The organism is Bradyrhizobium sp. UFLA05-112 (assembly GCF_053572325.1).
In genome coordinates this window covers 56,321-111,636 of sequence record NZ_JBANBK010000008.1, presented here as the reverse complement: position 1 = coordinate 111,636, position 55,316 = coordinate 56,321, and the positions used below count along the sequence as shown (strand labels likewise).

56 protein-coding genes, 1 tRNA gene and 2 pseudogenes (2 of these 59 running past the window's edge) are annotated in these 55,316 nt (G+C 64.5%); 29 read left to right on the top strand and 30 right to left on the bottom strand.

Features of this window, described 5'->3' with window-relative positions; genetic code table 11:
• On the top strand, positions 1–64 hold the final stretch of the coding sequence (locus SO180_RS07055) for a tetratricopeptide repeat protein (RefSeq protein ID WP_449378133.1). The gene continues 710 nt to the left of window position 1, outside the view; 64 of the gene's 774 nt are visible here — the last part of the coding sequence; its start codon lies beyond the left edge, outside the window; the stop codon is at positions 62–64.
• A 291-nt stretch (positions 65–355) separates the two neighbouring features.
• Here the strand turns inward: SO180_RS07055 and SO180_RS07050 are convergent.
• Both SO180_RS07050 and SO180_RS07045 read right to left on the bottom strand, forming a co-directional pair.
• Positions 356–440: transfer RNA gene (locus tag SO180_RS07050), tRNA-Leu, on the bottom strand.
• Between the two features lie 135 nt (positions 441–575).
• Positions 576–818, bottom strand: coding sequence for a FliM/FliN family flagellar motor switch protein (locus SO180_RS07045; RefSeq protein ID WP_018647371.1), 243 nt, complete (start codon positions 816–818; stop codon positions 576–578).
• Between the two features lie 67 nt (positions 819–885).
• Here SO180_RS07045 and lipB point away from each other — a divergent pair, with 67 nt between their 5' ends.
• Complete coding sequence (gene lipB, locus SO180_RS07040) at positions 886–1,623, top strand: lipoyl(octanoyl) transferase LipB (protein WP_449378092.1); 738 nt, start codon at positions 886–888, stop codon at positions 1,621–1,623.
• Here the strand turns inward: lipB and SO180_RS07035 are convergent.
• Positions 1,620–2,048: a tautomerase family protein gene (locus tag SO180_RS07035; protein WP_449378091.1), complete on the bottom strand. Its 429-nt coding sequence runs from the start codon at positions 2,046–2,048 to the stop codon at positions 1,620–1,622. The genes lipB and SO180_RS07035 overlap by 4 nt on opposite strands.
• A gap of 113 nt (positions 2,049–2,161) precedes the next feature.
• On the opposite strand from SO180_RS07035, the gene SO180_RS07030 reads away from it, so the two are divergent.
• Positions 2,162–3,013 carry a LysR family transcriptional regulator gene (locus SO180_RS07030; RefSeq protein ID WP_449378090.1) on the top strand — a complete coding sequence of 284 codons (852 nt, stop codon included), beginning with the start codon at positions 2,162–2,164 and terminating at the stop codon, positions 3,011–3,013.
• A 3-nt stretch (positions 3,014–3,016) separates the two neighbouring features.
• Here SO180_RS07030 and SO180_RS07025 read toward each other — a convergent pair.
• A pseudogene (locus SO180_RS07025) lies at positions 3,017–3,238 on the bottom strand (DUF1731 domain-containing protein); the annotation flags it as partial.
• Between the two features lies 1 nt (position 3,239).
• Positions 3,240–3,797, bottom strand: a complete 558-nt coding sequence (locus tag SO180_RS07020) for a GbsR/MarR family transcriptional regulator (protein ID WP_449378089.1) — start codon at positions 3,795–3,797, stop codon at positions 3,240–3,242.
• A gap of 151 nt (positions 3,798–3,948) precedes the next feature.
• Here SO180_RS07020 and SO180_RS07015 point away from each other — a divergent pair, with 151 nt between their 5' ends.
• The gene (locus tag SO180_RS07015; protein ID WP_449378088.1) at positions 3,949–5,466 is read left to right on the top strand and encodes a PAS domain-containing sensor histidine kinase; all 1,518 of its coding nucleotides are present in this window, start codon (positions 3,949–3,951) and stop codon (positions 5,464–5,466) included.
• A gap of 2 nt (positions 5,467–5,468) precedes the next feature.
• Here SO180_RS07015 and SO180_RS07010 read toward each other — a convergent pair whose 3' ends face one another.
• The 4 genes from SO180_RS07010 to SO180_RS06995 form a co-directional block, all read right to left on the bottom strand.
• Positions 5,469–5,768, bottom strand: coding sequence for an acylphosphatase (locus tag SO180_RS07010; RefSeq protein ID WP_449378087.1), 300 nt, complete (start codon positions 5,766–5,768; stop codon positions 5,469–5,471).
• A complete protein-coding gene (locus SO180_RS07005; RefSeq protein WP_449378086.1) occupies positions 5,765–6,631 on the bottom strand; it encodes an isocitrate lyase/PEP mutase family protein in 867 nt (288 codons plus the stop codon). The genes SO180_RS07010 and SO180_RS07005 overlap by 4 nt, the downstream gene beginning before the upstream one ends.
• A 145-nt stretch (positions 6,632–6,776) precedes the next feature.
• Positions 6,777–8,792, bottom strand: coding sequence for an acetyl-CoA carboxylase biotin carboxylase subunit (locus SO180_RS07000; RefSeq protein WP_449378085.1), 2,016 nt, complete (start codon positions 8,790–8,792; stop codon positions 6,777–6,779).
• Positions 8,793–8,982: 190 nt separating this feature from the next.
• The gene (locus SO180_RS06995) at positions 8,983–10,053 is read right to left on the bottom strand and encodes a zinc-binding metallopeptidase family protein (RefSeq protein ID WP_449378084.1); all 1,071 of its coding nucleotides are present in this window, start codon (positions 10,051–10,053) and stop codon (positions 8,983–8,985) included.
• A 229-nt stretch (positions 10,054–10,282) separates the two neighbouring features.
• Between SO180_RS06995 and SO180_RS06990 the strand changes: the two genes are divergently transcribed.
• The 4 genes from SO180_RS06990 to SO180_RS06975 all read left to right on the top strand — a co-directional run bounded on the left by SO180_RS06990 (position 10,283) and on the right by SO180_RS06975 (position 16,054).
• On the top strand, positions 10,283–12,748 hold the full coding sequence (locus SO180_RS06990; RefSeq protein ID WP_449378132.1) for a PAS domain S-box protein: 2,466 nt from the start codon (positions 10,283–10,285) through the stop codon (positions 12,746–12,748).
• 223 nt (positions 12,749–12,971) lie between these two features.
• Complete coding sequence (locus SO180_RS06985) at positions 12,972–13,412, top strand: EamA family transporter (protein WP_449378083.1); 441 nt, start codon at positions 12,972–12,974, stop codon at positions 13,410–13,412.
• 88 nt (positions 13,413–13,500) lie between these two features.
• Positions 13,501–14,775: an MFS transporter gene (locus SO180_RS06980; RefSeq protein WP_449378082.1), complete on the top strand. Its 1,275-nt coding sequence runs from the start codon at positions 13,501–13,503 to the stop codon at positions 14,773–14,775.
• A gap of 25 nt (positions 14,776–14,800) precedes the next feature.
• On the top strand, positions 14,801–16,054 hold the full coding sequence (locus SO180_RS06975) for an arsenic transporter (protein WP_449378131.1): 1,254 nt from the start codon (positions 14,801–14,803) through the stop codon (positions 16,052–16,054).
• A gap of 247 nt (positions 16,055–16,301) precedes the next feature.
• On the opposite strand, the gene SO180_RS06970 is transcribed toward SO180_RS06975, so the two are convergent.
• Complete coding sequence (locus SO180_RS06970) at positions 16,302–17,666, bottom strand: MFS transporter (RefSeq protein ID WP_449378081.1); 1,365 nt, start codon at positions 17,664–17,666, stop codon at positions 16,302–16,304.
• Between the two features lie 225 nt (positions 17,667–17,891).
• Positions 17,892–18,653 (bottom strand): GntR family transcriptional regulator, encoded by a 762-nt coding sequence (locus SO180_RS06965; protein WP_449378080.1) that lies wholly within the window; start codon positions 18,651–18,653, stop codon positions 17,892–17,894.
• Between the two features lie 189 nt (positions 18,654–18,842).
• Between SO180_RS06965 and SO180_RS06960 the strand changes: the two genes are divergently transcribed.
• Genes SO180_RS06960 through SO180_RS06950 form a run of 3 tightly spaced genes read left to right on the top strand, consistent with a single transcriptional unit; the run spans position 18,843 to position 21,888 of the window.
• Positions 18,843–20,042, top strand: coding sequence for a mandelate racemase/muconate lactonizing enzyme family protein (locus tag SO180_RS06960; protein WP_449378079.1), 1,200 nt, complete (start codon positions 18,843–18,845; stop codon positions 20,040–20,042).
• Between the two features lie 10 nt (positions 20,043–20,052).
• A complete protein-coding gene (locus SO180_RS06955) occupies positions 20,053–20,820 on the top strand; it encodes an SDR family oxidoreductase (RefSeq protein WP_449378078.1) in 768 nt (255 codons plus the stop codon).
• 36 nt (positions 20,821–20,856) lie between these two features.
• Complete coding sequence (locus SO180_RS06950; RefSeq protein ID WP_449378077.1) at positions 20,857–21,888, top strand: L-idonate 5-dehydrogenase; 1,032 nt, start codon at positions 20,857–20,859, stop codon at positions 21,886–21,888.
• Between the two features lie 12 nt (positions 21,889–21,900).
• Here the strand turns inward: SO180_RS06950 and SO180_RS06945 are convergent, their stop codons facing one another.
• On the bottom strand, positions 21,901–22,791 hold the full coding sequence (locus SO180_RS06945; protein ID WP_449378076.1) for a DUF3280 domain-containing protein: 891 nt from the start codon (positions 22,789–22,791) through the stop codon (positions 21,901–21,903).
• 193 nt (positions 22,792–22,984) lie between these two features.
• On the opposite strand from SO180_RS06945, the gene SO180_RS06940 reads away from it, so the two are divergent.
• Both SO180_RS06940 and SO180_RS06935 read left to right on the top strand, forming a co-directional pair.
• Positions 22,985–24,376, top strand: coding sequence for a sensor histidine kinase (locus tag SO180_RS06940; RefSeq protein WP_449378075.1), 1,392 nt, complete (start codon positions 22,985–22,987; stop codon positions 24,374–24,376).
• Complete coding sequence (locus SO180_RS06935) at positions 24,373–25,035, top strand: response regulator (RefSeq protein WP_449378074.1); 663 nt, start codon at positions 24,373–24,375, stop codon at positions 25,033–25,035. The genes SO180_RS06940 and SO180_RS06935 overlap by 4 nt, the downstream gene beginning before the upstream one ends.
• A gap of 11 nt (positions 25,036–25,046) precedes the next feature.
• Here the strand turns inward: SO180_RS06935 and SO180_RS06930 are convergent, their stop codons facing one another.
• The 3 genes from SO180_RS06930 to SO180_RS06920 all read right to left on the bottom strand — a co-directional run bounded on the left by SO180_RS06930 (position 25,047) and on the right by SO180_RS06920 (position 26,951).
• Complete coding sequence (locus SO180_RS06930) at positions 25,047–25,889, bottom strand: hypothetical protein (RefSeq protein WP_449378073.1); 843 nt, start codon at positions 25,887–25,889, stop codon at positions 25,047–25,049.
• Positions 25,890–26,074: 185 nt separating this feature from the next.
• On the bottom strand, positions 26,075–26,563 hold the full coding sequence (locus tag SO180_RS06925) for an SRPBCC family protein (RefSeq protein ID WP_449378072.1): 489 nt from the start codon (positions 26,561–26,563) through the stop codon (positions 26,075–26,077).
• Positions 26,556–26,951, bottom strand: coding sequence for an ArsR/SmtB family transcription factor (locus tag SO180_RS06920; RefSeq protein ID WP_449378071.1), 396 nt, complete (start codon positions 26,949–26,951; stop codon positions 26,556–26,558). The genes SO180_RS06925 and SO180_RS06920 overlap by 8 nt, the downstream gene beginning before the upstream one ends.
• 281 nt (positions 26,952–27,232) lie before the next feature.
• Between SO180_RS06920 and SO180_RS06915 the strand changes: the two genes are divergently transcribed.
• The gene (locus tag SO180_RS06915; protein WP_449378070.1) at positions 27,233–28,288 is read left to right on the top strand and encodes a serine hydrolase; all 1,056 of its coding nucleotides are present in this window, start codon (positions 27,233–27,235) and stop codon (positions 28,286–28,288) included.
• A gap of 69 nt (positions 28,289–28,357) precedes the next feature.
• On the opposite strand, the gene SO180_RS06910 is transcribed toward SO180_RS06915, so the two are convergent.
• Positions 28,358–29,200: an outer membrane protein gene (locus SO180_RS06910; protein WP_449378069.1), complete on the bottom strand. Its 843-nt coding sequence runs from the start codon at positions 29,198–29,200 to the stop codon at positions 28,358–28,360.
• 269 nt (positions 29,201–29,469) lie between these two features.
• Complete coding sequence (locus SO180_RS06905) at positions 29,470–30,174, bottom strand: SDR family oxidoreductase (protein ID WP_449378068.1); 705 nt, start codon at positions 30,172–30,174, stop codon at positions 29,470–29,472.
• Between the two features lie 97 nt (positions 30,175–30,271).
• On the opposite strand from SO180_RS06905, the gene SO180_RS06900 reads away from it, so the two are divergent.
• A complete protein-coding gene (locus SO180_RS06900) occupies positions 30,272–31,111 on the top strand; it encodes a GNAT family N-acetyltransferase (protein ID WP_449378067.1) in 840 nt (279 codons plus the stop codon).
• Positions 31,112–31,151: 40 nt separating this feature from the next.
• On the opposite strand, the gene SO180_RS06895 is transcribed toward SO180_RS06900, so the two are convergent.
• A complete protein-coding gene (locus tag SO180_RS06895) occupies positions 31,152–31,583 on the bottom strand; it encodes a hypothetical protein (RefSeq protein WP_449378066.1) in 432 nt (143 codons plus the stop codon).
• A 652-nt stretch (positions 31,584–32,235) separates the two neighbouring features.
• Between SO180_RS06895 and SO180_RS06890 the strand changes: the two genes are divergently transcribed.
• Positions 32,236–33,006, top strand: coding sequence for a Crp/Fnr family transcriptional regulator (locus SO180_RS06890; RefSeq protein ID WP_449378065.1), 771 nt, complete (start codon positions 32,236–32,238; stop codon positions 33,004–33,006).
• A 51-nt stretch (positions 33,007–33,057) separates the two neighbouring features.
• On the opposite strand, the gene SO180_RS06885 is transcribed toward SO180_RS06890, so the two are convergent.
• From SO180_RS06885 to SO180_RS06875, 3 genes are all read right to left on the bottom strand, one after another.
• Positions 33,058–33,249: a hypothetical protein gene (locus tag SO180_RS06885; protein WP_449378064.1), complete on the bottom strand. Its 192-nt coding sequence runs from the start codon at positions 33,247–33,249 to the stop codon at positions 33,058–33,060.
• 47 nt (positions 33,250–33,296) lie between these two features.
• Positions 33,297–33,503 (bottom strand): hypothetical protein, encoded by a 207-nt coding sequence (locus tag SO180_RS06880; protein ID WP_449378063.1) that lies wholly within the window; start codon positions 33,501–33,503, stop codon positions 33,297–33,299.
• Positions 33,504–33,705: 202 nt separating this feature from the next.
• The gene (locus tag SO180_RS06875) at positions 33,706–34,182 is read right to left on the bottom strand and encodes a phasin family protein (RefSeq protein ID WP_449378062.1); all 477 of its coding nucleotides are present in this window, start codon (positions 34,180–34,182) and stop codon (positions 33,706–33,708) included.
• Between the two features lie 820 nt (positions 34,183–35,002).
• On the opposite strand from SO180_RS06875, the gene SO180_RS06870 reads away from it, so the two are divergent.
• The gene (locus tag SO180_RS06870; RefSeq protein WP_449378061.1) at positions 35,003–36,856 is read left to right on the top strand and encodes an alkaline phosphatase family protein; all 1,854 of its coding nucleotides are present in this window, start codon (positions 35,003–35,005) and stop codon (positions 36,854–36,856) included.
• Positions 36,857–36,904: 48 nt separating this feature from the next.
• Here SO180_RS06870 and SO180_RS06865 read toward each other — a convergent pair whose 3' ends face one another.
• Complete coding sequence (locus SO180_RS06865) at positions 36,905–37,519, bottom strand: hypothetical protein (protein ID WP_449378060.1); 615 nt, start codon at positions 37,517–37,519, stop codon at positions 36,905–36,907.
• 382 nt (positions 37,520–37,901) lie between these two features.
• Here SO180_RS06865 and SO180_RS06860 point away from each other — a divergent pair, with 382 nt between their 5' ends.
• Positions 37,902–38,561 (top strand): peroxiredoxin, encoded by a 660-nt coding sequence (locus SO180_RS06860; protein WP_449378059.1) that lies wholly within the window; start codon positions 37,902–37,904, stop codon positions 38,559–38,561.
• A gap of 194 nt (positions 38,562–38,755) precedes the next feature.
• Here SO180_RS06860 and SO180_RS06855 read toward each other — a convergent pair whose 3' ends face one another.
• Positions 38,756–40,492 (bottom strand): methyl-accepting chemotaxis protein, encoded by a 1,737-nt coding sequence (locus tag SO180_RS06855; protein WP_449378058.1) that lies wholly within the window; start codon positions 40,490–40,492, stop codon positions 38,756–38,758.
• A gap of 120 nt (positions 40,493–40,612) precedes the next feature.
• On the opposite strand from SO180_RS06855, the gene SO180_RS06850 reads away from it, so the two are divergent.
• Together SO180_RS06850 and SO180_RS06845 are read left to right on the top strand one after the other, a co-directional pair.
• Positions 40,613–42,052 (top strand): cryptochrome/photolyase family protein, encoded by a 1,440-nt coding sequence (locus SO180_RS06850; protein ID WP_449378057.1) that lies wholly within the window; start codon positions 40,613–40,615, stop codon positions 42,050–42,052.
• 66 nt (positions 42,053–42,118) lie between these two features.
• Positions 42,119–42,364 carry a hypothetical protein gene (locus SO180_RS06845; protein WP_449378056.1) on the top strand — a complete coding sequence of 82 codons (246 nt, stop codon included), beginning with the start codon at positions 42,119–42,121 and terminating at the stop codon, positions 42,362–42,364.
• A 90-nt stretch (positions 42,365–42,454) separates the two neighbouring features.
• Here SO180_RS06845 and SO180_RS06840 read toward each other — a convergent pair whose 3' ends face one another.
• Both SO180_RS06840 and SO180_RS06835 read right to left on the bottom strand, forming a co-directional pair.
• Positions 42,455–43,327, bottom strand: a complete 873-nt coding sequence (locus SO180_RS06840; protein WP_449378055.1) for a DMT family transporter — start codon at positions 43,325–43,327, stop codon at positions 42,455–42,457.
• 119 nt (positions 43,328–43,446) lie between these two features.
• A complete protein-coding gene (locus SO180_RS06835; RefSeq protein ID WP_449378054.1) occupies positions 43,447–43,893 on the bottom strand; it encodes a hypothetical protein in 447 nt (148 codons plus the stop codon).
• A gap of 288 nt (positions 43,894–44,181) precedes the next feature.
• On the opposite strand from SO180_RS06835, the gene SO180_RS06830 reads away from it, so the two are divergent.
• Positions 44,182–44,442, top strand: coding sequence for a hypothetical protein (locus SO180_RS06830; RefSeq protein ID WP_449378053.1), 261 nt, complete (start codon positions 44,182–44,184; stop codon positions 44,440–44,442).
• Between the two features lie 49 nt (positions 44,443–44,491).
• Here SO180_RS06830 and SO180_RS06825 read toward each other — a convergent pair.
• Positions 44,492–44,602 (bottom strand): annotated as a pseudogene (locus SO180_RS06825) (host attachment protein); the annotation flags it as partial.
• A gap of 29 nt (positions 44,603–44,631) precedes the next feature.
• Positions 44,632–45,042, bottom strand: coding sequence for a DUF3775 domain-containing protein (locus SO180_RS06820; RefSeq protein WP_449378052.1), 411 nt, complete (start codon positions 45,040–45,042; stop codon positions 44,632–44,634).
• A gap of 243 nt (positions 45,043–45,285) precedes the next feature.
• Here SO180_RS06820 and SO180_RS06815 point away from each other — a divergent pair, with 243 nt between their 5' ends.
• Positions 45,286–45,546 (top strand): hypothetical protein, encoded by a 261-nt coding sequence (locus tag SO180_RS06815; protein ID WP_449378051.1) that lies wholly within the window; start codon positions 45,286–45,288, stop codon positions 45,544–45,546.
• 116 nt (positions 45,547–45,662) lie between these two features.
• Complete coding sequence (locus SO180_RS06810; protein WP_449378050.1) at positions 45,663–45,836, top strand: hypothetical protein; 174 nt, start codon at positions 45,663–45,665, stop codon at positions 45,834–45,836.
• A 158-nt stretch (positions 45,837–45,994) separates the two neighbouring features.
• Here SO180_RS06810 and hutU read toward each other — a convergent pair whose 3' ends face one another.
• Genes hutU through hutI form a run of 3 tightly spaced genes read right to left on the bottom strand, consistent with a single transcriptional unit; the run spans position 45,995 to position 50,468 of the window.
• Positions 45,995–47,686 (bottom strand): urocanate hydratase, encoded by a 1,692-nt coding sequence (gene hutU, locus SO180_RS06805; protein ID WP_449378049.1) that lies wholly within the window; start codon positions 47,684–47,686, stop codon positions 45,995–45,997.
• Positions 47,683–49,257 carry a histidine ammonia-lyase gene (gene hutH, locus SO180_RS06800; RefSeq protein WP_449378048.1) on the bottom strand — a complete coding sequence of 525 codons (1,575 nt, stop codon included), beginning with the start codon at positions 49,255–49,257 and terminating at the stop codon, positions 47,683–47,685. Before hutH ends, hutU begins: the two co-directional genes overlap by 4 nt.
• A complete protein-coding gene (hutI, locus tag SO180_RS06795) occupies positions 49,254–50,468 on the bottom strand; it encodes an imidazolonepropionase (protein WP_449378047.1) in 1,215 nt (404 codons plus the stop codon). Before hutI ends, hutH begins: the two co-directional genes overlap by 4 nt.
• Positions 50,469–50,552: 84 nt before the next feature.
• Here hutI and SO180_RS06790 point away from each other — a divergent pair, with 84 nt between their 5' ends.
• From SO180_RS06790 to SO180_RS06765, 6 genes are all read left to right on the top strand, one after another.
• Positions 50,553–51,911: a formimidoylglutamate deiminase gene (locus tag SO180_RS06790; protein ID WP_449378046.1), complete on the top strand. Its 1,359-nt coding sequence runs from the start codon at positions 50,553–50,555 to the stop codon at positions 51,909–51,911.
• The gene (hutC, locus tag SO180_RS06785; protein WP_449378045.1) at positions 51,908–52,639 is read left to right on the top strand and encodes a histidine utilization repressor; all 732 of its coding nucleotides are present in this window, start codon (positions 51,908–51,910) and stop codon (positions 52,637–52,639) included. The genes SO180_RS06790 and hutC overlap by 4 nt, the downstream gene beginning before the upstream one ends.
• Positions 52,640–52,719: 80 nt before the next feature.
• Positions 52,720–53,664 carry an ABC transporter substrate-binding protein gene (locus SO180_RS06780; protein ID WP_449378044.1) on the top strand — a complete coding sequence of 315 codons (945 nt, stop codon included), beginning with the start codon at positions 52,720–52,722 and terminating at the stop codon, positions 53,662–53,664.
• 80 nt (positions 53,665–53,744) lie between these two features.
• Positions 53,745–54,518, top strand: a complete 774-nt coding sequence (locus SO180_RS06775) for an ABC transporter permease (protein WP_027525944.1) — start codon at positions 53,745–53,747, stop codon at positions 54,516–54,518.
• Positions 54,515–55,300: an ABC transporter ATP-binding protein gene (locus SO180_RS06770; protein ID WP_449378043.1), complete on the top strand. Its 786-nt coding sequence runs from the start codon at positions 54,515–54,517 to the stop codon at positions 55,298–55,300. Before SO180_RS06775 ends, SO180_RS06770 begins: the two co-directional genes overlap by 4 nt.
• Positions 55,293–55,316: the 5' portion of a Zn-dependent hydrolase gene (locus SO180_RS06765; RefSeq protein WP_449378042.1), read on the top strand. 1,206 nt of this gene lie beyond the right edge of the window; only the first 24 of its 1,230 coding nucleotides appear in the window; it begins with the start codon at positions 55,293–55,295; its stop codon lies off the right edge, out of view. Before SO180_RS06770 ends, SO180_RS06765 begins: the two co-directional genes overlap by 8 nt.

The window sequence follows — 55,316 nt, the reverse complement described above, 5'->3', positions numbered from 1 at the left end:
TATGCTCGACGATCTTACGGGCATCTACCAAAAGGCCGCGAAAGTGCTGCAAATCCCGGATTGAGCTTGAGGACAAACAAGGCGGCTCATTCGATCACCTCGTCGGCGCGCAACACCGTTGAAAGCGAGCTGATTGTCCGCCGGAAATTCGAGAGCAGCGGCTGGGTTCCGTGGACAGAGGAGGACATACCGAAGTATCGCGCGCTGTGACCGCTCGGCACCGCGGCGGGGATGGCGAAGATGTCGTCCCATGATCAAATCGAGAACATCGCCGCTCGGGCAATGCCAACGATCAGAACAGAATAGTGACCTTTGAAAGTAACGGGCGAAAGAAATCCTGAGATTTCAATGCCAATGGTGCGCTCGGAGGGACTCGAACCCCCACGGTGTTACCCACTGCCACCTCAAGGCAGCGCGTCTACCAGTTCCGCCACGAGCGCTTTAAGAAGCCGGCTTGGGCTCGCGCCGGCCGGATCAACCGGCGCCGATCTAACAAATCCATCAGGGGGGTACAAGCCTGCTGAGGCCGCAAATTCCACAAGCTTCTGAGGAAAGTTTCGCCCCTGCCCGCGCCGTTACCGTGTCCCGGGCGAGCGAGGCAGCATCTGCTTGACCTCGACCGCGATCCGGTTGCGGTCGACCAGCACGACGCCGCTGGCGACGGGCAGATTATTGGCCAAAACCTTGACCTCGTCGGCCTCGGTTGCGTCCAGTTCGATGATGGCGCCGCGGGAAAGACGTAATACCTGATGGATCGGCATGGTGGTCGTCCCGAGGACGACCATGAGATCCACGGTGACTTTATCGAGAGTGGGCACGTCAGCACCGCCGCAACTGGAGACTCTGCATTTGCACCTGCGATGATCACCACGTTATGGTTAGCCAATGGTTAATAAGCCCGAAAACGACCGCGAAGACCTCGATTTGACCCCGTTTTCCGCCTTCTCGGGCCCGCCCGTGGCGTGGCGGATTTCGGACGCCCCCGTGCCTTATCCCGAAGCCGTCGCAGCCATGGAGGCGCGCGTCACGGCCATTGCGGCGGGCGAGGCGTCGGAACTCGTCTGGCTGCTCGAGCATCCCCCGCTTTATACCTCCGGCACCTCCGCCAAGGCCTCCGACCTGCTCGATCCGCGCTTTCCCACCTTCGCCACGGGGCGGGGCGGGCAACTGACCTATCACGGGCCCGGCCAGAGGGTCGCCTATGTGATGCTTGACCTCAAGCGCCGCCGGCCGGACGTGCGGGCCTATGTCGCGAGCCTGGAGGAATGGATCTTGCGCACGCTCGACGCCTTCAACGTCCGCGGCGAGCGGCGCGAGGACCGGGTCGGTGTCTGGGTGAAGCGGCCGGACAAGGGGCCCGGTCATGAGGACAAGATCGCCGCGATCGGCGTGCGGCTGAAGCGCTGGGTGTCGTTCCACGGCATCGCCATCAATGTCGAGCCGGACCTGTCGCACTTCTCGGGAATCGTGCCTTGCGGCGTCGCCGATCCCCGCTACGGCGTGACCTCGCTGGTCGACCTCGGCCACCTCGTGACGATGGCCGATGTCGACATCGCGCTCCGGCAGGCCTTTGAGGAGCTGTTCGGGCCCACCAAGGCCCTGCTCCCGGAGGCCGCGGCTTAAGCTGCCGCGCGCTCCGGCGCGACTTCGAGCTTGCCGGCGATATAGCGGCGTTCCTGGGTGAGGCCGCCGAAGCCGTAGGCATCGCCCCTCACCTCGTCGACATGCAGATAGGTCTCGTGGTGCAGAGGTCCGAGAAGCTCGGCCATGCGCCTGAACATGGCGGCGAGATAGGCGGCCTTCTCGTCCTTGGTGTTGGTGCCCTCGGAGACGTGGATATCGATCCAATAGCTGGCAAGCTTCTGCTCGGCGAGCGACCTGCCGCCGGCGAACCAGTCGCTCGCGTCGACCGATTTCACGATGATCGCGGTGACCTTGGGATCCTTATGCAGGATCTCTGCGGTGAGCTCGGACACGGTGCTGGCGATGTCGGCCTTGAGCGACGACGACTGGCGGGAGGTCGAATACGACACGGTGATCAGAGGCATGATTGGTTCTCCTTGAAAGGCGCGCTGGCTGCCGCGCGCGTCCAGGGAAAACTAGACCTCGCCCCATCATTTTGGTATCTTATTTATACTGATATCAATGATAACGTTCTATAATGACAGCCACACTCGACATCGCCACGGTGCAGGCCTTCCTGCTGATCGCCGACCTCCAGAGCTTTACGCGCGCGGCTGAGGCGCTCGGGACAACGCAGGCCGCTGTGAGCCTCAAGCTGCAGCGACTCGAAACGCTGCTTGGAAAACGCCTCGTCGAGCGCTCACCACGCGCGGTCAGGCTGACGGCCCACGGCGCAGGTTTTCTCGATCGCGCCCGCGCACTGGTGACGGCGCATGACCGTGCGCTGTCGGACGGGGCATCGGCCCCACAGTCCCTGTCGCTCGGCATTTCCGATCATGCCGCAGGACCCGAGCTCGTACCACTGCTCGAACGCCTGCACGCGATGACCTCAAACCTCACCCTCGCAGTCACCATCGGCTTCTCGCGGGAGATGCTTGATGCCTACGACAAAGGCGAGATCGATGCGGTGATCGTGCGCCAGGAAGGTAGCCGGCGCGGCGGCGAGAAGCTTGCCGAGGACGAGTTCGGTTGGTTTGCGTCAAGAGGCTTTACCGTGCCGAAGGGAGAGCCTCTGCCGCTCGCAACGCTCGCCCCGCCATGTGGCGTCCGCGCCGTCGCCGTGCGCGCGCTCGACAAGGCCGGCCTCGCCTGGCGCGAACGCTTTGTCGGCGGTGGCGTCACCGCAGTGGTTGCCGCGGTCCTCGCAGGCCTCGCCGTCGCACCGCTGGCGCGGCGGATCGCGCCGCCTGGGCTGGCCGATATCGGGCCGGCACACAAGCTGCCCAAGCTGGCGGCATCAAAGCTGATGCTGCACTCGAAGGTCAGCGACCCCGCCAAGCTCGCCGCACTGCGTACGGTGGCAGCGACCTTTCGCAGTGCCGCGACCTAAGCCTCACAAAATCGCCTCGAATGCACTGCGCAACGTCTCGTGCCGGAACACAAAACCGCGGCTCAGCGCCTTGTTCGGCAGCACACGCTGGCCACCGAGCAGGAGCTCGTCGGCAACACCGCCACCGATCCGGCGGAGCAGGCTTGCCGGAATGCGAAACACCGCAGGCCGATGCAGGCGGCGGGCAAGCTCGTCGGTGAACTTTGCGTTGGTGACGGGGATTACGCTATTTGGCTTTACCCAGCGGCAGCAGATTGGCGATCTTCTCGCCGAGCTTCATCAGCGCGATCAGCCGCGGGCGCGGTACTTTCAGCATCTGCATGAACCAGTGGTCGGCGAGCTCGGTGAAGGCGAGCATCTCCTTCAGCCGCTTGGCTGCGACCGGGCTGATCGCGGGATCATCGGCGGCATCCGTCACGCAGGCCCGCAGGGCCGCGACTGCAGGATCGATCTCCCGCTCCTTGCGTCGCGCCGCGATCCGCGCCGCCACCTCCCAGATGTCGGTCTCCGCCTCGAAATGATCGCGGCGGTCGCCGAGGATCGGCACACGGCGGATCAAATTCCAGGCCAGGAGCTCCTTGATCGAGTTGGAGACGTTGGAGCGCGCCATGCCGAGCGTCTCGGCGATGTCCTCCGCCGTCATCGGCACTTCCGCGAGATAGAGCAACCCATGGATCTGGCTGACGGAGCGGTTGACGCCCCACTCGTCTCCCATGTCGCCCCAGTGCAGGATGAAGCGCTCGACCGTGGCAGGCAATTTCTTCTTACCTGTTATTTCTGTCATAACAGAAATATCTGACGATATCGATTTCCTGTCAAGTTATCCTTGAGGCCTCTGGCTTGCATACTGTTCCCGACATTTGCCTAAAAAGGGTTCAGGCGCGCGGAACAATGACCGGCCCGCGGCGTTTGTTCCGGTCGAGGCGGGGTCCAGAATGGCGCAAAAGTTCAGACAACAGCGAGACTTGTTCGATAGCGAGCGCAGTTTCAGGCTGTTGGTTGAGGGGGTTGCGGACTACGCCCTTTATATGCTCGATCCCACCGGCGTCATCACCAGCTGGAACATCGGCGGCCAGCGCATCAAGGGCTATTCGCCCGAGGAAATCGTCGGCCAGCATTTTTCGCGCTTCTATACCGAAATCGATCGCGCCAGCGGCAAGCCCGCCCGTGCGCTCAAAATCGCGCGGGAACAGGGCCGCTACGAGGAGGAAGGCTGGCGCGTCCGCAAGGACGGCACCTTCTTCTGGGCGAGCGTCGTGATCGATCCGATCTACGAGAACGGCGAGCTCATCGGCTTTGCCAAGATCACCCGCGACATCACCGAACGCCGCAACGCCCAGCTCAAGCTCGAGGCGATGCAGAAGCAGCTCGCGGAGTCCCAGAAGTTCGACGCGCTCGGCCAGCTCACTGGCGGCGTCGCGCACGACTTCAACAACCTCTTGATGATCATCAGCGGCAGCCTTCACGTTCTCAAGCGGAGCGCCGAGCCCGACGCCAAGCTCGAGCGTGCGATTTCCGCGATCGACACGGCCACCAAGCGCGGCGCCGCCCTAACTGCCCAGCTCCTGACCTTCGCCCGGCGGCAGAGCGTCAATCCCCAGGCAATCCGTTTCGACGAGCGGATCGAGGCGATCCGCGAGGTGCTCCATGCCGGTCTCGGCAGCACCGTGCGGCTCGCCTTCGACATCGATCGGAGCGTCTGGCCGATCAAGGCCGACGTCTCCGAACTCGAGACCGGATTGCTCAATCTCGTGATCAATGCGCGCGACGCGATGCCTGACGGCGGCACCGTGACGATCGGCGCCCGCAATGCGGTGCTGTCCGAGCCGCTTCACGCCGGCGAGTTCGTGGCCATCAGCGTTGCCGACACCGGCCTCGGCATCCCCTCCGACGTGCTCGACAAGATCTTCGAGCCGTTCTTCACGACCAAGCCGGTCGGCAAGGGCACCGGGCTCGGCTTGTCCCAGGTGCACGGCTTTGCCCATCAGGCGGGCGGCACTGTGAAGGTGACCAGCGAACTCGGCAAGGGCACGACATTCACCATTTTCCTGCCGCGCGAGACGAGCGAACCACAACGCGAAGCCGCCACCGCGCCCTCGCGCGGCAGCGGCACCGTGCTTTTGGTCGAGGACAATCCGGACGTCGCGCTGGTCAGCATCGGGCTTCTGGAGCAGCTCGGCTATCAGGTGCGTCGCGTCTCGGATGCCGAGGAGGCACTGCGCGAGATTGAACTCGACGGCGTCGACTTCGTGTTCTCCGACATCGTGATGCCCGGCAAGATGGACGGGCTCACCCTCGCCCACCGCCTGCGTCAGCTCCGCCCCGGCCTGCCGATCCTGCTCGCGACCGGCTACAGCGACGCGGCCTCCGACGTGCGCGGTGATTTCCCGATCCTGCGCAAGCCCTACGAGATCCATGAGCTCAGCGACGCCATCGCCAAGCTGCCGCGGTGAACCTACATCGTCGGCAACACCGAAAACGCTTCCCCTGCCCGCCGCAGATTCAAATCGTCCTCATCTGCTGTTTCGCTGGTGACGTTATCGACGCGCGAGGACGGCGGACCATGCCGGCACAAGGCGACCATTTCGGCGACGCGGGTCGGCGCTCCCGCAAACAGCGCCTCCACGCTGCCGTCGCGCCGGTTGCGCACCCAACCTTCCAGTCCGCTCGCGCTCGCCTGGTATTCGACCCAGGCGCGATAGCCGACGCCTTGCACGCGGCCGCGGATCATGACCTGGAGGATGGCCCGGCTCATCTCTTCGACCCGAGGAAATCGGCACTGCGCGCTTTCACATCATCCTCGCGCATGATGCGGCCCGTCAGCTCCGACGATGCGAGGCCTTTGAGGTTTTTCGGCGGCGTGCCCTCGCGTAGCGCCTTCAGCGTGGCGTGGACGGCCTGCGCTGCCGCAACGATCGGTGCGTGGCCTTGCAGCGCGACGCGCACACGCTGGCCGACTAGATAGTCGAGCGCGTTCAGTTCGTCCGGCGCGCCGCCCAGCACGATCGGCAGACGCGTGGCGGCTGCGATCGCCTCGAGCTCGGCGCGCGACTCGATGCCGGTGAAGAACAAGGCATCGACGCCGGTGGCCTCATAGGCCTGCGCGCGCCTGATGGTGTCCTCGATCGAGGTGACTGCGGCGGCACCCGTGCGGCCCATGATGACCAGCGAGGGATCGCTGCGGCCACCGAGCGCCGCCTTCATCTTGCCGACGCCCTCTTCCAGCGAGATGAGCTGTGTCTTTGCTTCGCCAAACGCCTGCGGCAACAGTGTGTCCTCGATGGTGAGGCCGGCGCAGCCGGCGGCCTCGAGCTCTTGCACCGTGCGACGAACATTGAGCGCGTTGCCATAGCCGTGATCGGCATCGACCAGCACCGGCAGCGCGGAAGCCCGCGACATCCGCCGCATCTGCTCGGCAAGTTCGGTGAGGGTGATCAGTGCGATGTCGGGATCGCCGAGCACGGCGAGCGAGGCCACCGAGCCGCCGAACATGCCCATCTCGAAGCCGAGATCCTCGGCGAGCCGGATCGAGATCGCGTCATAGACCGAGCCGGGACGGATGCAGCCCTGCCCGGTGAGGATCGATCGCAGTTTTTCGCGGCGTTGGCGGAAGGCCATGGTTTCCTCGCTGCCAGTTCCTCATCCTGAGGAGCGCGGAACGCGCGTCTCGAAGGATGAAGGCCCGGCTCTTGGCCTCGCCCTTCGAGAGGCGCACGAAGAGCGCGCTCCTCAGGGTGAGGGTCTACCGCCGTGGCGTTGGCGGTCACGCAAACTCCAGGATCAGCGCGTCCACCGCGAGGGTGGCGCCAGCGCTGGCGTGAATCTTCTTCACCGTGCCGTCGCGCTCGGCGCGCAGCACGTTCTGCATCTTCATGGCTTCAACGACCGCAAGCGTCTCTCCGGCCTTGACCTCCTGCCCTTCGGCGACTGCGATTGAGACGACGAGCCCGGGCATCGGACAGAGCAGCTTCTTGCCCGTGTCGGAGGCCGTCGTCACCGGCATCAGCCGCGCCGAAGACGCTTCCGTCTCTGTCCAGACATAGACCGGCACCTCGACGCCCTGATGGGCGAGCCGAACGCCATTCGGAATGGGGCGCACCTGCACGGCGATGAAATGGCCGTCGATGGTGCCCTGCCAGACTGGCTCGCCCGGCTTCCACGGCGATTCCAGCAGATGGCCATTGCCCGCCTTGCCCTCGGCATCGAGGAAACGCACCGCGATCGCCTCGCCTTCGCGCGCGATCTCGAGTGCGATCTCCTCGCGGTCGAGCCAGACGGCGCGGCGGCGCTCGCGCTGCACGATGCGGCCGCCGAGCTGGCCGGAAATCTGGCGCTTGCGCTCGCCGAGCACGTGATCGATGGCGGCGCCGACGGCGGCGATCCGCCGCGCTATGTCGCCTTCAGGCACGCGCGCCGAGAAACCCTTCGGAAACTCCTCGGCGATGAAGCCGGTCGAGAGCCGTCCTTCGCGCCAGCGCGGATGGTTCATCAGCGCGGAGAGGAACGGAATGTTGTGGCGGATGCCGTCGACATAGAACGCGTCGAGCGCAGTCGCCTGCGCCTCGATCGCTGCGGCGCGCGAGGGCGCGTGGGTGACGAGCTTGGCGATCATCGGATCGTAGTGAATTGAGATCTCGCCGCCCTCCTGCACGCCGGTGTCGTTGCGCACGGTGATGCCGTCCTTGCTTAGCTCCGCCGGCGGGCGGTATTTCACGAGGCGGCCGATCGAGGGCAGGAAGTTGCGGAAAGGATCTTCGGCGTAAAGACGCGACTCCACCGCCCAGCCGGTCAGCGCGACGTCCTTCTGCGCGATGGCGAGCTTCTCGCCGGCAGCGACCCGGATCATCTGCTCGACGAGATCGATGCCGGTGACGAGCTCAGTCACGGGATGCTCGACCTGGAGGCGGGTGTTCATCTCGAGGAAATAGAAGCTCTTGTCCTGGCCCGCGACGAATTCGACCGTGCCGGCGGAATCATAATTCACCGCCTTCGCCAGCGCGACCGCCTGCTCGCCCATCTTGCGGCGTGTGGTCTCATCGAGCAGCGGCGACGGTGCCTCCTCGATGACCTTCTGGTTGCGACGCTGGATCGAGCATTCGCGCTCGCCGAGATAGATCACGTTGCCGTGCTTGTCGCCCAGCACCTGGATCTCGATGTGGCGGGGATCGACGATAAATTTTTCGACGAAGACGCGGTCGTCGCCGAACGAGGCCTTGGCTTCGGCTTTCGCCAGATTGAAGCCTTCGGCGACCTCGCTCTTCGAGTGCGCAATGCGCATGCCCTTGCCGCCACCGCCGGCGGACGCCTTGATCATCACGGGATAGCCGATCTCGTCGGCAATGCGCACCGCATGCTTGTCGTCTTCGATGACGCCGAGATAGCCGGGCACGGTCGAGACTTTTGCCTTGGCAGCCGCCTTCTTGGACTCGATCTTGTCGCCCATCGCCGCGATCGCGCCCGGGTTCGGGCCAATGAACACGATACCGGCTGCCTCCAGCGCACGCGGAAATGCCTCGCGCTCGGACAGGAAGCCGTAGCCGGGATGCACAGCCTGCGCGCCCGTCTTGCGACAGGCCTCCACGATCCTCTCGATCACCAGATAACTCTCGGCCGCGGCCGGCGGCCCGATCAGGACCGCCTCGTCGGCCATCTCGACATGCAGGGCATCACGGTCGGCCTCGGAATAGACCGCGACCGTCTCAATTCCCATCCGGCGGGCAGTCTTGATGACCCGGCAGGCGATTTCGCCGCGATTGGCGATCAGGATGCGTTTGAACATGCTTTTCTTGGTTCTTCGACCTTGGGCGGGACCCCTCCCTCACCCGTTCGGGCTGATGGGACAGGGCCGTGACATGTCCGTGGTACAGCAAAATGGGCCGGAGGCAACGGTCTAAATCCGCTCGCCGCCCTGGCGTACCAGCGATCCGTGCCTGCCCTTATCGCCTTCCCAAAGCCGGCCTTATCGATCCCTATCTGCTATCGACCTTTGCGGCGCCTCGCACCAATTCGTGGACAAAGCCCAACTTCCCGATCACAGCCGGTGACAGGATGAAGGGATAGAGGTCGCGGGCGCCCATCGCCCGGTTCACGCTGTTGATGGCAAAGGTGAAGGGCAGCCATGCATTGACGAGCTTCTCGACATTAGCCGCCACATAGGGGTTGAAGCGGATCCGCGCCGTCAGCTCGCCGTCCCGATCGATCCTGGGGCGCACCTCCATGCCGAACTCGGCAGCCATCTCGAGCGTGTCGACGATGTGGAGGTAGTGGGCCCAGGTCTCGGCGAAGTCCTCCCAGGGATGCGTGGTCGCATAGGCGGAGACGTAGTTCTGCTGCCAGTCCGGCGGCGGCCCCTCTGCATAGTGGCGCTGGAGCGCCTGCCCGTAGTCGATCTGTTCGTCGCCGAACGTCGCGCGGAATTCGCCGAGCTTGCCACCGTCGCGCACCAGCACGTCCCAAAAATAGTGCCCGACCTCGTGACGGAAATGCCCGAGCAGCGTGCGGTACGGCTCACCCATCTCGAGCCTGCGCCGCTCGCGTTCGATGTCATTGGCTTCGGTGAGCGCGATCGTGATAAGGCCGTTGTCATGGCCGGTCATGATCCGCTGGCCGCTGAAGGGATCATCGGCAAGGAAGTTGAAGATCAGCCCGTGCGCGGGATCTTCTGCCCGCGTCGTCAGCGGCAGCCTCCATCGCAGAATCGAATAGAACAGCCGGTGCTTGGCCACCTCGAGCTCGCGCCAGCCGGCAAGCTGCGTCCGATCGGACAGGTCGGGCACCGTGCCGTTGTGCCGGCAGGCGCGGCAGTAGAGATCGCTGCTGCCGGGCTCGGTCAGCCAGTTGCAGGCGTCGAACTGGGCATTGGCGCACAACAGGCGGCCCTTGCCCTTGTCAGCCAGCGTCGTCCAGGCCGTCCCGTCGGGCTCGATTGCGGAGAGCATCTCTTTCTCGGGAAGGAAGGCAACCCGGTGGCCGCAGCGTTCGCAGGCGCGGTTCTCGAAATAGAGGACGTTGCTGCATGCCTGGCAGACAAATAACTTCAAGGTTTACATCCCCCGGCAGGAATCTCTTGGGTCTATCTTGAACCTATTTCGAACCCATTCTGGGCTCGGCGACGACGCTTCGCGACGTTAATCGTTCCTGCGAACGGAACAAATTCCTCGGGCGTGACGTTGATCCTCCGTCCACACTTCTCCGACATCATTCGCCCCTTCATCGTTGCTATGGGTAGCCATCGCGCCCGGACTGTGTGAGAATTGCTCCGGCACGTGCATCACAGCGGCCGACCCCTTGAACGATCCTTTGCCCGAGACCATCGCCGCCGAAAGGCTGCGCCAGCATCTGGATGAGATCGCCCGCGAGCGCGACAACGCCTATCGCGCGTTGCAGGAGCGCGGGGCTGAGCTTGCGCGCATCCAGCGCATCGCCGGCGTCGGTGGCCTTGAGATCGATTTCCGTGATGGCGTCAGGAACCGCCGCACCCCCGAATATCTCCTGATCCACGGCCTTCCGCCGGAGGCCGCCAGCGAGACCTACGAAGACTGGGCTGGCCGCATCCATCCCGAGGACCGCGAGCGGACGGTCCAGCACCTCTTCGGCGTCCTCAAAAGCGAGAGCGAAGATTATTCGGACACCTACCGCATCACCCGCCCCAACGACGGCGAAGTGCGCTGGATCCGCGTCGTCGGCAAGATCGAGCGCGATGCGGACGGCCGCGCGGTGCGGCTGGTCGGCGCGGACCTCGACGTCACCGACCAGATGCTGGCGCAGGCGACCTTACGGGAAAGCGAGGAACGCTTCCGCCTGATCGCCGATAGCGCGCCGGTGCCGATCTGGGTCACCAAGCTCGACCGCAAGCGTTCTTTCGCCAACCAGGCCTATGTCGACTTCCTCGGCCTGCCCTTCGAGGAGGCGATCGATTTCGACTGGCGCAAGGTGCTGCACCCGGACGACCTGCCGCAGGTGCTCCAGCAATCCGTGCAGGGCGAGGCTTCGCTAAAACCCTTCGTGCTGGAAGCCCGTTACAGGCGCGCCGACGGCCAGTGGCGCTGGCTGCGCTCGGAATCCCAACCACGCTGGGACCCCAATGGCAAGCATATCGGCTTCATCGGCGTCGCCCACGACATCACCGCCGCCAAGCAGGCCGAGATCGAGCTCAGGCAGCTCAACGAAACGCTGGAAGAGCGCATCACCGAGCGCACCTCGCAGCTCGAAGCCAACGAGGCCCGGCTGCGTGCGATCCTGGAGACCAGCAACCAGTACCAGGGCCTGCTCAACCTCGAAGGTGACCTGCTCTACGCCAACACAACGGCGCTCGCGGGTATCCGCGCCGCTCCGCGAGACGTCATCGGAAAGCGGTTCTGGGAGACGCCGTGGTTCACCGCGACCGAAGGCATGTCGGCGATGGTCCGTAACGCCTTCGATACGGTCCTGACGGGCGAAGCGGTGCGGATGGAGATGCTGCTCCGTCTTCCCATCGGCGAACGCTGGTTCGATTTCAGCATCCGCCCCTTGCTCGACCAGCACGGCAAGATTTCCGGCGCCGTGCCCGAAGCCGTCGACATCACCGAGCGCCGCCGCGGCGAGGAGGCGCTGCGCCAGTCGCAGAAGATGGAGGCGATCGGCCAGCTCACCGGCGGCGTCGCGCATGATTTCAACAACCTCCTCACCATCATCCGCTCGGCCACCGACTTTTTGCGCCGGCGCGAGCTGCCGGAGGAACGACGGCGGCGCTACGTCGATGCGATCTCCGAGACGGTCGAGCGCGCCTCGAACCTGACGGCACAGCTGCTCGCCTTTGCGCGGAGGCAGCCTTTGAAGCCGCAGGTCTTCAACGTCGGCATGCAGGTCGAAAGCGTGGCGCAGCTGGTACGGCCGCTGGTCGGAGGCCGCATCGAGATCGCGGTCGACGTGCACGATCCAGACTGCTTTACCATCGCCGACATCGCGCAGTTCGAGACCGCGCTGATCAACCTCGCCATCAACGCACGCGATGCGATGAAGGACGAAGGGCGCCTGACGATCGCGGTCCGCAAGCTCAAGGGCATCCCTGCCTTGCGCGCACAATCCGCGCGCAGCGGCGATTTCGTTGCGATCTCGGTCCACGACACCGGCTCTGGTATCGCGCCGGAAAATCTCGAGGCGATCTTCGAGCCGTTCTTCACGACCAAGGAGGTCGGCAAAGGCACCGGGCTCGGCCTCAGCCAGGCCTTCGGCTTTGCCAAACAGTCCGAAGGCGACATCGCGGTCGAGAGTAGCGTCGGACAGGGCGCGACCTTCACGATCTACTTGCCGCAGGCGCCGAGCCCCACACTGGCCGCGGAAGGAGCGTCGCTGATGAGCGAACCCGCCGCCACGGGACGTGGCTATCGCGTGCTGGTGGTCGAGGACAATGACGACGTCGGCCGCTTCTCCACAGAACTGCTCGAAGACCTCGGCTATGTCGTACGCCGCGTCGCGAACGCCAATGCGGCGCTGGCCATCCTTGGCGAGAACGAATTCGCCGTCGATCTCGTGTTCTCCGACGTCATCATGCCCGGCATGAACGGCGTGGAGCTCGCCGGCGTGATCCGCGATCGCTATCCGGGCCTGCCGGTGGTGCTCACCTCCGGCTACAGCAACGTACTCGCCGAAAGCGCCCATCGCGGCTTCGAGCTGATCCAGAAGCCGTATTCAGTCGAGTCGCTGTCGCGCATCCTGCGCAAGGCGATGGCGGAAAAGGTCTCGGTGGCGAGGTGAGCAGAGGCCATCACACCCAGTCGTCATCCCGGACAAGCGCAGCGAAGCGGAGCGCAGATCCGGGATCCATAACCCCAGGGATTGTGGCGCGAGCTGGCAACCGCCAATCTTCGCCAAACTTAATCCTTGGGTTATGGGTCCCGGCCTACGCCGGGACGACGGCGCAGTATTTGGCTGCCTGCCCGCACAACGACAACTGAACGACAACGCATCAGGAATCCCCATGAAACCCGCCCTCCTCTCCGCCTGGCAGACCTGGGCGTTGCTCTCCGCCTGCTTTGCCGCGCTGACTGCGATCTTCGCCAAGGTCGGGGTGGAGAACATCAACCCGGATCTTGCAACCTTCATCCGCACCATCGTGGTGCTGCTCGCCTTCTCGGTGCTGTTGTTCCTCACCGGCCAATTCACCGCGCCGTCGGCGATCTCGTCAAAAACCTGGCTATTCCTGGTCCTGTCGGGACTCGCCACCGGCGCGTCCTGGCTTTGCTATTTTCGCGCGCTCAAGCTCGGGCCGGCAACGCTAGTGGCTCCGATCGACAAGCTCAGCGTCGTGCTGGTGGCGCTGTTCGCCTTCGCGTTTCTCGGCGAGCGCCCGACCGCGCAGGGCTGGATCGGCATCGCCATGATCGGCGCCGGCGCGGTGCTGCTGGCGGTCAAGTTGTAACAACGCGCTCGCGCTGATGTGAGCGAACCAATCTGCTCCGACATCGGTTTCTCGCAGGGCGAATTCTGCGCCTCGATCGAGATTCGCAATGTCGAAGCGCAGTTTGAGCGAAGAGGTGCAAGCCGGCCGCGCGCTGGACGCAGCGAATTTCTTCCTCGCCGATGTCCGCGACGGGCTTGGGCCCTATCTTGCCGTCTATCTGCTCACCGAGCAGCAATGGGACGAGGCGCGTATCGGCATCGTGATGTCAGTTGCGACAGTCGCCGGCATCGTGGCGCAGACGCCCGCCGGCGCGCTGGTCGACGCAACCAGGGCAAAACGGCTCGTGATGGTCGTTGCCGCGGTCGTCGTGACGGCATCCTCGCTCTTGCTTCCGGTGTGGCCAGGCTTCTGGGCGGTCGCGGTCTCACAAGGGCTGGCACACACGTCGGCGGTCGTGTTTCCGCCCGTGATCGCCGCCATCTCGCTCGGCGTCTTCGGCCACAGCGCGTTCACGGCGCGGATCGGGCGCAACGAGACCTTCAATCACGCGGGCAATGCGGTCGCCGCCGCCATCGCCGGCGTTGCAGCCTACTGGTTCGGACCAAGCGTCGTGTTCTATCTCCTTGGCGCCATGGCGCTCGCGAGCCTCGTCAGTATTCTCTGCATCCCGGAACGCGCCATCGACCACGATCTCGCACGCGGCCTACACAACAGCGAGGCTAGCGAAGCCCGCGAGCAACCCTCGGGTTTCAGCATCCTCCTCACCTGCCGGCCGCTCCTTATCTTCGCAATCTGCGTCACGCTGTTCCACCTTTCCAACGCGGCGATGTTGCCGCTCGTCGGCCAAAAGCTTGCCCTCGGCGACAAACACCTCGGCACCAGCCTGATGTCTGCCTGCATCGTGGCGGCGCAAATCGTGATGGTGCCGTTCGCGATGCTGGTCGGCGCGAGGGCCGATCGCTGGGGCCATAAGCGCTTCTTCCTTGGCGCTCTCCTGATCCTGCCCATTCGGGGCGCGCTCTATACCCTTTCCGACAACCCGATCTGGCTGGTCGGCGTGCAGCTTCTCGACGGCGTCGGCGCAGGCATCTTTGGTGCGATTTTCCCCGTCATCGTCGCCGACCTCATGCGCAACACTGGCCGCTTCAACGTCGCGCAGGGCGCCATCATCACCGCACAAAGCATCGGCGCGGCCCTGTCCACGACGCTGGCCGGCCTGGTCGTGGTCGGCGTCGGCTATAGTGCGGCTTTTCTCACCCTCGGCGCCGTCGCCGCAATCGGCGCCATAATCTGCTTCGTCGCCCTCCCCGAGACGCGGTGTCCACAGTCGCGTCCGCAGGGGAAGACAGCGCAGCCGGCTTCGGCTATCGCTGCACAATAACCATCGAACGAGGACCACATTGCCGATCGCGCCGCATGCCGCCTATTGGGCCTGGAGCATCATCGTGCTTGCGACCGCAGGCGTCATCTTCCGTCCCTTTCGTCTGCCCGAGGCGATCTGGGCCGTGGCGGGCGCCCTGGCGCTGGTGCTGTTCGGTTTCCTGAGCTGGGACGACGCGCTGACCGGCGTCGAAAAGGGCGTCGACGTCTATCTGTTCCTGATCGGCATGATGCTGATCGCCGAGCTCGCCCGGCTCGAGGGCCTATTCGACTACCTTGCGGCGCTCGCCGTCGAATATGCCCGGGGCTCGCCGCAGCGGTTGTTTCTGCTGATCTACCTCGTCGGCACGCTGGTCACGGTCTTCCTGTCGAACGACGCGACCGCGATCGTATTGACGCCGGCGGTCTACGCAGCGACACGCGCGGCCGGCGCCCAGCCGCTGCCTTACCTGTTCGTCTGCGCCTTCATTGCCAACGCCGCGAGCTTCGTGCTGCCGATCTCGAACCCCGCCAACCTCGTGGTGTTCGGCGCGCACATGCCGCATCTGGCCGAATGGCTCCGCCTCTTCGCGCTGCCCTCGCTCGCCTCGATCGTGCTCACCTACGTCGTTCTCCGCCTCACCCAGCATCGCGCGCTGAAGGAGGAGGCCATCGAGCACAAGGTGGCACACAAGAAGCTCAGCCGTGGCGGCAAGCTGACCGCGATCGGCATTGTCGCGATCGGCATCGTGCTGATCACGGCCTCCGCGCTTGACAAGCAACTGGGCCTGCCCACCTTCATCTGCGGCGCGGTGACGACCGGCCTCGTCCTGCTGCTCAGCCGTCAGTCGCCCCTGCCGGTGCTGAAGCACGTGTCATGGAGCGTGCTGCCGCTGGTCGGCGGACTCTTCGTGATGGTGGAGGCGCTGATCAAGACCGGCGTGATCGGCCATCTCAGCGCGCTCCTGCATGAGGCTGTCGGACAATCCGTGCCCAAGGCCGCCTGGAGCGTCGGGATTGCGACCGCGATCGCCACCAACATCGCCAACAACCTGCCGGTCGGGCTCGTCGCCGGATCGATCGTCGCCAGCGACCACCTGCCGACATCGGTCGTCAGCGCCATCCTGATCGGCGTCGACCTGGGGCCGAATTTCTCGATCACCGGCTCGCTCGCCACCATCCTGTGGCTGGTCGCCCTGCGCCGCGAGAAGATTGAGGTCGGCGCCTGGCCGTTCCTCAAGCTGGGCCTGCTCGTCACGCCACCGGCCCTGATCGCGGCGCTCGCGGCCGCGATCAGGTGAGCGTGGTCAGTCATTATCGCAGCCCCGAAGCATGACGAGATCAGGTTCGGCACGGCCCTCGACACAAAAGTCGAAAACAACCCCATGCAAAGTAGCCGACGATCGTCGCGCCACGCCGTACGTATTTTCCGAAATAATTTGACACGTCGGGCAAATCAGAGGCACTATGCCATCATCGACGCAAGACACGACGGCTCGCCTGGGCTGAGCCGCCAGTATCCCAGCGTGCCGTTGCTTGAGTAGTCCTTCAGTCGTTGTCGTAACCATAGACCTCCGGCAGGATGAAGATCGCAGCGAGCAGACCGATCAGTGGGAAGATCGCGACGAACAGCGTGGCATTCGCCTGCCCGATCGCCGAGAACAGCGCGGGGAAGAGGAAGATTGCCAGGAACGATGGCAGCTTCACAAACATGTAGGCGAAGCCGCTCGCGGTGCCGCGATACTTCGGCTTGGCGACCATGGTCGGGATCGTCATGCAGTTCGAGGCATCCCAGTAATGACCCCAGAGCATGGCGGCCGCGGCGAACGGCAGCAGGATCTTGTTGTCGGTGTACAACGCAAAGGCCGCGACCAGCAGCGAGGCCAGGACGATGGAGAAACCAGCGATCGCGATGCCGCGATGGCCGAGCTTCGGCGTCAACAGCGGTCCGACCCAGCCGGACAGCGCGGCGAAGCAGAACAGCGCCATCGTCACCAGATTGTTGCCGAGGACGCTGGACACACCGACCATCACGAACAGCACCGGCAGGTAGAACGCGAAGGTCGAGAACTCGCTGCCTTGCGCGAAGCAGGCAATCCAGCCGTAGATCGTGGCGCGCCAGCGGATCGGATCCTTCTTGAGATCGGCGAGGAACGCGCGGGTGCTGACCTTCGGCACCTCCACGTCCTGATCCGGCAGCATCGCGAGATTGTCGTTGAACATCTCGCGGGCAACCTGCTTGGCTTCGCGGTAGCGTCCCTTCTGCACCAGCCACACCGCCGTCTCCGGCACGTCGTGCCGCATGATCAGGATGATCAGCGCGGGAAACGCACCGAGCCCGAGCGTCACGCGCCACAGCGTCTCGTGCTGCATGTCGATCAGGAGGAAGAGGACAATGACACCGATGGTGAGGACTTCACCAACTGCGAACATGAACTGCCAGCGGTTGCCCATGACCTCGCGCTCGCCCTTGGCCATGGATTCCATGATGTAGGTGTAGCCGGTCGAGATATCGGAGCCGAGCGGGATGCCGAGCAGGAAACGGATCACGACGAGCCAGCCGACGCTCGGCACGAAGGCCTGGGCCAGCGCCAACACGATGAACATCACCATCGTGACCAGGAACATCACGCGGCGGCCGATCTTGTCGGACATCCAGCCGCCGAGCAGTGCTCCGATCAGGGCGCCGCCTTGCGTGCCTGCGGCGGCGAGACCGAGCATCAAGGGATCGGGATTGTATTGCTCGCGGATGAAGATCAGCACGAAAGCGATCGAATAGAGATCCCAGGCTTCGACCAGGATCGAAGCCATCATCAGCCAGCCGACCTTGTTCCCCTTGGGACTGTAGTTGGTGATGAGGTAGCGGACCGCGGCCTCGCTCGCGGTCGGTTGTGGCATGGCCATCGTTGACATTTGTTTCTCCCTGTTCCCTAGAGTTGATGGGATCGATTTGGCGGCAGACTCGCTGCACCTCTCCCGCTTGCGGGGGAGGTCGGCGCGTGCAAACGCGCCGGGTGGGGGCTCTCTCCACACGGGGAGTATCTCCATCGCGGAGACACCCCCACCCCAGCCCTCCCCCGCAAGCGGGAGAGGGAGCGGACTTTCTCCGTGGTCGCAGTCAGACCCAATCTCATCGCCTTACGTGCCGAGCAGCGGCTCGATGCTGCAATCGAGCAACCGCGGATCGATTCCCGCCTCCATCCCGCCGAACATCGCATTCATGAAGTCGATCAGCGCGTCGCTGGCCTCCACCGCCGCTTCAACGCGGCGATTGGCGATGGCGTTCAAGATGTCGAGATGGCGGTCGATGGTGCCGGACAGGTCGGTCTGCCCCGGCATGTGGCGGTGATGGATGAAACCGATGCGACGATAGAGCGTGTGCAGCGGCCGCATCGTATGCGCGAGGAATGGCTCGCCGCCAGCCTCCAGGATCAGCGCGTCGATGCGGCGGTCGAGACTGTTGAACTCGTCCAGCGTCAGCTTGGCCCGACGCTCGCGCAGCACGCGTTCGATATGCAGGGCCTGGTTGCGATGCGACAGGCTGGCGCGATCGGCCGCGAGGCGGATCACGAAGCGCTCCATGTCGCGGCGAAGGCCCAGCAGCATGCGCTCGCGCGCCAGATCGATCGGCGCGACCTGCAAGCCATGACGCGGGCGAATGATGATCAGCGTGTCGGCGGCAAGCGTGTTGACGGCGTGGTGCACCGGCGTGCGGCCAAAGCCCGTGATGTGCTGCAATTCGAGCATGGTCAGGAACTGACCCGGCCTCAGCTCGCAATTGACGAGCAGATCCTCGATCTTCTGATAGGCCAGCTCGACGAAATTGACGCGGTTGCGCCGGCCGATTGCGCCTTCCCGCTCCGGATTGACCAGCTCGAGCGCGCGTTTGCGCCGCACCATGTTTTCCTCCCATCGACCCCGCCTCGTCCCCGGGTGAGATCGCGTCTTGTTTGTGACATGCATAAAACATGTTGTGATATATTACAAGTGGGCGTATGACAGCGCACCAAGCTGCGGGGCAACCGTGGCAGGAGACCAAGGAAGAACAACAAGACGCGCTACTGCGCCGTTGGACGGGAGGATGTTGCCGTGAAGATCACGTCGATCGAGACGTTGCGCACCGAGGAATTCGCCAATGTGATCTGGGTGCGCGTCCACACCGATGCCGGCGTCATCGGCTTGGGCGAGACCTTCTATGGCGCAGGCGCCGTCGAAGCGCAGATCCACGACACCTTTGCCGGCCGCCTGCTCGGCCGCAATCCCCTCCATATCGAGGCGATCCATCGCGACATGCTCAATCTGCCGATGGCGCAGTCCTCGACCGGCGTCGAATATCGCGCGGCCTCCGCGATCGACATCGCGCTGTGGGACCTCTTCGGCAAGGTCTGCGGTCAGCCCGTGCACCAGATGCTCGGCGGCCTCTGCCGCGACAAGCAGCGCATCTACAACACCTGCGCCGGCACCAAATATGTCCGCTCCACCAACATCCGCCCGGTCTCGAACTGGAATCTCGGCGAGGTGCAAAGCCCCTATGAGGACCTCGACGCCTTCATGAACCGCGCCGATGCGCTGGCCGAAAGCCTTTTGGAAAGCGGCATCTCGGCCATGAAGATCTGGCCGTTCGATCCCGCGGCGCAGGAGAACAATGGCCTCTTCATCACCGCGGCCCAGATGAAGAAGGCGATCGAGCCATTCGAGAAGATCCGCAAAGCCGTTGGCGACAAGATGGAGATCATGGTCGAGCTCCATTCGCTCTGGAATCTGCCGACCGCAAAACAGATCGCGCGGGCGCTCGAGCCGTACAAGCCGACCTGGTACGAGGATCCGATCCGGATGAACTCGCCGCAGGCGCTCGCCGAATATGCGCGCTCGACCGACGTCTGGGTCTGCGCCAGCGAGACGCTCGGCTCGCGCTTCCCCTACAAGGACATGCTCGACCGCGACGCCATGCATGTGGTGATGGCGGATTTGTGCTGGACCGGCGGCCTCACCGAGGGCCGCAAGATCGCTGCGATGGCGGAGACCTATCACCGCCCCTTTGCACCGCATGATTGCATCGGCCCGGTCGGCTTCATCGCCGCGATCCACATGTCGTTCAGCCAGCCCAATACGCTGATCCAGGAATCTGTGCGCGCCTTCTACAAAGGCTGGTACAATGAACTCGTCACCATGATGCCTGTGATCAAGGACGGCTATGTCTTCCCGATGGAAGGGCCAGGACTTGGCGTCGACCTCCTACCTGCGGTATTCGACCGGTCGGATCTCACCGTGCGCCGCTCCAACATTTGAGGAATTTTAGATGAGCACTACCCTGTTCGATCTCTCCGGCCGCACCGCGCTCGTCACCGGCTCCTCCCGCGGGCTCGGCCGCGCGATCGCGGAGGGCCTGGCGAAGGCCGGCGCCAAGCTGATCATCAACGGCGTCGATCCGAAGCGTGTCGAGCAGGCGGTCGCCGAGTTTCGCGCCGCCGGGCACAAGGCTGAAGGCGCCGCCTTCAACGTCACCGATGAGCCCGCGATCGTCGCCAGTTTCGAGCGCTTCGATCGCGAGGGGCTCGCGGTCGACATCCTCGTCAACAATGCCGGCATCCAGCACCGCAAGCCGCTGGTCGAGTTCACCACCGACGAATGGCGCAAGGTGATCGAGACGGACCTGACCAGCGCCTTCGTGATCGGCCGCGAAGCCGCCAAGCGGATGATCCCGCGCAAACACGGCAAGATCATCAACATCGGATCGCTCGGCAGCGAGCTGGCGCGACCGACGATCGCGCCCTACACCGCGGCCAAGGGCGGCATCAAGAACCTCACCCGCTCGATGGCGGTGGAATGGGCCCAGCATGGCATCCAGGCCAACGCGATCGGTCCGGGCTACATGCTGACTGACATGAACGAGGCGCTGGTCAACAATGCTGATTTCAACAATTGGCTGATGGGGCGCATCCCCTCCAAGCGCTGGGGCAAGCCCGACGAGCTGGTGGGCGCCGCGGTCTTCCTCGCCTCCGACGCATCGACTTACGTCAACGGCCAGATCATCTATGTCGATGGCGGCATGATCGCCGCGATGTGATCGCGCCCCGCAACTGAACGAGCTGGAGGAGTACCCATGCGCGCCGTCGTCATTCACGCACCGAAGGACCTGCGGATCGACAGCTTTGCCGATCCGGCGCCCGGCCCCGGTGAAGTCCGTGTGAAGATCGCCAATGGCGGCATCTGCGGCTCCGACCTGCACTACTATCACCATGGCGGCTTCGGCACCGTGCGAATCCAACAGCCGATGGCGCTGGGCCACGAGATTGCCGGCGTCGTTGCCGCAGTCGGTGAAGGCGTCTCGCGTGTGAAGCCCGGCACGCGGGTCGCGGTCAATCCGAGCAAGCCGTGCGGCCAGTGCCTGCATTGCCAGGAAGGCATGCGCAACCAGTGCCTCGACATGCGCTTCATGGGCAGCGCGATGCGCAATCCCCACGTCCAGGGCGGCTTCCGTGAATACGTCACCGTCGACGCCGCGCAAGCCGTGCCGATCGCCGAAAAGCTGTCGCTTGCTGAAGCCGCGATGGCCGAGCCGCTTGCCGTGTGCCTGCATGCCGGCAAGCAGGCCGGTCCCCTCCTCGGCAAGCGTGTCCTGATCACCGGCTGCGGCCCGATCGGTGCGCTGATGATCTTGGTATCGCGCTTTGGTGGCGCCGCCGAGATCGTGGTCACGGACGTGGCCGACGCGCCGCTGGCGGTCGCCAGGAAGCTCGGTGCCACCCATGCCATCAACGTTGCGAACAACGCCGCGGCGCTCGATCCGTGGCGCGCCGGCAAGGGCGTGTTCGACACGCTGTTCGAGGCGTCCGGCAACCAGGCGGCGCTGCGCACCGCGCTCGACCTGCTTCGCCCCGGCGCGACCATCGTGCAGCTCGGACTCGGCGGCGAGATGACGCTGCCGATCAATTCCATCGTCGCCAAGGAGCTGCAGCTCCGCGGCACCTTCCGCTTCGATCCGGAGTTCGAGCTGGCGGTGCGGCTGATGGGCGAAGGCCTGATCGACGTGAAGCCGCTGATCTCGGCCTCGCTGCCGTTCGAGAACGCGGTCGCCGCCTTCGAGCTCGCCAGCGACCGGTCCCAGTCGATGAAGGTGCAGCTGACTTTCTGAGGCGCCCGGCGACTACTGGCCCTCGATCAGGCGATCACTGACCAGCCGCACGGCGCCGCGGTTCCAGGAATAGTCGGCGCCCATGCGCAAGCCGCTGTCGCCGCGCGCGACGACAGCGCCGGTCCTGACGTCCCGGACCTGGAATCCAATCGTATACTCGGTGCGGCTGACGCGCCGTACCACGCCGATCAGTGACTGGTCCGCCCCGAGCTTCCCGGCGATTTCTGCGTCACAGCCGCCGCAGTCGCGCAGCGCGTGGCGCGCAGCCGCCTCCCCGCTCGCGCCACTGACGTCGACCAGGCGGTAGCGGCCGGATTGCGCGAGGCGATCGCGCACGCCGTTCGTGACCTCGGCCAGATGCGCGGTGTCGGACTCGCTCAGGCCCGCTGACGGTGCGGCCGTGGTGTCCTCGAGCTCGAAAGCGAACACGGCAAGCGCTATCGGCGCGGGCTGCGCGAGCGCTGCAATCACCTCGCGGGAGACGAACGCCTCGGCGCGATCCCAGGCTTCGTCGTTGTCGCCGCGGAACGTGTAGAGCTTCTCGAACAGCACCTTTTTGGCGCCGATATCGATCACCGCCACCCTCGCCCACTGCACCAGCGTGCTCGTCTTCTGGACGCCGCCGACCACCCTGAATTTTGCATCGGCCTGTCCGGCGGGCGCGAGCTGATAGCGTTTGTCCGCCTCGACATCCCGCCGCAGCGCGACCATGAAGGCGCCGAGCCGCTTCTCGTGGGCGGCGGTCTGGTCGACCGGCTCGCCAGACGTATCGAGATAGCCGAAGTCCTCGATGATCACACCGACCGGCGCTGCCATAGCCGCCTCGGTGCCCGCACTTGCCGGTCGGACACCCAGCAGCACAGCGATCAGAAGAGCTGAAAGGATCAACCGGGAGAGGTGCATGAACGGGCCTCGCGTCATGGAGCGGACCAGCGATGTTAGGCCGGCAACCTCAGGCGATGCAGCGGCGCCCATCCCGGCCGATGCCGGGAAAATTTCACGACGTTGCACCGCGGTAACGTGTAGCGCTTTTCGCCGCTGGCGTTCTGCCGTTTAATGCGGACGGGACAATACCGTCCGCGCCAGGTGCCCGCCGATGTGGAACCGCCCGAGATTCGATCTCAAGGTCCGTCTGACGTTGCGCGTAGCCGCCGTATCGGCCGCGTGCTTCGCAGCGATCTCCGCCTATTTCCTCATTACGGCCGACCGCGCGGTGCATGCGCGCATCGACGGGATCGCCGCCATCGTGGCGAAGACGCTGGAGCTGCAACAGGGCAAGACCCAGTGGGTGAATAGCCCGCGCTCGGACTTTCCGAACCTCGACCCCGTCTCGGCCTTCGTAATGACGCCCGGCCTGTGTCTCGCATTCCGTGGAGCGAACGGAGAGATGCTCCAGCGATTCTGTAGCGGCGCGCCGAACCCGGCGAGCGTGCCGCCGCAGGCGTTCGCGGCTTTCTATCGCAACGTATTCGACCCGGGCCGCGAAGCGGCACGGCCTGTGATCGCGCGGGGAGCGAAACTCGGTGACGCCGTGGTCTGGTTTGATCCGGCGGTGCAGACCGCGGAGGCCTGGCACGAGGCTGGTCGCCTGATGACCGTGCTTGCAATCACGCTGCCGCTGCTCTGTGCCCTGGTCTACGCAGCTCTGGCGCGCGCGCTGCGTCCGACTCAGGTCGTTCGCGCCGGCCTCGAGCGCATCGCCGCCAACGACCTCGACGCACGGCTGCCGCCCTTCGACCTTGCGGAGCTCTCCGCCGTCCGCGACGTCTTCAATCATCTTGCTGCGAGTCTTGCCACAGCGCTGTCCGAGCGCAGCGAACTGACGCGCAGGCTGATCGCGCTCCAGGACGAGGAGCGCCGCCATCTCGCGCGCGAGCTGCACGACGAGTTCGGCCAGTCGCTCGCCGCAATCCGCGCGCTCGCCGCATCCGCCCGTCAGACCGCGGCGCAGGACTGCCCCGCCTTGCTGGGAGAGTGCGACAGCATTGCCCGGACCACGACCGACATGATGGAGACGCTGCGCGGCGCGCTGTTCCGCCTGCGCCCGCCCGATGTCGACGAGCTCGGCCTCGTCACGAGCCTCGAAGGCCTGGTGTCCGGATGGAACGGCCGCAGCCGCGGCCGGCCGCGCTTCGATATCCGCTTCGAGGGCAACTTCGAGAGCCTCCCCGCTTCCATCAGCGCCAATCTCTACCGCATCGTGCAGGAGGCGCTCACCAACGCGGCCAAGCACGCCGGCGCCACGAAGGTCAGCCTGCATCTGGCGATGGGCGCAAACGAGATCGCGCTCGCCATCGACGACGACGGCCGGCCGAGCGATGCCGCCGTCAAATCCGGCATGGGCCTGCTCGGCATGCGCGAGCGCGTCGCGGCGATGCGCGGCCGGCTCAGCTTCACGGCCGGACCGGACGGCGGCTCCGCCTTGCGCGTCGCGATTCCGGTCATGCCTGCCGACGCGCAGCTCGAAGCTCTGGAGGATGCGGCATGAGCGAGGCCGACTGGGCCATCATGTTGGTCGACGACCACGCCGTCGTCCGCGAGGGCTATCGCTCCGTCCTGCAGAAGCAGCCGGGACTGCGCGTCGTCGCCGAGGCCTCCGACGGCGCGGAAGCCTATCGGCTGTTCAAGGAAAGCCCGCCTGATCTCATCATCATGGATCTGAGCATGCCGGGGATCGGCGGCCTCGAGGCCATCAGGCGGATCAGGCAGTGGGACAAGGCCGCAAAAATCCTCGTCTTCACCATGCATCAGAACGCCGGCTTCGCCGTGCAGGCGATCCGCGCCGGCGCGAGGGGCTATGTCACCAAGACCAGCCCGCCGGAGACGCTGGTGCGCGCGGTGATGGACGTGCTCGCGGGGCGGGTCGCGATCAGCCCCGACATCGACCACGAGCTCGCGCTGAGCCGGCTTGCCGGCGAGAGCTCGGCGACCGACGTCCTCACGGCGCGCGAATTTGAGGTGCTGAGGCTTCTGCTCGCCGAACGCTCAACCGAGGAGATCGCCGAGACGCTGCACGTCAGTCCCAAGACGGTCGCGAACCTGCACTCCCTGATCAAGGGCAAGCTCGGCGTCGAGTCGGATATCGAGCTCGTCAGGCTGGCGCTGCGCCAGGGCATTTTGACCCAGATCGATCTCGGCGAGGTCTGAACCGTCGCGGCTCAAACGAGGTAGCGCGTCAGATAGCCTTCCATCGCATAGAGCGCGCACAGCGCAAGGCTCGACCACACCGCGGCGCTGAAATAGAGCGCCATCCAGGCAAGCTCGCCCTTCCAATGCGCGACGTCATGCGTCACGACCCAGCGGGTGGCGACGTCATGAAGGCCTTCGAGCAAGCCGAGCAGCCTGCCGCCCTCGGGATGCCCCGCCCGCCAGCGGCTGAGATACATCGGCACGTCGACGGTGACGAGGAAGGCGAGGAAGCAGGCGATGCCGATGATGCCCGCGAGCAGCGCCCAGCGCACCGATCCCTGGAATTCCGGCATCAGCCGACACAGCGCGATGCCCGCCAGGAAGAACGTCACCGCCCACAGCGAGTTCTCGATCGCGTTGTAGAGATAGTTGGTGGTTACAACTGCGTACCAGGAGAAGCACTCGGCGATGATGATCACGGGCACGATGATCCACGCGATGTTCACCGCGGTCTCCGCCCCCGTCATGCCGCCGAGCTGATGCAGGATAATGGCCCATTGCGCGGCGAAGCAGACTTCGGCCACGGTCGCGACCGAACGGCCGACAAACACGCTCGAAAGCCAGGTGTCGAACAGGCAGATGCGCTGCACGTCGGCGCGCGGCAGGAACGAACGGAACGCGCAGCCGAACACATAGCCGGCGCAGAGCAAGAACATCAGCCCGATGTTGGAGCCGCCGCCGACGCTGTCGGTCGGAGTCGGATAGAACTCGCGGTACAGCATGAACCAGACGAAAATGTTGACGCTGCTGACAAGCGTCAGGCCCCCCCACCACCACGCCAGAGGATTCGACCGCGCCTGCCACTGCAACATAAATCGCTCCACATAAGTCGATTTGACATCTAGCGGTAGCAATTCTGTCATAAAGCGGTAACGTGAGGCGACAAAAATCTGCGTGACGGCACTGTCATAATTGCGCTGTGCGCTGTCACAATTCACGACAGCGATGCGCTCTCGCCGGGGGCACCTCTTTCGAAGCACCCCCCGACTGACAGCGCTCAGCCCTTCAGGCTGGCCACATACGCTGCAAGCTTGTCCAGCGTCTGGTAGCCTAGCTCGACGGCGCCGAAGCCGATCACGGTCTCGCGCTGCGCGGCCGTCGGGTGCAGTTGCCGCAGCGTCAGCACGGTCTTGTCACCATGGGCATCGAAGGTGACCGTCATGCGGAACATGCCGGGGTCCTCGTCCTTGTCCGCGCCGTGATCGACCTCGATCAGCCGCGGCTTGTCGATGCGCAGGAAGCGCATGCGGTTCGGATAGACCGTGCCGTCAGGTGCGATCATGTCGAAGCGCCAGACCCCGCCGACGCGAACGTCGATCTCCTTGCTTTCGATCCGGAAGCCCGCCGGTCCAAACCATTGCGGCAGATGCCTTGGGTCGGACCACGCCTCGAACACCAGCTCGCGCGGCGCGTCGATGACACGCGACAGCACGATCTCACGATCGAGCGACCATTGCGATAGAGCTGGGTTGGCTGAGCTAGTCATTACGCGAAACCTTTCCCTTGGTTGTCGGCGACGGGCGCTTGCCGCCCCGCCCCTTCCTGGTCGTCTTCAACGTCATCACATAGGCCTCGAACCGGTCGAGGCGCGCTTCCCAGATCGCCCGCTGCTGCTGGAGCCAATCCTCCGCGCCCGCCATTGCCTCCGGCCGCAGCCGGCAGGTGCGCACGCGTCCGGACTTTTCGGACACGACGAGGCCACTCTCCTCGAGCACGCGGATGTGCTTCATGAAGCTCGGCAGCGCCATTGCGAAGGGATCGGCGAGCTCGCCGACCGACGCCTTGCCGGCGCACAGCCGCATGACGATCGCCCTGCGCGTGGGGTCCGAGAGCGCGCCGAAGACCTGGTCGAGTCGAGACAATTGGTTAGCCATGTGGATAACTATAGATCAAACGCCGACCGGCGTCAATTATTGTTAGCCGCCCGGCTTACTTTCTCACCACAGTCGCGGAACCCTTCCCCGCGCAATCGTGAATTGGGAGGCGCGACATTTGCCGATAAGAGTGAAGCGGGGGCGATTCGAACTGATCATCAGACCGCGTGCACTCTCCTGTTCACTCACCGCGCCCTGCCATCAGCCGGCGGTCCCTTGCCAAGGCCGCGCTGCTGCCATTCGCATTTGGATTCGCCCGCCTCGGCCACGCGGACTCCGACATGATACCTATGTTGCGGGACATCGTGGCGACTGAGCTCGCGTCGACGGCGACGCCGGATCATCCCGGTGGCCTTTCCGCCGCGCTCTATGCGGGCGGTCACGTCGACTTCTTCAACTACGGCCTCGCCGACGACGCCACCAGGCGTCCGATCACATCGGACACGCTGTTCAACCTCGCATCCCTGCGAAAGACCTTTGAGGCGACGCTGGTCGCGCTCGGGGTGCGCCGCGGCGAATTGCGGCTCGACGAGCGCGTGGCGATGTACCTGCCCGAACTCGACAGCGACTACATCCGCCGCGTCACGGTCGGCGAACTCGTCACGCATACGTCTGGATTGTTGCTGCCGACGGATCATCCGCCGTGGCCGAACGAGTCGTTCGGCTTTGCACAGTTCCTCGACATGCTCAACGCCTGGACGCCACCAGAGGGCATCGAGCCCGGCAAGCAGCGCATCTACACCCATGCCGGTTATGTGTTGCTCCAGCTCGTGCTCGAGCGCCGCTATCGTATCCCGGTCTCCGAGTTGATCGCAAACCGCATCCTGAAGCCGCTCGGCATGAGCTCGACATTCGTGCCGGAACGCGCGTCCGACAATCGCGCGATGCTGAGTGATGCGCAGATGGCGCGCGCCGTGCAGGGCTATTCCGATCAGGGCACGCCGATCGGTGCGCCCGGCAATCAGCAGAGCTATTTCGACTTTCCGGGCACTGGCCAGATGTTCTCGTCGGCGCGCGATCTCTCGATCTTCGTCGCGGCCTGCGCGGACGGCAGGTCGATCGAGCCCGAGCTGCGCGAGGCCATCCGGATGACGCAGCACGAGAGTTTTCGCGTCGACGAGAAATTCGGCCAGGCCATGGCCTGGGAAACCGTGCATCTCGATGGTGTGACGGTCCTCGACAAGCCGGGCGGCCTCAACAACGCCTCGGGCTATATCGGCCTCGTGCCCACGCGCAGGCTCGGTATCGTCCTGCTCGCCAATCGGGGCGAGTATCCGCATGAGATCGCGCGCTACAAAATTCTACCCACACTGGCGCGGCTGGTCTCGGGGCGGTGAGGCGCCGGGCGCACACGAAAAAAGCCCCGGCTGAGCCGGGGCTTTCATCAGATCTGCCCGTGTGGACGTTCAGTACCTCGCGACGACCGGGCCGCCGAACTTGTAGTTCACGCCGACGCGGACGATGTTCGATTTGAGATCGACCGAGTGGGTGAAGGTCTGGGTGGGCATCGGAAAGGCGGCGCCACCGAAGCCGAGTGCGCTGAGATTGCTGCTGGTCATGCTGGCGCGACCGAGGTCGACGTAGAGATATTCGGCCTTGAGTGACCAACCATTGCCGACCGCGTACTCGCCGCCGAGACCCGCGGTCCAGCCGACGCGCGTGTCGCGGATCGCGCCGGATTCGGTCGCGGACGCGAACGTGTCGGTGAAGGAGAAATTGGCCTTGACGTCGGCGATCGCGGCGCCGCCGGTGGCGTAGATCAGCCAGTTCGGCGTGGCGAGGAAGCCGATGCGACCGCGAATGGTGGCAAGCCAGTCGGAAGAGACCGATGAATTGATCGTGAAGCTGGTCGGGGCGCAGCAAGGATAAAACGCGGTGCCGCTCGAGCTGCCCTTGAAGCCGAAATAGTTGATGTCGCCTTCGAGGCCGAACACCGCACTGTTGACTTGCCAGTTGTAGCCGGCCGTGAAGCCGCCGGTTACACTGGAGCTGTTGATGTGCTGCGCGCCTACGGTGCCGATGGCAGTCACGCTCGAATCCGCGAAGTAATCGGCCACCGGGAATAGGGTCGTCGTGCTCGGGTCCGAGCTGCCCCACTGCCCGCCGACATTGCCGCCGATGTAGAAGCCCGTCCAGTTGTAAACCGGCGCCATCACGGGCGCCTTGGTGTAGCTCGGCGCGAGGTCGGCCGCGAACGCGGACGCGGTTCCAAACAGGGCCAGCGAAAGCGCCAGGGCAATTCTCTTCATTTCAATCTCCAGCTCTTCACGCGAGCGATGCGCGTCCCGAAGCATCCGGGCATCCGGCCGGAAGCGTCCGGCGCAGGATCGGGAATAATCTCCGCACGCGTTGCCGTCTTGTTCTGAGGCGCACTTCGCTTGGACTGGGACGAACTCATGGGATCATTGCGCGATGGGTGTTGCCGATCAGGCACATTCCAGTGCAACCCACGCCAATCGCACCACGCCTGCAGCGACAATCCCGTGCAGGTTCGAATTGGCTCGAGGCGCCCTCGGCCTCACACCGACCGTGTCAGCCCGCCATCGACGCGAATATTCTGCCCGGTGATGTAGGCGGCGCCATCGGAGGCGAGGAACGAGATCGTCGCGGCGATCTCCTCGACCTTGCCATAGCGCTTCATCGGCACGCTCTCGCGGCGCGCGTCCGTCGCCGGCAGGCTGTCGATCCAGCCCGGCAGCACGTTGTTCATGCGGATGTTGTCGGGAGCGTAGGTATCGGTAAAGATCTTCGTGAAGGCGGCAAGGCCGGCGCGGAACACCGCGGAGGTCGGAAACATCGCGCTTGGCTCGAACGCCCAGGCAGTCGAGATGTTGATGATCGCGCCCTGCTTCTGCGCCTGCATGATCGGCGTGACCAGCCGCGTCGGGCGGACCACGTTCAGGAGGTAGGTGTCCATGCCGGTGTGCCACTGCTCGTCCGTGATCTCGACGATCGGCGCGCGCGGCCCGTGGCCGGCGCTGTTGACGAGCACGTCGATGCGACCCCACTTTGCCATGGCGCCATCGACCAGGCGCTTGAGATCGTCGTTGGACTTGTTCGAACCGGTGATGCCGAGCCCGCCGAGCTCGTTCGCAAGAGCCTCGCCCTTGCCGGACGAGGACAGGATCGCAACGCGAAACCCGTCGGCAGCAAGCCGCCGTGCAGCGCCCGCCCCCATGCCGCTGCCGCCTGCGGTGACGAGTGCGACTCTCTCTGCTGCCATGTTGATCCCCGGCTTTGTCATGACTTGACGGCAGGTTTAAGCGCCGCCCGTCCGGACGTATAGTCCGATCACGAGGCCCTGCACACGATGATTGACCATGGGTGACCTGCAAATCCGCGCCATGCGCGCCGACGACATCGCGCTCGCCGTGGACTGGGCGGCGGCCGAAGGCTGGAATCCGGGGTTTTCAGATGCCGGCTGCTTCGCCGTCGTCGACCCTTCGGGTTTTCTCATCGGAGAAATTGACTGCACACCGGTCGCCACCGTCTCCTGTGTCAATTACGACGATCGCTTCGCCTTCCTCGGCTTCTACATCGTGCGTAGCGAGCTGCGCGGCCGCGGCTACGGCTTGCGCATCTGGAACGCGGCGATTGCGCATGCGGGCGCGCGCGTGATCGGGCTCGACGGCGTCGTCGCGCAGCAGGACAATTACAGAAAGTCCGGCTTTACGCTCGCCTACGCCAATATCCGCTATGGCGGGATCGTCGCCGCACCGGCACAGCCCACCGACGTCGTCGCGCTCGAGACGATTCCGCTGGCGCTGATGGAGGCGGACGACGCCACCGTCTTCCCGGCCCCGCGCAGCGCCTTCCTACGCGCCTGGGTCAGTGCGCCCGGCCATATCGGCCGCGCGCTGATGCGCGATGGAAATCTTGCCGGATGGGGCGTGATCCGCCCCTGCCGACACGGCCACAAGATCGGCCCGCTGGTCGCCAACGACCGCGCCGGCGCGGAGGTTATCATGCGGGCGCTGCTCGCCGGCTCAGGCGGCGGCGAGGTGTTTCTCGATGTCCCCGGCGGCAATCGCGAGGCGATCGCGCTGGCAGAAAGTTTTGGCCTTGCACCGACCTTCGAGACGGCGCGCATGTACACCGGCCCGATCCCACCGCTGCGGCTCGACCGGGTCTTCGGCGTCACCAGCTTTGAGCTCGGCTAGCGGCTGGCCTGCGCGCGCGGTGGTAACGAAGACGGCGCGCTCAGTAACAGCGCATGATGTTGACGGTCTGATCGCCGCTGCGACCGGGCACCGTCACGGTCTCCGTGGGACAGCTCGGCACATAGGGCCGATCCGACGGCACGACGTTCGGCGGATAGCGGTGGGTCCAGTCCCAGGGCACGTCATAGGTGTAGGTGTAACGGACGTCATTCGAGAGCGGCTGCACCATATCGGCAGCATAGGAGTCGCTCGCGGGAGGCCCGTAGAAGAAGCCACCGCCGCCCGGCCAAAGAACAAACGAATTCCGGCGATGGAACCGCGCCGACGGCATGATCGGCGGATGCACCGCCGGTGCCCCGACCACGCCACGGGCCGCGACGCCGCCCGATCTCGCAAAACTGTTGCTGGAGGCAAGAAGCAGCGCGGCTGCGCTCAGCGAGGCGAGCAACGCCCCATATGATCTATACGTCATGGTACGCACCAACTCGTTTGGCCTTGCGATGCTGCTCCCCGCCAGCACGCTAGGCCGAGCCGTCGGCCCCCCGCAAACCTATAATTAATTGTTGGTTAAGGCACGGGATTAACGGTGCTGGTTCCGCACCTCATCCCCCGGAGATCCTGACCGTGACGGCGCGCACGCGCGCGATCCGATCATCGGTCGCACAAGCTTCGAAACGGCCACTTTCGAAACGACCACGATCTGCACGACCGATATTCGGCTCGCGAGTTCCGTTGCGCCTCCCAAGACGCCCTGCGAGGGACGCGCTTCGTATTCCACGAATTTCAGATGGTGCCCATCAGCAGTCGGACACGCGGGAACCTGGCTCGCCCAGCGCGTCATCCCTACGGTGATACCCATTCCGGTTTTGCAATTTGTTTCCGGCGACTTATCTGCTTCAACCTCCATGCGCGTTATTTCGAAAGTGCTCCGAGCGAAAAATCAGACTCGCGAGAGCAGAATTGAGCCTTTGGTTTTGTTGCGATGAAGGCGTTTGGATGAAGGCGTTTGGATGTGAATTGGAAGCCAACGTCCGTCGAGAAAGCCGATACGAACATGCGTTAGAGCCGCGGTCGCTCGACATCGTTCGGAGGTGCGATGGGCGCCTCACGGGGAGTCACTTGCCGTGACAATCCCCAGCGGAATGGGCAACCGCCTTCTGGGAATGTTGCCGCAAGCCGACTTCGATCTGCTCGCTCCCGAACTCGACAGGGTCGCGCTCAATCAGGATGTAGTCCTCTCGCAAGCAGGCGAGCGGGTCGAGCATGTCTTTTTCCCTCAGAGCGGCGCGATCTCGCTCATGATCGAGATGGCAAATGGACAGGCGGTCGCCACCGCGTCGGTCGGGCGCGAAGGCGCAATCGGCATACTCTCCGTGTTCGGACCGACACCTTCGGTGATAACCGCCAGCGTTCGTCTGGCTGGAACAGCCTCGCGGATTCCTGCCGCGCGATTTCATGCTGCGTTTAATCGGAGCCCCGCGATACGGCAGGCGGTCCAGGTTCACATCACGTCGTTACTGACGCAATTTCAACTTGGCGTTGCCTGCAATGCACTGCATCCGGTCGGAGCCCGGATGGCCCGCTGGTTGCTTCAACTGCGCGACTGCACCGACAGCGACGTCCTTCCTCTCACTCAGGAGGCGCTGTCGCAGATGCTCGGAGTGCGACGAACTACAGTCACGCTCCTGATGCGCAATCTGCGCGAGTCCGGTGCGATCCGATCTGATCGACGGGGCAAGATCGAGGTTGATCGGCCGCGGCTCGCCGCAGCCGCATGCGAGTGCCACGCCAGCATGCGTCGCCAGATTGAGAAGATCTTCTCGACGAGCGCGGCCCGGCCTCGCGCTTGGGCCATGCCGGCCAACGTAAGGAATGACCGGGACAAGGCTGTTTGAGCGTTGTCCGCGCCATGCGCCATGCCCTCGATTTGGATTTCTCGGCGTCGACTATCTTGTGTCCGCCTGATGAGGCGCAAATTTGGATTGCGTCTCCAGCTTGCCTAGCTCGTGTAGGACCTTGGCCACCTCTCGCAGTTCGTTGCGCGCGGGGCCCGGCTTCAGCCGTCGCGCCTCGACGAGAAAATCCTTTGCTTGCAGCAGCAATGTGGACACTTCACCGGAAACGTTCCTGTTCGCCATGGTAGGCCCCCTATCACAATCATCGACGAAAGCGTACGAGACTGGGCCTAAAGACCCATGCCGCGACGCCGCACACGGAGTGTCGGCTCGTCAACCCAAGCTTCCTGTGCGAACCAGGCATGCTCGACCGAGCAGATCGGACAGCGTGTGCGTCCGAAGAACACCGTGCTGCATCGAAAGCGCTCGCGATCCGTCGCGATCCCGGTCGGAATCGCGCGTCCGGTTTGCGGACATTTGACCATGAGCATACCCATCTCTTCCTCCTCCTCGGAATCGACCTGATTTATAGTTGGAGCAGGAACCAGCCGGTTGGATTGCGCCTCTTGTGTCGGTGCGTTCAGTTTGGGGGGCATCGCGCACCTTGCCATCGTCTGATCGAGCATGGAGTGGGGGCCATGCGCGTGGCGGGGCTTGTTCCAACCGGCCGGATTGCCCTCCTCTCCGAACCGCGGACGTTCAACTGGCCTTTTGGAAAACTTTGGCGACGTGCTGCCTGATTGGCTCACCCGAATGCGTTGCAAGCCTCTGCGCAAGCTCCCACAACTGCGTGTTCTGAGCCGCTGCAGCATCAAAAGCCCTGCGCGCTTCCGCCGCCGACGTGGTGAAAACGTCGGTCATCGACTTGCTGCTGGCGATACGAGCAAAGAAATCGATTGCGGAGCTGGCGTTCGCATTCGAAATCTCGATGACCTTGAGCCCGTAATCGGTCGCAGTCTTGGCGCTGTTCGAATAGGTCTCGCGAAGCGCTTCGTTCACCCCCTGCGAAACTGACTTGAGTTTCTCGCAACCCTCCTGCGTGCGAGCGGCTCGCTGCTCGGCAAGCTGGTCGAACAGGGGCTGCCAACCGACGTTCGGAAGCCCGAACGCGGGCAGTCCGAAACCATTTGAACCATTTGCTGCTTTCACTTCGGCTTTCGTTTCACTTTCACTCACGGCGCCTACCCTCTACTCAAGCGAAATCATTTCTCGCGACGCATGAATTGCACCGCGAGAGCCCACGGACACGAGCCTTACGCCCGTTTCCATATCGATCAGCTGTCTTGATGAGCTTCACATCCAGCCCGCACGATGACTATGCCCGACGAAGGTGAGGCCGTCCGTTCGATTTGCGACTCTCGCTTGGATTTTTTTCGCGAATGTCAATACAAACTCTAGTATGTCGGAGAGGTGACACAGTGCAAAGTGGGGATATCTGCGTCACGGCTGCCGGAGCTTGCGCGGCCGCAGCGAAACCGCAACGGGGGTGTCCGGAAAGAAACTGCGGCAGCATGGTATCGAAGTAATCGGGTGCCGCGCCCGACCGGTTGGCCCAGCCAGGATCGCTAGCGCTGCCCGACTGACAAATCACGGCAGGGGCTGGTCAGTTCGCGCGGTCCATATCGACTAGCGCAATTCTGAATCTGCATCTCCCCCGCCAGAGGGGGCCTATCAGGCCACGACCACAATTTCGGCTCGAGTTGAAGAACGGTGTCCCTGCACCTTGCCCGGTCATTGCGATTGCAGCGAAGCAATCCAGACTGCCACCGTGTTGGGGGTCCGGACTGCTTCACCGCAAGACCTTCTCGCAGTGACGGCGTCGAGACAGCACGAATCATCGCCGGATTGGCGACAAGCAGCTGATGACAACGAGCGGCCCTTCCCCATCATCCTTGCACAAACACTGCCCTTGTAACAAAAGCGTCACACAGCAAAACTAAACGAAGGCGGCGGCCGCGATCGGCCGCAAGCCGCCTCACCGCTGGGAGAGATTTCGATGCGCCGCTCAATCGTGTTGCTGTCCGCCGGACTGACCATGCTATCCACCGGACTTGCGTCTGCGCAGAACAACACGCCCCGTAACCTGATCCTGTTCATCCCGGACGGCCTGCGCGCGCTGAAGGTCACCCCCGAGACCGCGCCGGCGATGGCCGCCGTCCGCGACAAGGGCGTCAACTTCAAGAATTCGCACTCGCTGTTTCCGACCTTCACCATGGCGAACGGCTCGGCGATGTCGACCGGACACTATCTCGGCGACACCGGCGTGTTCTCCAACACGATCTGGACCGGCTACACTTCTGCCCCCGCCGGCGACACCGTGGTCCCGTTCATCGAGAACGACGCCGTGCTCGGCGACATCGACGAGCATTTCAAGGGCGACTATCTCAACGAAGAGACCATCCTGAAGATGGCCCGCGACAAGGGTCTCTCCACCGCGGCGATCGGCAAGCTCGGCCCGACCTACCAGTTCGACCACACCGATCATCCGGAAAAGGCCGGTCAGCACTCGATCGTGATTGACGATGCGACCGGCGGCAAGGCCGGCGTGGCACTGTCGGACGAGATGAAGGAGGCGCTGACCAAGGCGGGTCTCCCCCTCACCGCCCCCTCACGCGGCGACAATGCCAAGGCGGGCGACGCCAAGACGCCGGGCACGACGGTCGCCAACGTCGCGCAGCAGGCCTATTTCGCCGACGTCGCCAGCAAGGTCGTGCTGCCGATGTTCAAGGCGCGCAACAAGCCGTTCGTGCTGGTGTTCTGGTCGCGCGACCCGGACGGCACCCAGCATAACCAGGGCGACAGCCTCAATCAGATCATGCCCGGCATCAACGGCCCGAGCACGATGGCGAGCATCAAGAACGCCGACAACAACCTCGCCCAGCTCCGCAAGGCGCTCGACGAGCTTGGGCTGGCGGCCTCGACCAACATCATGATCCAGGCCGATCACGGCTTCTCGACCATCTCCAAGGAAAGCAAGACCAGCCCTTCGGCCAAGGTCAGCTATGACGACACCCCGAAGGACTTCCTGCCGATGGGTTTCCTGGCCCTGGACCTCGCCAAGGCGCTCGACCTGCCGCTGTTCGATCCGAATGACAAGAATGCGGCCGTCACCGGCAACGCGCATCCGAAGGCCGGCAACGGCGTGCTCGGCAAGGATCCCACCAAGCCCGATCTCGTCGTCGCGACCAACGGCGGATCAGACCTGATCTACCTGCCGAACAAGGACAAGAAGCTGGCGGCAAGGACGATCAAGGCGCTGCTCGATCAGGACTACGTTTCCGGCCTGTTCATCGACGACTCCCTCGGCCGTTTCCCCGGCACGCTGCCGCTGTCGCTGATCAATCTGCGCGGCAAGGCGGCGACCCCGACGCCGGCGATCGTCGTCAACTTCCGTTCCTATGCCAGCGATTGCGGCGAGGCGCCGACCAACTGCTCGGTGCAGGTCGCCGATACCGTGCTGCGCCAGGGCCAGGGCATGCATGGCAGCTTCAGCCGCGGCGACACCATGAACTTCATGGCGGCGATCGGCCCGGACTTCAAGGCAGGCTATGTCGACGAACTGCCGGTCAGCAATGCTGACGTCGGGGTGACGGCGGCCAAGATCATGGGGCTGCGCACCTCACAGAACGGCGGTCTGGTCGGCCGCGTGATGTCGGAGGCCTTGCCGAACGGCATCGTGCCGAAGGGCTATGTCGGCAACGTCAAGTCGAAGCCGTCGGAGAACGGCCTTCGCACCGTCCTCAACTTCCAGCGCGTCGAGAGTCAGCGCTATTTCGACGCAGCCGGCTTCCCGGGCCGCACGCTTGGACTCGAGCCTGAGAGCGGCAAACAAAAAACGGCGGGGAAATAACCCCCGCCGTTCGTTGGCGCATCGTGAGGACGTGCGCGAAATTACATGTCACATGCCAATGTCGAACACGTTCGGCAATTGGCCCGCCAGCGGCAGCGCGGTGGCACCCAGGAAGGTTGCCACCATCGCCATCAGGCGACGGTTGCCCTGGCGCTTGCCGCGCATCTGGCCGGCGATCCATTCCAGCATCTCGGTCTTGACCTTCGAGGCATAGGCCGGCGCCCAGCTCTCGATGTCGGTCTCGGGCGACAACGCGACGCTGCGCGGCGGCACCGGCAGGCCGGAGGCGCTGGCGGCGTGATGCGCGACGGCTTTCGCCAGGAGGTCGTCGAACCGGCCAGCATCGGTGCGCTCGGTCGCGGCCTCGTTGATCTCGAACAGCACCTCGGCTTCGGCGCGGCTGACCGGCTGATCGTTGACGGCGACGGCCGTCAGGATGCGCGCGCACCAGGCGGCATCATCGGCATCGAGCGAGCGGGAGAAATGCACCCGGCCCTTGGTGGTGGGCCCTTCGCCTGTGATCACGCCGTCGCGCACGATGCCGAGTGCATGGGCCGCGGTGTCACGGCAGGACGGTTCGAGGGACGGCGACTCAGCGGACTTGGAGTCAAGGGATTTGGACTCAAGGGACTTGGACTCACGGGACTTGGCAGCGGCAGACATAGTTCACTTCCAGACTTCTTCTGATCGACCAGCATTTCCATGCTGGGCCTGAACGGGTGGTTAACGATTGGATATGGTGATCGCGACTTTTCTACATGGTTGCCGATTGGTCGCCGTCGGGACCATTTCGGTTCTATCCAATGTCGGGCGGCGTGGTGGGGGTCATAAAAGGCAATATCGCGGCAATCCAGCCCTTTCCCGCCGGTGTGGATATTTCGCCGCAGCGGCGCGTGCGGCAAGAAGGTGCTAGAAGATCGGCGTCTTGAGAGAATGATTTCACATTTTACTTGAACGGGTTCACTTCGGACCTTCCCCGCCTTATATTCCGTCGAACCGCTTCAGAGCGAATTCATCAACAACTTCAATTAGATGAGGTAGAACAATGCCACTTCCGATCGGCGCCACCGCCCCCGACTTCGAAGCCGAAACCACCGAGGGGAAAATTAAATTCCACGACTGGATTGGCAACAGCTGGGCCCTCCTGTTCTCGCATCCCAAGGATTTTACCCCGGTCTGCACCACCGAGCTCGGCGCCCTCGCCAAGCTGAAGCCCGAGTTCGACAAGCGCGGCGTCAAGCTGGTCGGCCTGTCGGTCGATCCGATCGACCGGCATTCCAAATGGGCCGAGGACATCAAGGAAACCCAAGGTGCCGCCCCGAACTATCCGCTGATCGGCGACACCGACTTCAACGTCTCGAAACTCTACGAGATGCTGCCGGCCTCGACATCGGGCGATCCCCTCACCCGGACGCCGGCCGACAACCAGACCGTCCGCAACGTCTTCGTCATCGGCCCGGACAAGAAGATCAAGCTGGTGCTGGTCTATCCGATGACCACGGGGCGCAACTTCCAGGAAATCCTGCGCGCGATCGACTCGCTCCAGCTCACCGCCAAGCATCGCGTCGCGACGCCGGCCGACTGGAAGCACGGCGAAGACGTCATCATTGCCGGCTCGGTCTCCAACGATGAGGCCAAGACGATCTATCCGCAGGGCTGGAAGGAGCCGAAGCCCTACATCCGGATCGTGCCCCAGCCGAAGTGACGATTAGCGGTTGCGCCAAGCAACCGATAACCGTCATCCCGGGATGGCGCGTCTGCGCCAGACCTCGGAGCGCAATTGCGCTTCGCGGGGATCTCAAGATTCCACAATGCGCAATTGCGCATTGTGGTTCGGTGCTGCGCACCGCCCCGGAAGACCAGTGGAGTTAGGCCGGCCATCCGGTCCGCCCGCACCGCTCAAGCCGCGCGCACGCGGTCGAGGAATTTCTCGACCTCTGACTTCAGATTGAGGCTCTCGCCTGACAGCGCCTGAGCCGAAGCGAACATCCGGCTCGAGGTCTCGCCGGTCTCGTTCGCGCCCTTGGCCGCATGACGGACATTGGCGGCGACATCCGCCGTGCCACTTGCCGCAGCCCGAACGCTGCCGGCGATGTTGTGGGTGGCGCTCTTCTGCTGCTCGACCGCCGCAGAAATCGACGTGGCGATGGCGCTGATGCGCTCGATGGTCTGGCCGATCGCCTTGATGGCGGCGACCGACTCTTCGGTCGCGAGCTGCATGCTGGCGATCTGGCTGGAGATCTCGTCGGTCGCCTTGGCGGTCTGGCCGGCGAGCGTCTTGACCTCCTGCGCCACCACCGCAAAGCCGCGTCCCGCATCGCCTGCGCGCGCGGCCTCGATGGTGGCGTTCAGCGCCAGCAGATTGGTCTGCTCGGCGATCGAGGTGATCAGCTTGACGACGTCGCCGATGCGGGCCCCGGCGTCCGAAAGCTGCGCGATCCGATGGTCGGTGGCCTCCGCCTGCCGCACCGCCTCGGCTGAGATCTCGTTGGACTCCTGCACCCTGCGGGTGATCTCGGTGATCGACTTGGAGAGCTCATCGGAGGCCGCAGCCGCCGACTTCACGTGATCGGAGGCGGTCTCGGAGGCGCCGGCAGACTGTGCCGACAGTTCGGCCGTCGAACGCGCGGCATCGGTCAGTTGCCGCGCCACGCGCTCGAACTCGCTCGAGGAGTCCAGCACGTTGTTGAGGATGCCGCCGACGCTGCCACGGAACTCGTCGACGAAGTTGCGCAACTCGGACTTGCGCTGCTCGGCGGCAGCCGCCGTGGTCGCAGCCTGCTCGCTGCGCAGGCGCGCCCGCTCCAGCGAATTGCTCTTGAACACCGCGACCGTGCGCGCGATCTCACCGATCTCGTCCGCCCGGTCCTCGCAATCGATGGTGATGTCGTTCCGGCCATTGGCCAGCGCCGTCAGCGAGTTCGTCACCGAGCTCAGCGGCTTCGTCACACGGCGCACGACCAGCATGGTCAGAGCGAGCACCAGCAGCGCCGCGATGCCGGCGGCAATCGCCATGTTGCGGATCGCCTCCGCCATCATGCTCTCGAACTGCGCCATGGGGATGCCGACATAGAGGATGCCGACGATCTTGCCGGCCGCATCCGAGACCGGGAAATAGGCCGTCATGAAGGACTTGCCGAACAGCGTGGCCGGCCCCTTGTAGGCTTCGCCCTTGCGCAGGGGGCCCTGGCCGGGGTGATCGGCGGCAAGCTGGGTGCCGACGGCGCGGTCGCCATTCTCCTTCTTTACATTGGTCGAGCGGCGGACGAACTGCCCACTGGCCTCGTCGAACACGAACAGCGTGGCATTGCCCCCGACATAGGACACGGCGCGATCGACGATCGCGTGGTCCTTGAAATCGGGCATCTTGGGGATCTCGGCACGGACGACCATGCCGTCCCTCATCGTGATCTTGGCGTCGGGAACGATCTCGGCGAAGGCGAGCGCCAGCGTGCGCAGATTGACCTCGATGTCGCGCAGCGCACGATCGTTGAACTCCGACGTGAGAGACCAGTAGCCCGCACCGACCACGAGTGCCGTATTCACCGCAATCAGGAGCACCGCGCACAGCACCGCCTTGGTGCCGAGCTTGAACCTGAATTGCGGCAGGACCTTCCCAGTCAAAGGATTGGACATGAAACTCCCCCAAAAAAACACCGTATATTTGAGGGACCGGCTTACGATCGCATTAACGGTGGTTCGCAACAGCGGCCGGCGGCATGCTTTCCAAAAGGTTAACGAGGATCATTCCCGACCATGCCAAGCCCATCGCCGATCATCGTCTGGTTCCGCGATGACCTGCGGCTCTCCGACCACCCGGCACTCCAGGCCGCCGCGTGCACTGGCGCACCGGTGGCATGCCTCTATGTCCTCGACGACACCGTGGGACGGCCCCTCGGTGCCGCGGCGCGCTGGTGGCTGGCGCAGTCGCTGCGGTCGCTGGCGGCGGGCCTCGCCGCGATCGGCGGCGCGCTCACGCTGCGCAGAGGATCGGCGGTCAAGGTGATCCCTGAGGTGGCCCGCGAAAGCGAAGCGGTCGCCGTCTACTGGAACGGGATCGCGCAAGTGCCGCAGCAAGCTCTCGAGACAAACCTCAAGGGGAGCCTTGCAAAGCTCGGCGTGAATTCACAAAGCTTCCCCGGCGACCTCCTGGCTTCGCCAAGCACGATTCGCAACAAGGACGGCCGCGGCTTGCGTGTGTTCACGCCATTCTGGCGGCGCGTGCTCGCGCTGGGCGATCCACCAAAGCCTCTGCCCGCACCGAAAGCGCTGCGGGCAGGTCCGGCGCTTGCGGGCGATGCCCTCGAGAGTTTCGGGCTCGAACCGACGCGGCCCGATTGGGCCGGCGGCCTGCGCGCGAGCTGGCAGCCCGGCGAGACCCACGCCCACGGCCGGCTGCGCGATTTTCTCAAGACCGCCGCGCGCGGCTATGCCAGCGAGCGCGACCGGCCCGACCTGCCGGGCACCTCGCGGCTGTCACCCCATTTGCGCTTCGGCGAGATCAGCCCGCGCCAGCTCTGGCACACCGCGCGCTTTGCCGCCGCCGAGGACCCCGCCCTTGCGAGCGGTGTCGAGAAATTCCTCAGCGAGCTCGGCTGGCGCGAATTCTGCCGTCACCTCCTGTTCGACCATCCTGATCTTGCGACGGGGAACCTGCAACCCGGCTTCGATGCCTTCCCGTGGAAGCACGACGCGACGGCGCTCGCCGCCTGGCAGCGCGGCCGGACAGGATATCCTATCGTCGATGCCGGCCTGCGCGAGCTCTGGCACACCGGCGTGATGCACAACCGGGTGCGGATGGTCGCAGCGTCCTTCCTGGTCAAGCATCTCCTGGTCGACTGGCGACAGGGCGAAGAGTGGTTCTGGGACACGCTGGTCGATGCCGACGCCGGCAGCAATCCCGCCAACTGGCAGTGGGTCGCCGGCTGCGGCGCCGATGCGGCGCCCTATTTCCGCGTTTTCAACCCGGTGCTCCAGGGCGAGAAGTTCGATCCCGATGGCAGCTATGTGCGGCGCTGGGTGCCCGAGCTGAAGGATCTGCCGGCGAAGCTGATCCACCAACCCTGGAAGGCGACACCGATCGAGCTTGCGAGCGCAGGCGTCGAACTCGGCCGCGACTATCCGGGTCCGTTCGTCGATCATGCCAAGGGGCGTGAGCGCGCGCTCGCAGCTTACGCGAAAATTCGCAGAAGTTGAGCGTTGCTTTGACAGGTTGTCGAATCCCGTTATCGTCATGGCTCCGTTCAAACCCTGGGGGACGATATGAACGACGACACACCCGTCATTGAGCCGGCGATCGCAGCGACGCCCGAGCCGCCGAAAGAGGCAGCAAAGCCGAAGAAGGCCCGGAAAGCCGCCAAGAAGGTCGCAAAGAAAGTAGCGGCGAAGAAGACGGCGAAGAAAGCCAAGAAGACTTCCAAGAAGAAAGCCGCCAAGAAGGCTCCCAAGAAGGCTGTAAAGAAGGCCGCCAAGAAAGCCGCGAAGAAAAAGAAGAAGGCAAAACGCTGATCGCGGATCTAAGATCAGGCCTCCGGGTGCCCAGCGCCCGGCGGCCTGGCGTACGCTTCTCGCCCGCCGCGTCGAGGTCCGCCCGCGCGGCTAGAAGCGCCTGTTGACCAGGAATACCGCCGCCGCGCAGATCGCCATGCCGGCGACTGCCACCGCATCGAGCCTTTCTCCGAACAGCAGATAGGCCATCAGCGCCGTGACCGCCGGAACGAGATAGAACAGGCTCGCAACCGCGGTCGCGGCCGAATGCCGGATCAGCCAGTACAACAGGCCGATCGACCCGATCGAGAGTGCCACCGCGAGCCAGGCCAGCCCCAGCACGAACTCCCGCGTCCAGTGCACCACGCGGTCCTCGAAGGCGAAGGCGCCCGCCGCAAAGAACAGCGTCACTGCGACATATTGCACGAGATTGCCGGCCCGCCAGTCGATGTGGTTGCAGTAGCGGCGCTGGTAGAGCGTGCCGAGCGTGATGCTGATCAGCGAGACGACCGAGGCGAGCCATCCGAGGCCCGCCTCTCCGGTCATCGGACGATTGTGCAGGATCAGCACCACGCCACCGAGACCGAGCAAGAGCCCGCCCCATTGCAGCGGCGTCACCCGCTCGCCGAGCCAACGATTGGCAATGGTCGAGGTCAGGATCGGCTGGAGGCCCGGAATGAGCGCGGAAAGGCCGGCGGGAATCGAATGCGCGATCGCAATCGCGGTGCCCCCGAGATAGAAGCCGTGGACGAGAATGCCCGCGACCGCGCTGTGGGCAATGCCGGTCCCGTCCGGCCATTTGGGACGTGCAATTGCCGCGATGATCGCCATCAGCCCCACCACGATCGCCATGCGGATGGCGAGGTAGGTCAAGGGATCGGCGTTGTTGACGACGGATTTGGTGGCGATGAACCCGGTGCTCCACAGCACGACGAAGAGGACCGGCGCCGCACGCGCGGCCCAATTTTCTTGATTATGATTCATTGCCGCTCTCATTGCCCGACCACGCGCGGCGCGGCAATGCGAATATGGTCGGGTCTGATGCTGCGCTGCACGTGGGACGTGCTGGCTGCGTCGAGGACGACGTCAGCTGGCGCGGCCGCTCACCACTCGTCGGGACAGGGATCGACGATCTTCCAGAGATCGACCCCGTTCTTGATCTTCTTCATCTCGGTGGTGAGCCCACCGTTGCGCTGGATCCACTCCTTCACCGTGCCCGGGTAGTAGGACATCAGGTCGGACGTGCCCTCGGCGCTGGTCACCTTGATACCGAAGGTGAATGCCTTGTCGTAATAGGCCTGATGGAAGCCGAGGCTGGCGCGCGGCGTCACGCAGATCTTGTTCATCGGCACGATGCCCAGGACCAGGGTGCAGGCCGAATTGCAGATACCGTCGATGATGACCCGCTCGCCCTTGTCGCGAACACGCTTGTACTTGGCCTTGTATTCCTCGACGTAACCGCCGTGGTCGCGGGTAATGTGCAAATCCGCCCGCGCCGGCGCCGCGGCGACGCAGGTCAGCAACAACAGGCTGATGGGCGTGATGCGCATTGCAGAGTAACGGCTGAAGCCTTGTTTGAAGTGAGCCGACCTCAAAGAGACCCCCAAGCGGCCGGCCACCGGATACGAACGAACTGTTGGCCAAACTGTGTTGGGAATTCGTTAAGCATCCGGAAAAGGCCAAAAATGGGCAGGCCCTGGGGTTCGCCGGCGGTCCCGGCGGCCCCAAGGCGTGAATCTGTGGAATTTCACCCGGCCTACGGCCGCAAAGCGGATGCCCTGCGGATCGTGAATCGCTATAAGATCGTGGTCCGTTAGGTCGGGTTCCGGAGAATCAAGATGAGCAAGTTGAAGTGCCTTGCGGCGGTCGCCGCCCTGTCGGTAGTGACGCTCGCCCCGAGCCTGTCCGAGGCGCGCGTCCATCACCGGTACCACCATCACGTCAATCCGTTGCCGTACCCGATCAGCTACATCCACAATTACGGTCCGGGAGTCGCGCCGGGCAGCTTCGCCTACTACGACGGACCGTCGACCATTCAGTGCTACCAGAGCTCGGCTGCCTATATCGGCCAGGATAGGCGCCGGCACCCCTGCTACTGAGGGACGCCGACGCGCTGCCGGCGCGAGCGTATCGGGGCGCGCCGGACGCCTGCTTCTCGATCTCATAGACCGGCAGCATGACGAGGTCCTTGCTGACCTCGCCATGCAGAGCATTGCGTACTGCGGCCGAGTCATCAGCCCGGATCGTGCCAAGCGCGCGCCCGCGCGAAAACCATGCACGCCGGCCGGTCAGAGATGCTCTTCAAACTCCTCGAAGGACTTGCCGAACTGCGTCATCGCCTCCTCCAGATAGTCCGCGAGCATCGGCGTCGCGATCAGATAGGAGGCGGTACGATTGTTGTGGGACTGCGCGGCCTGGGTCTGCAGCTCACGCCAGGTCGAAAGGTCGCCGTCGCCGCGACCTAGCCACGTCAGCGCCACGAGATCAATCTGCTCGTCGACATTGAGGCCGCGGATGAAGCCGGCCAGCTCCGCGCGATCGGTCGCCTCTCCCCTGCCGCCGCGGCCATAGCTCATGTCGTCGTCGCCGCTGTCCAGGATGACGCCGCCACCGTCCGCCCCGCTGTCGGACTGGCGCGACTTTGCAATGATGAAGAAGACCTTCTCGGGCGAAATCGACAGGCTGGGAATGGTCAGCATGGTGGTTCACCTTCTTGAGGGACCGGCACGTCGCCGCTCCCCACACCACGCAGACTAGAGGCGCCGGAGCGCGCGCGAATTGCGCAAGATCAAGTATCAAAGCGGTGCCGCGCGTGAGCGATTATCCCGGCTCCGCGACCGCCCGGATGAAGATTCATTCATCAGCATTACATTTCGGCTCCGCCACAATTTGATCAGAACCTGTTCGATATCTTGCGGCCGATAAGCAAAGGAAGACACATCATGAAGTTTGGAATTGGCCTCGTTGCCGCGTCATTGTTCGCCGCGGTCGCGGCATCGCCGGCCGCCTCGGCCATGCCAGTTGCGCCTGCCCCGCAGGTGACGCCAGATGCAGAGCAGGTTCGCTTGGTCTGCGATGCCTGGGGGCGCTGCTGGCGGCAGCCGAGCTACTCTTATGGCTACGGCTATGCACCCTATTACGGACCCAGATATTATGGACCGCGCTATTACGGTCCACGCTATTATGGCTACCGCCGTTGGTGACCTTGAGGGGCCCTTCGGGGCCCCTTCGCATTTGCGGGATGGTGCCGTGGGACTGGGGCGATTCTAAAACTGATCTATATCAAGGACGAAATGAGCCATCCGTCCATGCTGTGCCGATGGCCGATTTGATCGTTTTTCGTTGCCCCCAGACGGGCATGAATGTGCAAACTCATTTGGAAAAGCAGCAGGGCGCCGAGGGACGGAATTTCGAGGCCTTCACCTGCCCCGCCTGCGCGCGCGTCCATTTCATCGATCTGGTATCCGGACAGCCGATGAGCCGGAATCGCTGAGCAACTCCGCGTTTGAAGTCTCGCACCCAACGTACATCCCGAAGGCCGCGAACCAGAGCATGATCCGGAAAAGTGTGAAGCGGTTTTCCCTCGCGACAAACGCGGAACGCGTTTGCGCGGAGATCATGCTCAAACATAACCTAAAGCGCGACGACGATTCATCCTAATCTCATCGCGCTCCAGCCTGCCAGGCTCGGCAGATCGAGCCCGTTTGCGCGAGCGCAGTCGATCGCGGTCTCGTAGCCTGCATCGGCGTGACGCATGACGCCGCTCGCCGGATCGTTCCAGAGCACGCGTTCGAGGCGGCGGGCGGCCTCCGCCGTGCCGTCGGCGACGATCACCATGCCGGCATGCTGCGAATAGCCGATGCCGACGCCGCCGCCGTGATGCAGTGACACCCAAGTGGCTCCGCTGGCGCAATTGAGCAGCGCGTTGAGCAGCGGCCAGTCCGACACCGCGTCCGATCCGTCGCGCATCGCCTCGGTCTCGCGGTTCGGGCTTGCCACCGAGCCGCTGTCGAGATGGTCGCGGCCGATCACGATCGGCGCCTTCACTTCACCGCGCGCCACCATCTCGTTGAAGGCGAGCCCGAGCCGATGCCGGTCACCGAGACCGACCCAGCAGATCCGCGCTGGCAGCCCCTGAAACTTGATGCGCGCCTTTGCCATGTCGAGCCAGTTGTGCAGGTGCGTGTCGTGCGGCATCAGCTCCTTCACGCGCGCGTCGGTCTTGAAGATATCCTCGGGATCGCCGGACAACGCCGCCCAGCGGAACGGCCCAACGCCGCGGCAGAACAGCGGCCGAATATAGGCTGGCACGAAGCCGGGGAAATCGAACGCGTTGTTCAATCCCATGTCCTTCGCCATCTGGCGGATGTTATTGCCGTAGTCGAGCGTCGGAATGCCCTGCGCGTGAAAATCCAGCATCGCCTTGACGTGGTCGACCATGGAGGACTTTGCCGCGAGCTCCACCACCTTGGGATCGTCCTTGCGCTTGGCCTCCCACTCCGCAAGCGTCCAGCCCTTCGGCAGATATCCGTTGATCGGATCGTGGGCGCTGGTCTGGTCGGTCACGATGTCGGGCCTGACGCCGCGGCGCACGAGCTCGGGGAAGAGGTCGGCGGCGTTGCCGAGCAGGCCGACCGAGACCGCCTTCTTGCTTTGCGCTGCCTCGGACATGATCGCGAGCGCTTCATCGAGCGTGCTCGCCTGACGATCGAGGTAGCCGGTGCGCAGGCGCATCTCGATGCGGCTCGGCTGGCACTCGATTGCGAGCAGCGAGGCACCTGCCATGGTCGCCGCCAGCGGCTGCGCGCCGCCCATGCCGCCGAGACCGGCGGTCAGGATCCATTTGCCTGCGAGGCTGCCGCCATAGTGGCGCCGCCCGACCTCGACGAAGGTCTCGTAGGTCCCCTGAACGATGCCCTGGCTGCCGATATAGATCCAGGAGCCGGCCGTCATCTGGCCGAACATCATCAGCCCGGCCTTGTCGAGCGCGTTGAAGTGATCGAGCGTGGCCCAGTGCGGCACGAGATTGGAGTTCGCGATCAGGACCCGCGGTGCATCGGCATGGGTGCGGAAGATTCCGACCGGCTTGCCCGACTGAACGAGCAGCGTCTGGTCGCCCTCGAGCTTGCGCAGCGAGGTGACGATCCGGTCAAAACTCTCCCAGTCGCGCGCCGCGCGACCGATCCCGCCATAGACCACGAGCTCGCCGGGCCGTTCGGCCACATCGGGATCGAGATTGTTCATGAGCATGCGGAGCGGTGCTTCCGTCAGCCAGCTCTTGGCGCTGATATCGGAGCCGCGAGGGGCGCGGATCGTGCGTTCATTGTCCAGTCGGCGGTTCATGAGGCGACCTCTGAGGCAAGCAGTGGAAACGGATCTCTCGCGAGCGCCGCGCTCGCAATGCGCGGCAGCGCGCCGGCCTCGACCAACGCCTTGGCCCTGGCGAGGTCGTCCGCCATGTAGCGGTCGGGCCCAAGCGCCGGCACCTCCTCGCGCAAGGTAGCGATGACGGCCGCGAGCGCGGGGCTGGTCAAATGCGGCAGGCGCAGCGTGATGCCTTGCGCCGCGACCAGAAGCTCGATGCCGAGGATGGAGGCGAGATTGTCCGCCATGTCGGAGAGCCGCCGCGCGGCATGCGCGGCCATCGAGACGTGATCTTCCTGGTTGGCGCTGGTGGGCGTCGAGTCAATGGAGCACGGCGCGGCGCGCTGCTTGTTCTCGGCATAGAGCGCGGCCGCCGTGACCTCGGCGATCATGAAGCCGGAGTTGAGGCCGGGATCGGGTGTGAGAAACGGCGGCAGGCCGAAATTCAGGGCGGGATCGACCAGCGTTGCGATGCGCCGCTCGCTGATGGCGCCGACCTCCGACAGCGCGAGTGCGATTCCGTCGGCGGCAAAGGCGACCGGCTCGGCGTGGAAATTGCCGCCCGACACGATCTCGCCGGTCTCGACCAGCACCAGCGGATTGTCCGTGACGGAATTGGCTTCGATCATCAAGGTGCGCGCCGCCTGCGCCAGCACATCGAGTGCGGCACCGGCGACTTGCGGTTGACAGCGCAGGCAATAGGGATCCTGCACTCGCTCGTCGCCTTCCAGGTGCGACTGACGGATATCGCTGCCGTCGAGCAAGGCCATTAGCGTCGCGCCGGCGGCGATCTGTCCGGCATGGCCGCGCAGCGCGTGGATCTCGGAGCGAAACGGCACCGTCGAGGCCATCGCCGCATCGACCGACAAAGCTCCCGTCACCAGCGACGCGCAGGCCAGCCCGTGCGCCCGCAACAGGCCGGAGATCGCATAGGCCGTGGAGAACTGCGTGCCGTTGATGAGTGCGAGGCCTTCCTTGGGACCAAGCGTCAATGGCGCGAGACCGGCGCGGGCCAGGGCCTCGCGGCCCGGCATGGTCGTTCCGCCAACCAGCGCCTGCCCCTCGCCGATCATCACCGCGGCCATGTGCGCGAGCGGCGCCAGATCGCCGGAGGCGCCGACCGAGCCCTGCTGCGGCACCAGCGGCAAGACGCCACGCGCCAGCATCGTTTCGAGCTGCGCGATGACCTCGCGCCGCACCCCTGATGCGCCGCGCCCCAGCGAGACGATCTTCAGCGCCATCATCAGCCGTACCACCGGCTCCGGCGTCGGCGGCCCCACGCCGCAGCAATGCGACACGATCAGATTGTGCTGAAGCGTCGCGGTCTGGTCGGGCGAGATGCGCTTCGAGGCCAGCTTTCCGAACCCGGTATTGATGCCGTAGGCCGGTGCAGGCGCTTGCGCGGCCGCAGCCACGATCGCCGATGCAGCGTCGACCGCAGGCCAGAACGACGCATCCAGCTCAACTGTCGTGCCCGCCAGCACCTGCGCGAGATCGCCGAGGCTGACACGGCCGGGTGTGACAACAATCGGTGTCGCAGCGCCGTTCACTGGCCTCTCCAGACGCGGCGATGCAACGGATTGAAGCCGATCCGGTAGACCAGCTCGGCCGGCCGCTCGACATCCCAGATCGCAAGGTCGCACCATTTGCCGGCCTCTAACGTGCCGACTTCCGACAGCATGCCCAGCGCGCGCGCCCCCTCGCGCGTCACGCCGGCGAGGCATTCGACGACCGTCATCCGGAACAGCGTTGCGCCCATGTTCATCGTGAGCAGAAGCGAGGTGAGCGGCGAGCTGCCGGGATTGCAGTCGGTTGCGAGCGCGATCCTGACGCCATGCTTGCGGAACAACTCAAGCGGCGGCTTCTTCTCTTCGCGGATGAAATAGAAGGCGCCGGGCAAAAGGACGGCTACCGTGCCGCCGTTAGCCATCGCCGCCACACCAGCTTCATCGGTGTGTTCGAGATGATCGGCCGAAAGAGCGGAGAATTTCGCGGCGAGCGCCGCACCGCCGAGATTGGACAGTTGATCGGCGTGCAGCTTCACCGGCAGGCCGAGCGCCCTTGCCGCCGCGAACACGCGCGCCGTTTGGTCTGCCGAGAACGCGATGCCTTCCATGAACGCATCGACGGCGTCGGCAAGCCTGGCCTGCGCCACCGCAGGCAGCATCTCGCGACACACCAGATCGATGTAGCGATCCTTGTCGCCACCGGCCTCAACGGGAAGCGCGTGCGCGCCGAGGAAACTGGTGCGGATCGCAACCGGCCGGACGCGCGCAAGCGCCCGCGCGGCACCGAGCTGCCGCATCTCAGTTTCGGTATCGAGACCATAGCCGGATTTGATCTCCAGCGTGGTCACGCCCTCGCCGATCAGCGCGTCGAGCCGCGGGAGTGCACTCGCAACGAGTTCCGCCTCGCTCGCAGCCCGCGTGGCCGCAACCGTCGAGACGATGCCGCCGCCGGCGCGCGCGATCTCTTCGTAGCTGGCACCCTTGAGCCGCAGCTCGAATTCGTGCGCGCGATTGCCGCCGTAGACCAGATGCGTGTGGCAGTCGACGAGGCCGGGTGTGATCCACCGCCCCGCGCAATCAGTCCACTCCTTCGCATCGGCGTCTGCCGGAAAATCGGAACGGCTGCCTGCAAAGACGATACGCCCCTCGCGCGCCGCGACCACGCCGTGCGCGATCTCGCCGAGATCGGGCAGAACATCCCGCATCGTGGCGAGGCGCGCATTGTGCCAGATCCGATCGAAGCGCTTTGCCATGCAGGTATCCCTTCGCTGCCGGACGCTTGACTTATATGTCTAGACATATAATCGTGGCGCGGTTCTGTCCAGCCGGCAGGAAACATGACCCGACTGCATTTCGCATCCGCGCTGCTACCCTCGGGCTGGGCCGACGACGTGCGGGTCGTCGTCACCGACGGGAACATCGCCGAGGTCACAGCGGGTGTCGCGCCTGCAGCCGGAGACGAGCGCCATCGACTCGCCATTCCCGGGCTAGCGAGCCTGCATAGTCACGCGTTCCAGCGCGGCATGGCGGGGCTCGCCGAGACGCGCGGCAACACCGCGGACACGTTCTGGACCTGGCGCGAGACGATGTATCGCTTCGCGCTCACCATGACGCCCGACGACGTCGAGAGCGTCGCCACCCTGCTCTATGTCGAGATGCTCGAGCAGGGGTTTACCCGCGTCGGCGAGTTTCATTATCTGCATCACGATCATGACGGCGCGCCCCACGCCAACCCGGCGGAGATGGCGACGCGCATCGCGCAGGCCGCCGAGACGGCCGGCATCGCCCTCACCCTGCTGCCGAGCTTTTACGCGCACGGCACGTTTGGCGGCGCCGCGCCACATGCCGGCCAGCGCCGTTTCATCTGCTCGGTCGATCAGTTCGCAAAATTGCTCACTGCATCGCGCGAGGCCATTGTCAGGTTGCCCGGCGCCAATATCGGCATTGCGCCGCACAGCCTGCGCGCCGTGACACCGGACGAGCTGGCAGCGATCGTGCCGCTTGCGGACGGTGGTCCGGTTCATATCCACGCAGCCGAGCAAACCAGAGAAGTCGAGGATTGCCTCGGCTGGTCCGGCAAGCGCCCGGTGGAATGGCTGCTCGAACACGCGCCCGTCGATCAGCGCTGGTGCCTGATTCACGCGACCCATATGACGCCAACGGAAGTCACCTCGCTCGCCAGGACCGGCGCGGTTGCGGGCCTCTGCCCCGTGACCGAAGCAAGCCTCGGCGACGGCATTTTTCCGGCGCGCGAATTCCTCGAGGCACAAGGCCGGTTCGGCATCGGCACCGATTCCAACGTGCTGGTCGGCGTTGCCGACGAATTGCGCCAACTCGAATATGGCCAGCGGCTCAAGCATCGCGAGCGCAACGTGCTGTCGAACGGAGCCGGCGCCTCGACCGGACGCGCCCTGCTCGACGGCGCGTTGGCCGGTGGGGGACAGGCCCTCGCACAAGCCGTCGTGGGGCTCAAAGTTGGCGCGCGCGCCGACATCGTCACTCTCGACACCACACATCCATCGCTTGCCGGACGCCGTGGTGACGCCATCCTCGACGGCTGGATCTTTGCGGCGGGCAAAGGCGCGATCGATTCCGTCTGGTCCGGCGGCAGGAAGGCCGTCGAGGGCGGGCAACACATGCTTCGCCGCTCGGCGCGGGAACGCTTCAACACGACGGTGCGGAGGCTCATCGCATGAGCCTCGCCACCGACAAGCTCGACGACAAGCCGACGCTTTACAAGCAGATCAGGCGCGACATCGAGACCAGGATTTTGACCGGCGAGTGGCCGCCGGGTCATCGCATCCCGTTCGAGCACCAATTGATGGCGCGCTATCGCTGCTCACGCATGACGGTGAACAAGGCGCTGTCGGAGCTTGCGCAGGCCGACCTGATCGAGCGGCGGCGGCGCGCCGGCACGTTCGTCCGCCGTCCGCAGCATCTGTCCGCGGTGCTCAAGATCGCCGACATTCGCGCGGAGATCACCGCGCTTGGCCGCGGCTATGGCTATCAGCTCGTCCAATGCACGCGCCGCGCTGCAAGTGCTGCCGATCGTGCCCGCCTCGGGGTGCGGAAGACCGGCAAGGTGATCGCGATCACCTGCCGCCACAGCGCCGATAACGTGCCGTTCGCGCTCGAGGACAGGCTGATCGATCTCGAGGCCGTGCCGGAAGCAGCACACGCCGACTTTGCAGCCGAGCCGCCCGGCTCGTGGCTGCTTCATCATGTCCCATGGACCGAAGCGGAGCACACGATCAGCGCTGTCGTTGCGGATGATCGCACCGCAGACGCGCTCGGCATCGCCGTCGGTGCGCCATGCCTGGTGATCGATCGTTACACCTGGCGCAGCGCGCGGACGCTGACCGCGGTGCGACTGCTCTATCCGGGCGAGTCACACCGTCTCGTCGCCCGTTTCAAGGGAGGTTGAGCGGCAATGTCGCAGCGGCACAATTCGTGCAACGTGATGAGATCAACTTGGTTCGGTACATCGATCGGAGGACAACAATCATGCGTAATACAAAAGCATTCGCAGCCATCATTGCTCTCGCGGTCGCGACGCCGGCGCTCGCCGACGACGTCAAGGTCGGCATCGGCATTTCCGGATGGACCGGCTTTGCACCGCTGACGCTCGCCAAGGAGGCCGGCATCTTCAAGAAGAACGGCCTCGATGTGACGATCAAGAAGATCCCGCAGAAGGATCGCCACCTCGCCATAGCATCGGGCGACGTCCAGTGCGCCGCGACGACGGTCGAGACCTGGATCTCCTGGAACGCCAATGGCGTCGCGACCAAGCAGATCTTCCAGCTCGACAAGAGCTACGGCGCCGACGGCATGGCGGTGCGCAACGATCTCGCGGCGATCAAGGACCTGAAGGGCAAGACGGTCGCCGCGTCCGCGCCGGGCACCTCACCCTATTTCGCGCTGGCCTGGATGCTCAAGAAGAACGGCCTGTCGGTGAAGGACGTCACGGTCGTGAACCTGGAGCCGGCCGCGGCCGCGCAGGCCTTCGTATCCGGCCAGAACGATGCCGCGATGACGTATGAGCCCTACCTTTCGACGGTGCGCGCCGCGCCCGACAAGGGCAAGATCATCGCCACCACGCTCGACTATCCGATGGTGATGGACACGTTCGGCTGCACGCCGAAATTCCTGAGCGAGAATCCCAAGGCCGCCCAGGCGCTGGCCGACAGCTATTTCGAGGCGCTCGACATGATCGCGAAGGATCAGGCCAAGGCCTATGAGATCATGGGCGCCGACGTGAAGCAGACCGGCGAGCAGTTCGGCAACTCGGCAAAGTATCTACGCTGGCAGGACAAGGCCGCGAACCGGAAGTTCTTCGGCGGCGAGTTCCTGGCCTTCAACAAGGACGCCGCGGACTTGCTGCTCGAGATCGGCATCATCAAGGCGGCGCCGAAGGTCGAGGATCTCTTCGACGCGAGCTTCATCAAGTAGTCACCGCCAGCGCCAAGCCGGTTCGCTTCGCGCGGAGCTAACCGGTACATGATATCGCCCGTCCGGAAACTTCGCCCGTGATGCGTCCCCTCGATCCCGTGACTGCAAAGCAACGTACGGCTTACGGCCTCGCGTTCTTCGTGCTGTTCGTTGCCCTGTGGTCCTGGGCGACCTTCGGGGGCCATGTATCAAAAACCTTCCTCGCGAACCCGCTGACCATGGTGCAGGAAGGCTTTGAGCTCCTGACCCGGCACGGCTTCCTGTTCGACATCGGCATGACGGTCTGGCGCGTGGTGGGCGGCTTTGCGCTTGCAGCCGTCATTGCCGTGCCACTCGGCGTGCTGATGGGCGCCTACAAGCCGATCGAAGCTTTCCTTGAGCCGTTCGTGTCCTTCGCGCGATACCTGCCCGCCTCCGCCTTCATCCCGCTTCTGATCCTGTGGGCCGGGATCGGCGAATTGCAGAAGCTGCTCGTCATCTTCATCGGCTCGGTGTTCCAGGTCATCCTGATGGTGGCCGTGACCGTCGGCGCCACACGGCGCGATCTGGTCGAGGCCGCCTATACGCTGGGCGCCAGCGACCGCGGCATCATCCGCCGCGTGCTGCTGCCCTCCTCGGCCCCGGAGATTGCCGAAATCCTGCGGCTGGTGCTGGGCTGGGCATGGACCTATGTCATCGTCGCCGAGCTGATCGGCTCATCGTCAGGCATCGGCCATATGATCACCGACAGCCAGGCCCTTCTCAACACCGGGCAGATTATCTTCGGCATCATCGTCATCGGCCTGATCGGCCTCGTCTCGGACTTCCTGTTCAAGGCATTCAATGCGTGGCTGTTTCCATGGAAGCTCGCATGACCAAGCTCAGGATCGATCAGGTTTCACGAACCTTTCCTGCCCGGGCCGGCCATGCGCCGACCAAGGCGCTCGAGCCGACCAGCCTGGACGTTGGCGACAACGACTTCGTCACCATTCTCGGTCCGTCCGGCTGCGGCAAATCCACCCTCCTCCGCATCGTCGCCGGTCTCGACCGGCCGACCAGCGGCAGCGTTCTGCTCGACGGGCGCGAGGTGAGCGGTCCCGGCGCGGATCGCGGCATGGTGTTTCAATCCTACACGCTGTTCCCCTGGCTCACCGTGCGGGAGAACATCGCCTTTGGCCTGCGCGAGCGCGGCATTTCGCAAGGCGAACGCGGCAAGATCGCGGACGCCTTCATCCGCCAGGTGGGGCTGTCCGGCTTCGAAAATCACTGGCCGAAGCAACTCTCCGGCGGCATGCAGCAGCGCACTGCGATCGCGCGCGCACTCGCCAATGATCCAAAGATCCTGCTGCTCGACGAACCCTTCGGCGCACTCGACAACCAGACCCGCGCGCTGATGCAGGAGATGCTGCTCGGGATCTGGGAGCGCGACCAGAAGACCGTGCTGTTCGTGACCCACGATATCGAGGAAGCGATCTTCCTCGGCAGCCGCGTCATCGTCATGAGCGCACGGCCCGGCCGTATCAAGGCCGAGATCGCCGTCGACCTGCCACATCCGCGCTCCTACAAGATCAAGACCACACCGGAGTTCGTCCATCTCAAGGAGCGCCTCGTCGAGGAAATCCGCACCGAGGCGTTGAAGGTTGCCGAACATGCCTGATCGTTCTGTCGCCAAC

What these genes read in the sequence shown, in the direction of transcription:
- lipB (WP_449378092.1), top strand. Translation starts at nt 886, where the DNA reads ATGGTTAATAAGCCCGAAAACGACCGCGAAGACCTCGATTTGACCCCG.
- SO180_RS07035 (WP_449378091.1), bottom strand. Translation starts at nt 2,048, where the DNA reads ATGCCTCTGATCACCGTGTCGTATTCGACCTCCCGCCAGTCGTCGTCG.
- SO180_RS07030 (WP_449378090.1), top strand. Translation starts at nt 2,162, where the DNA reads ATGACAGCCACACTCGACATCGCCACGGTGCAGGCCTTCCTGCTGATC.
- SO180_RS07020 (WP_449378089.1), bottom strand. Translation starts at nt 3,797, where the DNA reads ATGACAGAAATAACAGGTAAGAAGAAATTGCCTGCCACGGTCGAGCGC.
- SO180_RS07015 (WP_449378088.1), top strand. Translation starts at nt 3,949, where the DNA reads ATGGCGCAAAAGTTCAGACAACAGCGAGACTTGTTCGATAGCGAGCGC.
- SO180_RS07010 (WP_449378087.1), bottom strand. Translation starts at nt 5,768, where the DNA reads ATGAGCCGGGCCATCCTCCAGGTCATGATCCGCGGCCGCGTGCAAGGC.
- SO180_RS07005 (WP_449378086.1), bottom strand. Translation starts at nt 6,631, where the DNA reads ATGGCCTTCCGCCAACGCCGCGAAAAACTGCGATCGATCCTCACCGGG.
- SO180_RS07000 (WP_449378085.1), bottom strand. Translation starts at nt 8,792, where the DNA reads ATGTTCAAACGCATCCTGATCGCCAATCGCGGCGAAATCGCCTGCCGG.
- SO180_RS06985 (WP_449378083.1), top strand. Translation starts at nt 12,972, where the DNA reads ATGAAACCCGCCCTCCTCTCCGCCTGGCAGACCTGGGCGTTGCTCTCC.
- SO180_RS06980 (WP_449378082.1), top strand. Translation starts at nt 13,501, where the DNA reads ATGTCGAAGCGCAGTTTGAGCGAAGAGGTGCAAGCCGGCCGCGCGCTG.
- SO180_RS06970 (WP_449378081.1), bottom strand. Translation starts at nt 17,666, where the DNA reads ATGTCAACGATGGCCATGCCACAACCGACCGCGAGCGAGGCCGCGGTC.
- SO180_RS06965 (WP_449378080.1), bottom strand. Translation starts at nt 18,653, where the DNA reads ATGGTGCGGCGCAAACGCGCGCTCGAGCTGGTCAATCCGGAGCGGGAA.
- SO180_RS06955 (WP_449378078.1), top strand. Translation starts at nt 20,053, where the DNA reads ATGAGCACTACCCTGTTCGATCTCTCCGGCCGCACCGCGCTCGTCACC.
- SO180_RS06950 (WP_449378077.1), top strand. Translation starts at nt 20,857, where the DNA reads ATGCGCGCCGTCGTCATTCACGCACCGAAGGACCTGCGGATCGACAGC.
- SO180_RS06945 (WP_449378076.1), bottom strand. Translation starts at nt 22,791, where the DNA reads ATGCACCTCTCCCGGTTGATCCTTTCAGCTCTTCTGATCGCTGTGCTG.
- SO180_RS06940 (WP_449378075.1), top strand. Translation starts at nt 22,985, where the DNA reads ATGTGGAACCGCCCGAGATTCGATCTCAAGGTCCGTCTGACGTTGCGC.
- SO180_RS06935 (WP_449378074.1), top strand. Translation starts at nt 24,373, where the DNA reads ATGAGCGAGGCCGACTGGGCCATCATGTTGGTCGACGACCACGCCGTC.
- SO180_RS06930 (WP_449378073.1), bottom strand. Translation starts at nt 25,889, where the DNA reads ATGTTGCAGTGGCAGGCGCGGTCGAATCCTCTGGCGTGGTGGTGGGGG.
- SO180_RS06925 (WP_449378072.1), bottom strand. Translation starts at nt 26,563, where the DNA reads ATGACTAGCTCAGCCAACCCAGCTCTATCGCAATGGTCGCTCGATCGT.
- SO180_RS06920 (WP_449378071.1), bottom strand. Translation starts at nt 26,951, where the DNA reads ATGGCTAACCAATTGTCTCGACTCGACCAGGTCTTCGGCGCGCTCTCG.
- SO180_RS06915 (WP_449378070.1), top strand. Translation starts at nt 27,233, where the DNA reads ATGATACCTATGTTGCGGGACATCGTGGCGACTGAGCTCGCGTCGACG.
- SO180_RS06910 (WP_449378069.1), bottom strand. Translation starts at nt 29,200, where the DNA reads ATGAAGAGAATTGCCCTGGCGCTTTCGCTGGCCCTGTTTGGAACCGCG.
- SO180_RS06905 (WP_449378068.1), bottom strand. Translation starts at nt 30,174, where the DNA reads ATGGCAGCAGAGAGAGTCGCACTCGTCACCGCAGGCGGCAGCGGCATG.
- SO180_RS06900 (WP_449378067.1), top strand. Translation starts at nt 30,272, where the DNA reads ATGGGTGACCTGCAAATCCGCGCCATGCGCGCCGACGACATCGCGCTC.
- SO180_RS06895 (WP_449378066.1), bottom strand. Translation starts at nt 31,583, where the DNA reads ATGACGTATAGATCATATGGGGCGTTGCTCGCCTCGCTGAGCGCAGCC.
- SO180_RS06885 (WP_449378064.1), bottom strand. Translation starts at nt 33,249, where the DNA reads ATGGCGAACAGGAACGTTTCCGGTGAAGTGTCCACATTGCTGCTGCAA.
- SO180_RS06880 (WP_449378063.1), bottom strand. Translation starts at nt 33,503, where the DNA reads ATGGGTATGCTCATGGTCAAATGTCCGCAAACCGGACGCGCGATTCCG.
- SO180_RS06870 (WP_449378061.1), top strand. Translation starts at nt 35,003, where the DNA reads ATGCGCCGCTCAATCGTGTTGCTGTCCGCCGGACTGACCATGCTATCC.
- SO180_RS06865 (WP_449378060.1), bottom strand. Translation starts at nt 37,519, where the DNA reads ATGTCTGCCGCTGCCAAGTCCCGTGAGTCCAAGTCCCTTGAGTCCAAA.
- SO180_RS06860 (WP_449378059.1), top strand. Translation starts at nt 37,902, where the DNA reads ATGCCACTTCCGATCGGCGCCACCGCCCCCGACTTCGAAGCCGAAACC.
- SO180_RS06855 (WP_449378058.1), bottom strand. Translation starts at nt 40,492, where the DNA reads ATGTCCAATCCTTTGACTGGGAAGGTCCTGCCGCAATTCAGGTTCAAG.
- SO180_RS06850 (WP_449378057.1), top strand. Translation starts at nt 40,613, where the DNA reads ATGCCAAGCCCATCGCCGATCATCGTCTGGTTCCGCGATGACCTGCGG.
- SO180_RS06845 (WP_449378056.1), top strand. Translation starts at nt 42,119, where the DNA reads ATGAACGACGACACACCCGTCATTGAGCCGGCGATCGCAGCGACGCCC.
- SO180_RS06840 (WP_449378055.1), bottom strand. Translation starts at nt 43,327, where the DNA reads ATGAATCATAATCAAGAAAATTGGGCCGCGCGTGCGGCGCCGGTCCTC.
- SO180_RS06835 (WP_449378054.1), bottom strand. Translation starts at nt 43,893, where the DNA reads ATGCGCATCACGCCCATCAGCCTGTTGTTGCTGACCTGCGTCGCCGCG.
- SO180_RS06830 (WP_449378053.1), top strand. Translation starts at nt 44,182, where the DNA reads ATGAGCAAGTTGAAGTGCCTTGCGGCGGTCGCCGCCCTGTCGGTAGTG.
- SO180_RS06820 (WP_449378052.1), bottom strand. Translation starts at nt 45,042, where the DNA reads ATGCTGACCATTCCCAGCCTGTCGATTTCGCCCGAGAAGGTCTTCTTC.
- SO180_RS06815 (WP_449378051.1), top strand. Translation starts at nt 45,286, where the DNA reads ATGAAGTTTGGAATTGGCCTCGTTGCCGCGTCATTGTTCGCCGCGGTC.
- SO180_RS06810 (WP_449378050.1), top strand. Translation starts at nt 45,663, where the DNA reads ATGGCCGATTTGATCGTTTTTCGTTGCCCCCAGACGGGCATGAATGTG.
- hutU (WP_449378049.1), bottom strand. Translation starts at nt 47,686, where the DNA reads ATGAACCGCCGACTGGACAATGAACGCACGATCCGCGCCCCTCGCGGC.
- hutI (WP_449378047.1), bottom strand. Translation starts at nt 50,468, where the DNA reads ATGGCAAAGCGCTTCGATCGGATCTGGCACAATGCGCGCCTCGCCACG.
- SO180_RS06790 (WP_449378046.1), top strand. Translation starts at nt 50,553, where the DNA reads ATGACCCGACTGCATTTCGCATCCGCGCTGCTACCCTCGGGCTGGGCC.
- hutC (WP_449378045.1), top strand. Translation starts at nt 51,908, where the DNA reads ATGAGCCTCGCCACCGACAAGCTCGACGACAAGCCGACGCTTTACAAG.
- SO180_RS06780 (WP_449378044.1), top strand. Translation starts at nt 52,720, where the DNA reads ATGCGTAATACAAAAGCATTCGCAGCCATCATTGCTCTCGCGGTCGCG.
- SO180_RS06775 (WP_027525944.1), top strand. Translation starts at nt 53,745, where the DNA reads ATGCGTCCCCTCGATCCCGTGACTGCAAAGCAACGTACGGCTTACGGC.
- SO180_RS06770 (WP_449378043.1), top strand. Translation starts at nt 54,515, where the DNA reads ATGACCAAGCTCAGGATCGATCAGGTTTCACGAACCTTTCCTGCCCGG.